The sequence below is a fragment of the Parabacteroides goldsteinii genome (assembly GCF_020091425.1).
Taxonomy (GTDB): Bacteria; Bacteroidota; Bacteroidia; order Bacteroidales; family Tannerellaceae; genus Parabacteroides; species Parabacteroides goldsteinii.
This window is the reverse complement of sequence record NZ_CP081906.1, coordinates 576,714-634,384: the sequence shown is the minus strand read 5'-3', so window position 1 is coordinate 634,384 and position 57,671 is coordinate 576,714. Positions and strand designations below refer to the sequence as shown.

45 protein-coding genes and 1 pseudogene (1 of these 46 only partly in view) are annotated in these 57,671 nt (G+C 45.5%); 7 read left to right on the top strand and 39 right to left on the bottom strand.

From position 1 onward, the window contains the following. Positions 1-29: 29 nt before the first annotated feature. The 3 genes from K6V26_RS03480 to K6V26_RS03470 form a co-directional block, all read right to left on the bottom strand. Positions 30-1,547 carry a DEAD/DEAH box helicase family protein gene (locus K6V26_RS03480; RefSeq protein ID WP_224264621.1) on the bottom strand — a complete coding sequence of 506 codons (1,518 nt, stop codon included), beginning with the start codon at positions 1,545-1,547 and terminating at the stop codon, positions 30-32. Between the two features lie 4 nt (positions 1,548-1,551). Next, positions 1,552-1,932 (bottom strand): HU family DNA-binding protein, encoded by a 381-nt coding sequence (locus K6V26_RS03475; RefSeq protein ID WP_007657701.1) that lies wholly within the window; start codon positions 1,930-1,932, stop codon positions 1,552-1,554. Positions 1,933-2,208: 276 nt separating this feature from the next. Further along, a complete protein-coding gene (locus tag K6V26_RS03470; RefSeq protein WP_128133791.1) occupies positions 2,209-3,120 on the bottom strand; it encodes a helix-turn-helix domain-containing protein in 912 nt (303 codons plus the stop codon). A 183-nt stretch (positions 3,121-3,303) separates the two neighbouring features. On the opposite strand from K6V26_RS03470, the gene K6V26_RS03465 reads away from it, so the two are divergent. The 5 genes and pseudogenes from K6V26_RS03465 to K6V26_RS03445 all read left to right on the top strand — a co-directional run bounded on the left by K6V26_RS03465 (position 3,304) and on the right by K6V26_RS03445 (position 7,000). Beyond that, on the top strand, positions 3,304-3,795 hold the full coding sequence (locus K6V26_RS03465; RefSeq protein ID WP_224264620.1) for a transcriptional regulator: 492 nt from the start codon (positions 3,304-3,306) through the stop codon (positions 3,793-3,795). Between the two features lie 108 nt (positions 3,796-3,903). Further along, positions 3,904-4,587, top strand: a pseudogene (locus K6V26_RS03460) (carboxymuconolactone decarboxylase family protein); the annotation flags it as partial. Between the two features lie 102 nt (positions 4,588-4,689). After that, positions 4,690-5,010, top strand: a complete 321-nt coding sequence (locus K6V26_RS03455; protein ID WP_224265804.1) for a cupin domain-containing protein — start codon at positions 4,690-4,692, stop codon at positions 5,008-5,010. Positions 5,011-5,109: 99 nt separating this feature from the next. Continuing rightward, the gene (locus tag K6V26_RS03450) at positions 5,110-5,772 is read left to right on the top strand and encodes a flavodoxin (RefSeq protein WP_224264619.1); all 663 of its coding nucleotides are present in this window, start codon (positions 5,110-5,112) and stop codon (positions 5,770-5,772) included. Positions 5,773-5,794: 22 nt separating this feature from the next. After that, on the top strand, positions 5,795-7,000 hold the full coding sequence (locus tag K6V26_RS03445; protein ID WP_224264618.1) for a DUF418 domain-containing protein: 1,206 nt from the start codon (positions 5,795-5,797) through the stop codon (positions 6,998-7,000). An 80-nt stretch (positions 7,001-7,080) separates the two neighbouring features. On the opposite strand, the gene K6V26_RS03440 is transcribed toward K6V26_RS03445, so the two are convergent. From K6V26_RS03440 to K6V26_RS03335, 22 genes are all read right to left on the bottom strand, one after another. Further along, on the bottom strand, positions 7,081-7,638 hold the full coding sequence (locus K6V26_RS03440) for a sugar O-acetyltransferase (protein WP_010800140.1): 558 nt from the start codon (positions 7,636-7,638) through the stop codon (positions 7,081-7,083). Positions 7,639-7,673: 35 nt separating this feature from the next. Further along, on the bottom strand, positions 7,674-9,104 hold the full coding sequence (locus tag K6V26_RS03435; protein WP_224264617.1) for a sugar porter family MFS transporter: 1,431 nt from the start codon (positions 9,102-9,104) through the stop codon (positions 7,674-7,676). A 26-nt stretch (positions 9,105-9,130) separates the two neighbouring features. Continuing rightward, entirely contained in the window at positions 9,131-9,946 is an 816-nt protein-coding gene (locus K6V26_RS03430; protein ID WP_224264616.1) for a glucose-6-phosphate isomerase family protein, read from the bottom strand. Beyond that, on the bottom strand, positions 9,927-10,895 hold the full coding sequence (locus K6V26_RS03425) for an ROK family protein (RefSeq protein WP_010800143.1): 969 nt from the start codon (positions 10,893-10,895) through the stop codon (positions 9,927-9,929). Before K6V26_RS03425 ends, K6V26_RS03430 begins: the two co-directional genes overlap by 20 nt. A 5-nt stretch (positions 10,896-10,900) precedes the next feature. Continuing rightward, positions 10,901-11,458 carry a glucose-6-phosphate isomerase family protein gene (locus tag K6V26_RS03420; protein WP_224264615.1) on the bottom strand — a complete coding sequence of 186 codons (558 nt, stop codon included), beginning with the start codon at positions 11,456-11,458 and terminating at the stop codon, positions 10,901-10,903. 31 nt (positions 11,459-11,489) lie between these two features. Beyond that, the gene (locus tag K6V26_RS03415) at positions 11,490-14,342 is read right to left on the bottom strand and encodes a glycoside hydrolase family 2 protein (RefSeq protein ID WP_224264614.1); all 2,853 of its coding nucleotides are present in this window, start codon (positions 14,340-14,342) and stop codon (positions 11,490-11,492) included. A gap of 8 nt (positions 14,343-14,350) precedes the next feature. Next, entirely contained in the window at positions 14,351-15,016 is a 666-nt protein-coding gene (locus K6V26_RS03410; protein WP_195438179.1) for a GDSL-type esterase/lipase family protein, read from the bottom strand. 21 nt (positions 15,017-15,037) lie between these two features. Next, entirely contained in the window at positions 15,038-15,871 is an 834-nt protein-coding gene (locus K6V26_RS03405; RefSeq protein ID WP_010800147.1) for a hypothetical protein, read from the bottom strand. Between the two features lie 22 nt (positions 15,872-15,893). Then, positions 15,894-17,588 carry a RagB/SusD family nutrient uptake outer membrane protein gene (locus tag K6V26_RS03400; RefSeq protein ID WP_224264613.1) on the bottom strand — a complete coding sequence of 565 codons (1,695 nt, stop codon included), beginning with the start codon at positions 17,586-17,588 and terminating at the stop codon, positions 15,894-15,896. 12 nt (positions 17,589-17,600) lie between these two features. Beyond that, positions 17,601-20,747 carry a SusC/RagA family TonB-linked outer membrane protein gene (locus K6V26_RS03395; RefSeq protein WP_224264612.1) on the bottom strand — a complete coding sequence of 1,049 codons (3,147 nt, stop codon included), beginning with the start codon at positions 20,745-20,747 and terminating at the stop codon, positions 17,601-17,603. 114 nt (positions 20,748-20,861) lie between these two features. Further along, positions 20,862-22,091 carry a cellulase-like family protein gene (locus tag K6V26_RS03390; RefSeq protein ID WP_224264611.1) on the bottom strand — a complete coding sequence of 410 codons (1,230 nt, stop codon included), beginning with the start codon at positions 22,089-22,091 and terminating at the stop codon, positions 20,862-20,864. A 236-nt stretch (positions 22,092-22,327) separates the two neighbouring features. Next, positions 22,328-23,212, bottom strand: a complete 885-nt coding sequence (locus tag K6V26_RS03385) for an AraC family transcriptional regulator (RefSeq protein ID WP_224264610.1) — start codon at positions 23,210-23,212, stop codon at positions 22,328-22,330. A gap of 278 nt (positions 23,213-23,490) precedes the next feature. After that, positions 23,491-24,189: a 16S rRNA (uracil(1498)-N(3))-methyltransferase gene (locus K6V26_RS03380; protein WP_224264609.1), complete on the bottom strand. Its 699-nt coding sequence runs from the start codon at positions 24,187-24,189 to the stop codon at positions 23,491-23,493. Positions 24,190-24,220: 31 nt separating this feature from the next. Further along, on the bottom strand, positions 24,221-25,537 hold the full coding sequence (locus tag K6V26_RS03375; RefSeq protein WP_007657689.1) for a NupC/NupG family nucleoside CNT transporter: 1,317 nt from the start codon (positions 25,535-25,537) through the stop codon (positions 24,221-24,223). After that, the gene (locus K6V26_RS03370; protein ID WP_224264608.1) at positions 25,534-26,172 is read right to left on the bottom strand and encodes a bifunctional nuclease family protein; all 639 of its coding nucleotides are present in this window, start codon (positions 26,170-26,172) and stop codon (positions 25,534-25,536) included. Before K6V26_RS03370 ends, K6V26_RS03375 begins: the two co-directional genes overlap by 4 nt. 275 nt (positions 26,173-26,447) lie before the next feature. After that, positions 26,448-27,242 carry a M48 family metallopeptidase gene (locus K6V26_RS03365; RefSeq protein WP_224264607.1) on the bottom strand — a complete coding sequence of 265 codons (795 nt, stop codon included), beginning with the start codon at positions 27,240-27,242 and terminating at the stop codon, positions 26,448-26,450. A 22-nt stretch (positions 27,243-27,264) separates the two neighbouring features. Further along, positions 27,265-28,194 (bottom strand): DUF5106 domain-containing protein, encoded by a 930-nt coding sequence (locus K6V26_RS03360; protein WP_224264606.1) that lies wholly within the window; start codon positions 28,192-28,194, stop codon positions 27,265-27,267. A 307-nt stretch (positions 28,195-28,501) separates the two neighbouring features. Beyond that, entirely contained in the window at positions 28,502-29,668 is a 1,167-nt protein-coding gene (locus K6V26_RS03355; RefSeq protein WP_224264605.1) for a SusF/SusE family outer membrane protein, read from the bottom strand. Between the two features lie 22 nt (positions 29,669-29,690). Next, positions 29,691-31,322, bottom strand: coding sequence for a RagB/SusD family nutrient uptake outer membrane protein (locus tag K6V26_RS03350; RefSeq protein ID WP_224264604.1), 1,632 nt, complete (start codon positions 31,320-31,322; stop codon positions 29,691-29,693). A 12-nt stretch (positions 31,323-31,334) separates the two neighbouring features. Further along, the gene (locus K6V26_RS03345) at positions 31,335-34,352 is read right to left on the bottom strand and encodes a SusC/RagA family TonB-linked outer membrane protein (RefSeq protein ID WP_224264603.1); all 3,018 of its coding nucleotides are present in this window, start codon (positions 34,350-34,352) and stop codon (positions 31,335-31,337) included. A gap of 57 nt (positions 34,353-34,409) precedes the next feature. Continuing rightward, entirely contained in the window at positions 34,410-36,620 is a 2,211-nt protein-coding gene (locus tag K6V26_RS03340; RefSeq protein WP_224264602.1) for a glycoside hydrolase family 97 protein, read from the bottom strand. A 16-nt stretch (positions 36,621-36,636) separates the two neighbouring features. Continuing rightward, positions 36,637-38,493 (bottom strand): glycoside hydrolase family 13 protein, encoded by a 1,857-nt coding sequence (locus tag K6V26_RS03335; protein ID WP_224264601.1) that lies wholly within the window; start codon positions 38,491-38,493, stop codon positions 36,637-36,639. Between the two features lie 206 nt (positions 38,494-38,699). Between K6V26_RS03335 and K6V26_RS03330 the strand changes: the two genes are divergently transcribed. Continuing rightward, the gene (locus tag K6V26_RS03330; RefSeq protein WP_044246491.1) at positions 38,700-40,292 is read left to right on the top strand and encodes a DUF6377 domain-containing protein; all 1,593 of its coding nucleotides are present in this window, start codon (positions 38,700-38,702) and stop codon (positions 40,290-40,292) included. 12 nt (positions 40,293-40,304) lie between these two features. Here the strand turns inward: K6V26_RS03330 and K6V26_RS03325 are convergent, their stop codons facing one another. The 14 genes from K6V26_RS03325 to K6V26_RS03260 form a co-directional block, all read right to left on the bottom strand. Then, the gene (locus K6V26_RS03325) at positions 40,305-41,411 is read right to left on the bottom strand and encodes a DUF3575 domain-containing protein (RefSeq protein ID WP_224264600.1); all 1,107 of its coding nucleotides are present in this window, start codon (positions 41,409-41,411) and stop codon (positions 40,305-40,307) included. A 79-nt stretch (positions 41,412-41,490) separates the two neighbouring features. After that, on the bottom strand, positions 41,491-42,186 hold the full coding sequence (locus tag K6V26_RS03320; RefSeq protein ID WP_224264599.1) for a hypothetical protein: 696 nt from the start codon (positions 42,184-42,186) through the stop codon (positions 41,491-41,493). 26 nt (positions 42,187-42,212) lie between these two features. Further along, positions 42,213-44,813, bottom strand: coding sequence for a BACON domain-containing protein (locus K6V26_RS03315; protein ID WP_224264598.1), 2,601 nt, complete (start codon positions 44,811-44,813; stop codon positions 42,213-42,215). Continuing rightward, a complete protein-coding gene (locus K6V26_RS03310; protein WP_007657667.1) occupies positions 44,810-45,088 on the bottom strand; it encodes an HU family DNA-binding protein in 279 nt (92 codons plus the stop codon). The genes K6V26_RS03315 and K6V26_RS03310 overlap by 4 nt, the downstream gene beginning before the upstream one ends. 22 nt (positions 45,089-45,110) lie before the next feature. After that, positions 45,111-45,428 (bottom strand): hypothetical protein, encoded by a 318-nt coding sequence (locus K6V26_RS03305; RefSeq protein WP_122328709.1) that lies wholly within the window; start codon positions 45,426-45,428, stop codon positions 45,111-45,113. Positions 45,429-45,447: 19 nt separating this feature from the next. Continuing rightward, a complete protein-coding gene (locus K6V26_RS03300; protein ID WP_224264597.1) occupies positions 45,448-46,110 on the bottom strand; it encodes a DUF1566 domain-containing protein in 663 nt (220 codons plus the stop codon). 31 nt (positions 46,111-46,141) lie between these two features. Continuing rightward, positions 46,142-47,749 carry a DUF4906 domain-containing protein gene (locus tag K6V26_RS03295; protein ID WP_224264596.1) on the bottom strand — a complete coding sequence of 536 codons (1,608 nt, stop codon included), beginning with the start codon at positions 47,747-47,749 and terminating at the stop codon, positions 46,142-46,144. 15 nt (positions 47,750-47,764) lie between these two features. Beyond that, positions 47,765-49,432 (bottom strand): fimbrillin family protein, encoded by a 1,668-nt coding sequence (locus K6V26_RS03290; protein ID WP_224264595.1) that lies wholly within the window; start codon positions 49,430-49,432, stop codon positions 47,765-47,767. A gap of 23 nt (positions 49,433-49,455) precedes the next feature. Further along, positions 49,456-51,015, bottom strand: coding sequence for an Lcl domain-containing protein (locus K6V26_RS03285; RefSeq protein WP_224264594.1), 1,560 nt, complete (start codon positions 51,013-51,015; stop codon positions 49,456-49,458). A gap of 255 nt (positions 51,016-51,270) precedes the next feature. After that, the gene (locus tag K6V26_RS03280) at positions 51,271-52,185 is read right to left on the bottom strand and encodes a FimB/Mfa2 family fimbrial subunit (RefSeq protein WP_224264593.1); all 915 of its coding nucleotides are present in this window, start codon (positions 52,183-52,185) and stop codon (positions 51,271-51,273) included. Positions 52,186-52,337: 152 nt separating this feature from the next. Next, the gene (locus K6V26_RS03275) at positions 52,338-53,558 is read right to left on the bottom strand and encodes a fimbrial protein (protein ID WP_010800173.1); all 1,221 of its coding nucleotides are present in this window, start codon (positions 53,556-53,558) and stop codon (positions 52,338-52,340) included. A 124-nt stretch (positions 53,559-53,682) separates the two neighbouring features. Continuing rightward, positions 53,683-54,522: a DUF4469 domain-containing protein gene (locus tag K6V26_RS03270; RefSeq protein ID WP_007657644.1), complete on the bottom strand. Its 840-nt coding sequence runs from the start codon at positions 54,520-54,522 to the stop codon at positions 53,683-53,685. A 637-nt stretch (positions 54,523-55,159) separates the two neighbouring features. Beyond that, positions 55,160-55,474: a type II toxin-antitoxin system RelE/ParE family toxin gene (locus tag K6V26_RS03265; RefSeq protein ID WP_224264592.1), complete on the bottom strand. Its 315-nt coding sequence runs from the start codon at positions 55,472-55,474 to the stop codon at positions 55,160-55,162. Next, a complete protein-coding gene (locus K6V26_RS03260; protein WP_007657640.1) occupies positions 55,462-55,707 on the bottom strand; it encodes a hypothetical protein in 246 nt (81 codons plus the stop codon). The genes K6V26_RS03265 and K6V26_RS03260 overlap by 13 nt, the downstream gene beginning before the upstream one ends. Positions 55,708-55,832: 125 nt before the next feature. Between K6V26_RS03260 and dnaG the strand changes: the two genes are divergently transcribed. Beyond that, a protein-coding gene (dnaG, locus tag K6V26_RS03255; RefSeq protein WP_224264591.1) for a DNA primase crosses the window boundary here: on the top strand, positions 55,833-57,671 show its 5' portion. The gene runs 324 nt beyond the window's last position; only the first 1,839 of its 2,163 coding nucleotides appear in the window; its start codon is at positions 55,833-55,835; its stop codon lies off the right edge, out of view.

Sequence of the window (57,671 nt, the reverse complement as noted above, 5' to 3'; positions counted from 1 at the left end):
TCAATTCTATCACTATATCTTTCCGCATTTCACTTTTTTGTAGTAACTTTGCAGGTGTAACATTCATGGAACATGCAATCGTATTCGGAAGAAAGGATACGCGCCAGGTAACGGCTGTAACGGTCCTGGTCTTTCTCGTCGGGAGAGAAACGCAGGTAAGCGATCCGTTCAAATTGCTCGAGAAGAAATATACGACGCTGTTTACGACTGGTCTGCCGATGACGGGCCAGACGGTCGTTGTCGGTCAACGGATATTGTTTGTCTTCATGCGTCACCTCAAAAAACGGGACATCCCGGTAGGCATTAAACAAACTGTCCGCCGAACGGTACAGGCTCTTTACCCGTTCCTGCTCCCGGAAATTATCCTGCCGGAAATAATTATCCTTTCCATTCTGATAGACATACTGTTGATAAGTAAGATTGACGGCTGCCTCCATATACGTCTCCCGGTATCCGCGCCGCTTATCCTTTTTACTCTTTTCCCTGATCTCCGTCATGGCCAGCCGGGCACTCTCCAGCCACTCGTCCACCTCCGACGCATTCATTGCCTCCAGCGACGGCTTGATACTGGTTATATGCGTCAGGCTGCGGAAACCGTTACGGAAACGGCCGGCTATCTGTATGGCTTCCGTCCGCGGATCGATCACCGACTGCTCCGCTCCGTAAAGGTCGGAAAGCAGGATAATATCCGGTTTACAACGTACATCGATATCGACTGCCGAAAAGAAACGGCTGGTGAAAAAGTTATACCGTTTCAACTCTTCGATCCGATCATGCATGCTCCGGTCTTTCACATGCCTCAGCTTCGCAATGCCCTGGGTACTGCAAAAAGTAGCAGAGTTTTGCAACTCCGCCATATCCTTATAAAGCGATTCGATCGTATCGATGGAATTGACGAAGATGCAAATTTTACTCTTACATTCGGGCAGCACTTCCGCCAACGCTTCCACCACATTATTAGTCGTGACCAGACGGAGCGGCTTACGATACGGATAAGCCGGCTCGATGCGTAGTTCGGTAAAACCATGTTCCTCAAACCTCGGATCGCGGGGCAGGATCGGCGTGGCACTGACAAATGCCATCTGCCGGAAAAGAAAAAAGTCGTCGAACGGCGCCTCTATCGTCTCGCGGAAATCGTTATCCTGGATAATCTTCTCACATTCGTCGAACAACATGAAAAAGTCCTTATACATATCGACACCTTCATCCTCCATCGCCTGCTTTACCTTCCAGAAACTTTCGGGCGTCACCATGATCTTGCAGCAGCCGGGATATTTGCGGATATGGCGCGCCACCTCATCAGTCTTGACACCGCGGTAAATACCCAGCAGGTTCTTATGTTTCTCCATCTTCCCGACGATCACCGGCACGTTCGGTTCGATGATAATAGAAGAACGGGAAGACATGATCTCGCAATAGGTAGCTCCCAATCCGGGCAATACCTTGTTCAGTATCACCCGTGTCGGTATATTTTCTTTTCCGTGGCGGCGAAGGGCATCCGACAGATACTCCCCTTTCCGGATATCCAGTTTAACGGTACGTATCATCACATTATTCCCTTTCAAATTGTACGGATCTCAGGCGTTGCATGAGTTCGGGTGAAACTTTAAACACGACATCTTTCACGGAGATAGATCCGGCACGTATCTCTTTGGGATCTTTCACCAGCCTCGACTGTGCCGTCAAAGTAAATGTCCCCAGTCCGCTGATCGACACGCTGTTGCCGTCTTCCAGCAGGCTGATGATCCCTTCTTTGATTTGTTCGATTGCTCCGAGCATAGCGGCGCTGCGGAATCCATGATCGCCGGTCACATAAGAAGCCAATCCTTTTGAATCGACATTGTCCGAACGGATCACCTGCGGATAGAAGCCATCTTCGATATCTTTGGAGAGATTGGTCGGGCGTTTGCGTAGTCTATATTTTACAGCCATTGTTTTGTATTGCTTAAGGTTACTTTTCCAAAGATAGGATATATAATCGAGAAAAAGGCGGTTCCCGGCAATTAGTTATGAAAAAAGGCGGCTATCCGAATTGTCATCCCGGTGACAATGAAATATCATCGGGATGATGTCGGGACATCACCGAGGTGACAGTTTACAAAAGTAATAGGCTTTGCCGTTAAAGTATTAAGCTTTTGGGGTTAGATACTATAGCTTTTGAGGTTAAGGGTTATAGGGAACTCTCCGTCCCTCTTCTAGCCATAAAACTCAAGACAGTACCTTAGCCGATGTCCTATACTCATTCGGTGAACATCCGATAACCCGTTTGAAGGCTTTGCTGAAATATTGGGGATATTGATAACCCAACGCATAAGCAACGTCACTGATCGACTTGGACGGATCGGCTAATAGTTCTTTTGCAACAGCCATCGTTTTTACCAAAATATATTCCTGGGCGGACGTTCCGGTTTCTTTCTTGATTAAGTCACCGAAATAATTAGCAGACAAATGCAACTGATCCGCACAATAAGCAACGGTAGGAGTTCCTATGGATAAAGGTTTTCCGGACGTAAAATAGTCATTCAGCAACTTTTCGAAATCGGTCAACGTATCTTTATTTGCCTTCTTACGAGTGATGAATTGCCTGTCATAGAACCTGACACAATAGTTAAGCAACAACTCGATGGCCGAAGAAATAATTAAATTACTGTGTTTGTCCTTCGCCTCCCTGATCTCCTCGTCGATCTTCATCATGCAATCTATTATGGTCTGGCGTTCCTGCTTTGAAAGGTGCAACGCTTCATTTACGGCGTAGGAAAAAAAAGTGTAGTCCTGCATATGATGCCCGAGATGTGTGCCATGCAATAATTCGGGCTGAAAGGTCAGCCACCATCCCATTGGCTGAAATTCTTCTCCTGTATCGTCGTTACCGATCACTTGTCCGGGAGCCGCAAATACCAGGGTATTTTCCTGAAAATCATAATAATTCCTTCCGTATTTGATCTGATCGGCACATTGAATATCTTTCAGGTAAACGACGTAAAAACCAATATTCTTACGTACATGACGTAACGGACTGATCTTTGACGCATCGATCACACTAACCAACGGATGCGGTGTTTCGATACCCAGAAAGTCATTATAGTCTTTAACCGTATTCAGTTTTATGATTTTATCCATGCCGGTGCGTGATTTATGTTTTCGACAAATGTAATAAATATCTGTGAGTTACATGATCCGATCAGTAATAATTATACGTATATCCGTAATTCGTATCATACGGAATCTTTTCGGGTACGGTAATTTTGTAGTATGCTAAATAATAATTAAATGACAACAGAATAAATGAATAATAGGGAACTTATGACGATCGATCAGTTTAACAAATTGACGGGCCGGGAAACCCTGCATCCGTTGATTAGTATAATTGATCTGTCGAACGCAAATCTGAACCGCGATATTCGCATGACGTGTGATTTTTACGGACTTTTGTATTATGTAACGTTAGACGGAAATCAATATTCCGGGAAAGACAAACTCCGCCTCATTCATCCCGGAGAACTGGTAGAAATCCCATCACTCGAACATCGTTCAACCAATGGCTATACGGGCATTATATTCCATCCCGATCTGTTATATGAGACATCATTGGAGGGGCGTATCGATAACTATCCGACACGTTGCTGCTGCCGGGAACCGCTATCAGCACATGAGCAACAGGTCATATCGGACAGTCTCCAAAAGATCAGGGCAGAATTGCATCATGCCATCGACCGCCACAGCGCATCGATCATCGCTTCGCATATCGAGTTGTTACTCAATTACTGCGTGCGCTTTTGTAATCAGGCAAACTAGACACATTTACTCATATCAGTAATAATTATACATGAATCAGTAATTTATGCCTGTCCCGGATGGTTTATACCTAGTAATTTTGTACCAGATAAATAAAAGTAGAAACAAATGAAAGTAAGACTCGGATTCGCTGCTACATTATTATATATCCTGTCATTGGCGGGAAATATAGTAGCACAGCCTCCCAAAACAGAACAAATGATGGATAAGAAGCGACAACACATTGTGGAGATTGCCGCCCTGACCGGCAAAGGCGACCTCGATAAATTGAAGACGGCCCTCATTGCCGGATTGGAAGACGGTATGACCGTCAATGAGATCAAAGAAACGATAGTACACGTACATGCTTATTGCGGATTTCCACGGGCATTGCGCGGCTTGCAGACTTTTGTCGGTGTTCTCAACGAACGCAAGGCAAAAGGTATCGAAGATAAAGCCGGACGGGCAGCTTCGCCGATAACCGATTCACGCAGTAAATATGAACGCGGACGGGAGATTCTTGCCGAAATATCAGGTGTCCCTGCTGATGCTCCGAAAGCTGATTACGCTGTGCTGGCTCCCGAAATAGAAGTATTTCTGAAAGAGCACCTCTTTGCCGATCTCTTTGAACGTGATGTACTGACCTATGCTGAACGGGAGATTGCCACCGTATCGGTATTAGCAGCGATCGGCAACGTTGAACCGATGATGAAAGGACATATGAATATCGCTTTGAATGTGGGCGTTACTCCCGACGAACTGCGTAACCTGCTTGCCATTGTCGAGAAACTGGTCGGACGAAGTGAAGCCGATAAAACGGCAGTCCTGGAAATATCTTCGGCGACAGCGATATTTCCGAAGGGGAATGTCATAGAAGGTGCAAATTTCAATGGAACGGCTTATCTACAACGTCTGATGACCGACAGCGAAACATTTGACGTGGTAGTGTCCGATGTTATATTTGAACCGTCAGCCCGTAACAGCTGGCATTCACATCCGGGAGGCCAGATTCTGATCGCGACTGCCGGTAAAGGGTATTATCAGGAAAAAGGGAAACCGATTCAGGTTCTTAAACCCGGAGATGTAATAGCTATTGCCCCTGATGTGAAACATTGGCACGGTGCGGCCCCCGACAACGGATTTACACATATGGCCATCAACACAAAGGTTTCACTGGGTGCGACCGAATGGTATGATCCGGTGACAGATGAAGAATATAATGATTATAAAGAATAATAAAATGATGTCCGATCTCAATAATGTCAAGATAGCCGATTTATTGGCTGAATGGTTACATGAAAATAAATTAGACAAATAATATCCCAATAGAACAGTATGAAAAACTTATTATTAATCTCGCTTTTACTTTTCTCCGCAACAACAATAGGTGCCTGCTCGGAGAATAATGATATTTCTTTTCCGGATACGGAACAGCCGGAGTCTTCCGACCTGCCTTCCGGGAACAGTAAAACATTTGTGGCCTATTTCTCGGCAACCGGTACGACACAGGCAATAGCCGAACGTATTACCGAACTGACCGGAGCTGACATATACCGTATTAATGCAGCCGATCCGTATGCGACGAATCCTTATGATGATACCGAACGGATACAAAACGAAGCATATAACGACCTGCGCCCCGGTGTAGCAAACCTTCCCGACAAAAAGGCGATTGCACAATACGACACGATATTCGTCGGATCGCCTTGCTGGTGGCATCAACCGGCGATGGTGGTCTGTACATTCCTCGATAATTATGATTTAGGTAATAAGGTAATCATTCCGTTTTTTACTTACGGTGCTACGACTTACCTGAACGAATCGATGCAAAAGATTTATAAGGTAACGCCTGAGTCTATTCATATACCGGCAACATTACCCGAAGATCTCGATCCCGAAAATATCCGTGAACCACAAAATGATGATGCCGGGATAGATATGCCGAATGGTCCAGATGACGTAGAAGCATGGTTATTGAGAATCAAATCGAATCAATGATAATTAATTACAAACGAATAAAATGGAAATAAATAAGACATCAACCTCACCCGGCGGACGTATTACAGTAATTGATGCCCTGCGTGGCTTTTCACTGATCGGTATCTGCCTGATTCATGCCATGCAACATTTTGGAGCGATAGGGACAATGGCCCCCCAAGCAATGTTTCCGTGGGAAGGAACGCTGAATGAGATTTTCAGATGGTTTATTAATTATCTGGTTTTCGGTAAATTCTTCATTATCTTCTCTTGCCTGTTCGGTTTAAGTTTCTTTATCCAGATGGACCGGGCGGCAAAGAAAGGACTTGATTTCCGGAAACGTTTCTTATGGAGGTTATTGCTGCTGGCGGTAATTGGCTATCTGCATGGTTTGATTGTTCGTGTGGATATCTTGCTGATATATGCGACATTAGGCTTCGTGTTGGTATTAATGTATAAATGGCCGACAAAATTACTGGCAGGTATTACCTTGTTTCTTTTCCTGGGAGGCGCCTCACTTGTACCGGTAGTCTATAAAAGTCTGACGGCACCGGCTATAGAGCAGGTGGAACAGGTTATTGCCAGACCTGCATCCCGTCCGGCTGGTCCCCGGCAAGTTCCTACTTTATCTGAAACGATAAAGAATAACGCTTGGAACGGACTGGTCGGTAAAATGGGATTCCAGGTATCGAGCGGACGTATCTACCAGACTTTAGGACTTTTTATCTTAGGGCTTATTGTTGGACGTATCCGTTTATTCGAACGCATGGATGAATTCCGGAAACGGTTAAATCGCTGGGCATTGGCTGCCCTCGTATTATTAGGTCTGCTTTACGTAGCGAGACCTTATATTCCGGCAGTTGCCTGGGGAGAAGTTTCTTTCTATTCATGGATGGGATCAACTACCACCAATCTGATCAATCTGCTGACCGCTTATCTGTGGGTAATTATTGTAATAGAAGTTTATCGTTCACAAAAAGTACAACGGGCCGTAGAACCGTTGGTCAGTTACGGCCGTATGGGGTTGACAAACTATATCGTACAGTCCGTGGCCGGTGTCTTCATCTTTTCCGGTTTCGGATTGGATTGGAGTCATTTGGGAGTTTTCCTGAGCGTATTGGTTTGCCTTGCTTATACAGGCATACAAATCGCAATTAGTCATTATTGGCTGAAAGGTTTCCGATATGGCCCAATGGAATGGCTGTGGAGAACGGGAACCTATATGAAATGGCAACCGCTGGTACGCTAACTGTAAGTTTTTATATCTCCATCTGAAAAAACATCGTTCCGCTGATCATCAAGTATCACCGGAACGATGTTTTTTTGAAATCACTTTATCTCTTTGACCACCCGGCAAGGATTCCCTACCGCCAGTACATTCGATGGAATATCTTTTGTTACCACACTGCCGGCACCGATCACGGTATTATCACCGATGGTTACTCCCGGCAGGATATTTACACCGGCACCGATCCATACATTATGTCCGATAGTTACGGGACGGGCATATTCAAGACCACGGTTTCGCTGCTCTGCATCCAACGGATGACCGGCAGTATAGATACCAACGTTCGGGGCAATAAAAGCATTGTCACCGATACAGACCTTAGCTCCATCCAAAATAACCAGGTTTACATTGGCATAGAAGTTCTCTCCTACTTCAATATTATATCCGTAATCACAAGCAAAAGGCGGTTCGATGATCAGGTTGTTTCCTGTTTTACCCAAAAAAGATTTCAGTAATTGCGTCTTTTCTTCCTGCTGAGAAGGGCGCAGACGGTTATAATCGTAAAGCTGTTCTTTCGCTTTCTCACGATCCGACAACAATTCAGCATCGTAGTTGGCATCATACAACAAACCCTGACGGCATTTTTCTTTCTCTGTCATTGGCTACATTTTTATGTTCCCTACAAATATAAGAATTATTTCAGCTTACGAGGGCTTTCCCTCTTCCGCCAGAAACATTCTATTTGTTCCAGAGAGACGCCCTTTGTTTCAGGAACATAAAAATACCCCCAGATCAGCGCAAGAAAAGCAATCCCTCCGTAAAACCAGAAAGCACCGGCAGGATTCCCCAGGTCCTCTCCTTCCATAAGGATTTCTTTTCCCGGTATTGTCAGCGCTTTTACGATCTTAAAGAAGGTAAATGAAACAATACTGTTAAAAAGCCAGACGGAAAGTGAACCGAGGGAAGCTCCCAGTCCACGTAACTTCAACGGGAAGATTTCCGAGATAATCAGCCATCCTAAAGGTCCTATACTGATGGCAAAGAATGCTACATAACAGAATATAAGTAAAATAGCCACCCATTTTACAGAGTCGCCCAACTGATTTACATAAACAAAACACAAGCCTAACAGTAAAAGCGAAACGACAATTCCGGATAATCCTATAAAATAAAGTTTTCTTCTTCCCAGGCGGTCGACAAAATAGACAGACACAACCGTAAAAATAACATTGACCAATCCAACCCCGACAGAGGCCCATATAGCAGCAACAGTCCCGTCAAAACCTGCCATCAGAAAGATTTTAGGGCTATAATAGATCACTGTATTGATCCCGACAAATTGCTGGAAGAACATAATCCCTATGCAAATAATAAGAGGCGTCCTCAACCAGGGTTGTAAAAGCTCTCTCCACCCGGACTTCTCCGCTTCACTTCTTTTTATCTCCTCCTGCATCTGCCGAAAAGAAATCTTTGCCTGTGCTTTCCCTTCTATCCTGTTCAGAATGCGGATACTCTCGTCATGCCTTCCCTGACTCATCAGCCAACGCGGAGTTTCCGGCATAAAAAACATACCAATCAAAAGGATACAAGCCGGAATAACTCCCACATAAAACATCGGCCGCCAGCAAGTCATATCACTTTCATCCGCAAAATACAAATCTGATAAATAAGAGACCAACACCCCGATCGTAACCATTAGCTGGAACATGGAGACAAGCGTACCTCTCACTTTTGTCGGTGAAATTTCAGCTATATATAAAGGAACAGCAAAAGAGGAAACGCCTATGGCTACTCCCAGAAAAAGACGGGCTAATACTAAATTCCAGGCATCGGCAGCAATCCCTGACCAGACTGCCCCAACCGCAAAAATAACGGCAGATGCCAAAATCACTTTTCTGCGTCCTAACCGGTCCGTCAGTTTACCACAGAACAAAGCACCCAGGATGGCTCCCAACAACCCTGCCGACGTAATCAGTTCAACCATTCCATTGTCTATTCCAAAATCCTTCTGAAAAAAAGGAATAGCTCCCGATATCACTCCCGTATCAAAGCCAAAAAGCAGACCTCCGGTTGCCGCAATAATGGCTATGACATAAATCAACATCTTGTTATGCGCTGTTTTCATGGTATTAAATTTATATATAAATGTTTCTACGGAACAAATTCCTTCCAACAATCTTCTTTTATCTGCGGAGACGGGACAAACAAAAAAGTATCCGGTTCCTCCTCAAAAGTACGATAAATAGATTGATCTTTTTTTATCCCCAACATCGAATAATCCGATGGAGATTTGCATATCAATTCCGATTTCAGATAGTAAGGATTAACCTGCCACTGAATCTCATCCGATCCGTCGAACACCGGATACCAGGCTATACCTTTATGTTTTCTAACATCATCATACACAAACCCATATTCTCGGTCACACCAGGCACCAAAGGTCAACGGCCTGTCCGGATTTGCACTGATAGTAGCATGTACCCAGTAAGGAGGAACTACTACTACATCTCCCGGTCCGGCATAAACGGCGAAACAGCGTCCGGGACTGTCTCCGGCATATTCCTGCATATAAATAATCGCCTCACCGGACCATATCTCATACACTTCCGGAGTAGACCAGTTACTGAAAGGGGATACTTTATGAATATGCCCCTGGCTACGGATAGGTTCCGTCCCCAGCTTACCGGCTGCATACGTTACAACTCCGTATAGCAGATGCATGGATTTCAGTAATTCCCGATGCACGGCTTTACCGACATCCATAGCTATCGAATAGACTATATCAGGACCATCACAATCAGGGTTCATCAAACTCAAGGAAATATCCTTCAACCTGCGTGTTTCTACCTCTGGTCCGAAAATTCCGGGACCATAAGAAAAGCCTATCGGATCTCCGGTTAATTTTATATCGAGTCCCGGGTCAAATGTAAAATCGTAACCGGAACGATCAGGCTGATAAGATTTCATTCTTTCTTCTTTTACTGGTAAAACTATATTCTGCCGCCAACACTGCTGCATTATCTCCTAATTCCGATGCTACAATCTTCACCTTTTCCGTGGGACACCAGGCCAGCCGTTCCACCCGTTCACGAATATAAGGCAATATGACATCTTTACTTTTCATAATTCCCCCTCCCAGTACAATAACCTGTGGATCATAAGCATGTATATAGGTCACAATTGCAGCACTCCATACATCCATACATTCGTTTCTCACAAGCAAAGCATCGATATCTCCCCGGGATGCCAGACTAAATATTTCTTCAAAGTCATAACAGTCAGCCTTGTCCCTGAACGAAGCCGTCAATTTTGTATTATCCTTTATAATAGAAGAAAGAAAAAAGGATGAAGAAAGCGCTTCTACGCATCCGACATTTCCACAACTGCATTTTCGTCCTTTATAATCGACAACAAAATGGCCGCCTAACGAACCTGCCTGATAATGTTCACCATACAGGACACGCCCATCTAAAATAACTCCTGTACCTATCCCGGTTCCGATCGTCATCATGACAACATTATCCAATCCTCGAGCCGCTCCGCATTCCCATTCTCCAACTGTCGCCATCCGGGTATCATTGTCCATATAAAAAGGGACTCCCCAATTCAACTCACACCAAAGTTGTAAATTCAACTCACACGCATCATCATATTTTTCGTTTGTGGCAAGCACCTGGCAATGTTTTACATCCACGATACCGGGAAATGCCAGACTGATTCCCGCCAACTCAGAAATATGCACTTCGTTGTTATGCAGTAAATTATTGATTGCATCCTTTATTTTAGGTAGATTGATCCGAAGTCCTTTTTCCGAGTCTGCCGGTAAAACAGTAAAATGCAGAATTTTACCGGAGCGGATCAAGCCTATCTTTATAAAGGTACCTCCCAAATCTATTCCAATAGTATATTTAATCATATCCTTTAAACTAAAGTAGGAACTCCGTTTACATCCACCAGACGCCGGGCAAACCCTGTATCGGCAATTGTTGCATAATCATGTCCGGCATCAGAAGGCCAACAGGCGGAAAATACCAATTTCTGATACCCGGTATTGGCTACCCGGTGTGCTACTTTTCCCGGGATGTAATGAAGACTTCCCGGAAACATCCGTTCAGCCCATACATTCCTTTGCTCATCCATCAGAATCAGGCAACCTTCACCTTCCACCCCCCAATAAAACTCTGCCCGATCGCTGTTGGAATGGAAATGTCCTTTCGTCATAAAATACTCCTGCCCGACCTTACCGGAATAAAGTGTCGTAATCCCCATGAACAGGCCACCGGGGGTACTCTCCAAAACCGGGAGGTAACTGCTGACATGATAAACGACCTGTTCTTTATTCATCTTCCCATATGCCTCTTTATCCTGGAATACCCCGTCCAGATCACCCAATACACGAGTTGATTTCACAACATCTTCTCCTGTAAGACAATCATTGGTAAAAAAGACTTCGGGTATAAAAACCTTGTTTGTTCTCATAATCATTATTTTATCACATTGATTTTCTTCATTATCTGATCCATTCATCAGCCGATACGTAATACTCCTTGCCAGCCAGATTTTCGGGAATCTCTATACTGACCTGTTTATGTTCATCCGGTAGCAGGTTAAAGTAACCATCAGAAACATATACCGGCAATAGCGACTTTCCCGATTCCTTGTCTCGCACATTCACTTTGATACCGGTAGCGATCTTTTGCGAGTTGTTTTTTATCTCTGCCCGGATCAATATCTTATTATCCTTTTTCTTCGGTGTATTCCATTTTATGCGGAGTTCAGATTTTCCTCCTTCCTGTAAAACAGAGAAATCGGTTGGTTCGGAAGGGTTGATCCAATAATCATTCTCCGAGACGATCTTTCCCCGCCGGTCAGATAATTGGGTCCGGACGAGCGAAACGTCTCTGATTTCCGGAGGCAAAGCAATTTCCATACAGTCTGTCAGCTTGTTTGCTTCTAATTCCACAGAGATCTTTTTCTCATACAATTGCTTTCCTTTCAAATCGTACACCCTGAAAAAGACTTTTGCATCCGGTATATTTTCAAGTGTCGTATTAACGACCTGTAGTTTTTTGTTTACTGAATTCCATTGAACATGTATCGGTTCGCAGGCTTTCTTCGCTCCATAAAAAGAACCGTGCGTCTCATAATCATATGAATAAGTCTGCCAGATCATGCTTGGCCATGCCGGATGGCTCATCCATAACAACAGACCACTGGCATAGTTCCACATTTTCTGATTCCAGGCTTCAAACATATTGCGATACAGATTATAATTAATGAACTGGGCACGTGAACAGAATTCATCCGCATTACGTGACGGAGCCTGTCCTAACTTTTCCACATCACGGATATAGTTTTTCCAATCGAAACTTTCATAGTGTAAATCATGGTAATACCAAACATCACCGATAGGCCATAGATCTTCTTCCGGTATAAATTTGCGAAGAGTTTCGACGGTCGGTACGGACGGTGCTCCCAACTCCGTACTGAAACCATCCGCTTTTCCGGTCAGATACTCCAACTGATTATCAATGTAGTGCCACGGACCGCTTGAACAAAGATTCAAATCCCTGGAGTTCCCATGATAATGCCGGGTACCATCCACTGCACTGATTATCTTCTGAAAACCGTCTTCCAATATTTCCGGAGCATATCCTTCATTACGCGGACACCAGATGGCAATAGAGGGGTGATTACGGAAACGAAGGACAATATCCCGGGCATTGGCAAGGAATAATTCATCATCCAACGGTTCCAGGTTGTATCCCTGAGTCGAAATGGAAAAGTCATTCCAAACGAGCAAACCGTATTCATCACAAAGAGTATAAAACAATTCTTCCGTAGATTCTCCGGTCCAGTTTCTCACCATGGTAAAATTGGCTTCCTTATGCAAACGGAAATAAGGTTCCAACCGTTCACGGGTTACCCGTTTCATACCATCATCCATTCCCCAGTTTCCCCCGCGGCAGAAGATACGCTTTCCGTTTACACAAATAGTCAGGAAAGGATTTTCCGGCTGAGTGGTCTCCTTCCGGAGGTATTGTATTGCTCCGTCAGTTAACGAAGGAATGACTATCGAAGAAAAAGCCGGACTCTCCACCGGTACACGTTTCTTATAATCAAACAAAGATCTTCCTTCCCCTACATCCGTAGGGCTATACTGAAAACGTATATTTTCCTTTTCGGCAGTCTGTGCCATCAGTTCATAAGAAAGTTCCCGGATACCAAAACGGATCTCTTTCTTTTGCTTTACCTGATCCTCCTGAGCCACAGTCAGGGATAATTTATACAAAGCCTGTGCCCCATAACCGTTCGGCCACCATAAAGCAGGGTTATGGATACGGAGTTGTCCGAATTGCTCCGGTGTGAAACTTATATTTTTTTGTTCGGAAGGTTTCAGTATTACTTCCTGTGAAAAAGAGATATCTCCTATCTTTCCATTCACGGAAACCGTTTGTGTCTCCGGGGTTGTATTCACCAACCGCGTTTTAATTTTAATATCGGCATAAGTCGTATCCGGCAATGGTAGATCTGTGATGACCTGAGGATCTTCCATCAGGACATCACCTACCGGAACCAGTCTGACATCCTGCCAGATACCTATATTCCTATCCCGGATACCAGGTATCCAGTCCCATCCTTCCGAAGAGATAAAAGTCGGTCCGTCCAGACAAAGGGCACCACCATTACCGCCAAACCATTCCTTATTCTCTTCAAACGGAATACCCGGATTATTGGGTGGAAAAATATGAACGGCTAATGTATTCATTCCCTGTTTATCCAATAAACCGGCCACAGGATACAAGCCTCTTTTAAAGGCTCCGTTCATTGTACCCAGGCGGATACCGTTCAACCAGATATCCGCCTTATAGTTGATACCGTTCAGTAATATCTGATAGTCCGTATCCTTCATCGTCTGAGGTATCTCGAATGAGATACGGTACCACCAGTCCATACGGCAAAGCGTATCCGGTATCAGTAAGTTATTCAGGCCATAATAAGGATCCGGATATACTGACTGTTCAACCAGTGTGGTAAGGACTGTTCCCGGCACAACCGCATTATACCATTCATCGGCATTTGTCCGGGTATCCCACAAAGATATACCTTTTCCTGCCAGCTTATATCCTTCGATCATCTCCCAACCGCTGGAAAGCAGGAAATTACCTTCTTCATCCTTTTGTAACTGTCCGGATACGGCTTGGTAGGCTTTCCTTTCCGTTATAATCTTTCCGGCTTTTGAACGGGGAAGTTCATCAGCCTGTTGCTTGACGGTCCGTCCGAAATTCAAGTTACTCTGCCCCTGTACTGACGCTCCGATCAACAGGAATGCCAGCAAACTTAACCAATATATCTTTGTCATAGTTTTACCTACTTTTTCAACAATTTATCTTCCATCACTTCTTTAAAAAGAAGATATGCTTCAGGAGTGATATGAATATGGTCTTCTTTGAAGTATTCCATAATAGGGCAATCATTCTCATCGACAAATTTATCCCAGACACTTACATAATCCATATAATCATACAATGCTGCATATTCTTCCATCAGTCGATTGGCTTTCTTATATTTCTCAAAAGAGTTCACCCGCGCCGGACAAGGCTTGATGGAAACAAGCAGAATACGGCATTCCGGATAATGATAATGAATGAGACGGCTCATACAAATGACATCTTCCATAAACTGTTCAGGAGTAGTCTCCGTCTCATTCAAATCATTATCGCCTTCATAGATAACGACCTGGCGAGGATTAAAAGGCTTGACAACTTCATCGAAAAAATAGATCTGATCGCACATCATGGAACCACCGAATGCCCTGTTCACGACCACCGAGTTTGGAAAATACTTCTGTGTATCTCCCCATCGTGTAAACGTAGAGCTACCTATAAATAAAACACAACCTTGTTGGATTCCTTCCTTACTGTTTTTATCCCTTAACTCCTGAATCTTTTCTTCCCATTGCGCAGCCCGTTCATATTGGGCCGAAGCTAAAACGCAATGACAGAATAAAATGCAAAGCAGAACTATCTTTTTCATGATCTATCACACCTTTCCTTCTTATTTTTTCACTTTAAAACACCAGAACCACGCTTCCCAGCCATTAGACAAGACATGCGCCAAGACCAATTTATCTTCGGTCAACTTCAGAATGTCAAATTCATGAACCGTTTTCCCTCCTTCGTTCGGAGAAACTCCTTTCAGGATCGTTCCGTCCACAATTGTCAATGTACCGATAGACCAGGGAGTTCCGTCAGCCATCACCTTCTGTTTAGTCATATCAAACTTAAAACTACCCTTCTCCACAACTTTTCCGGTCTGACTTATCTTCGTAAAATTGGCGGCACCGTTCAGGTCGAAATGCATAACGCCGTCTTTCCCGACTTCCGGATCTTGATCATCCATATCTCCCGCCTTGATCGTTGCCCAGGCCGGAGCGGTATTTCCGGGATAGCCGCCATTTCCCCAAACGACATCGTCCGGACTTGTATAATCCCACATCCAGTCTTTACCATTTTTATCCGTTCCTGCAAAAATGGCCCATTCATCTTCTATCGGATAAAGAATATTGTCAATAGTCACCTTACGAGTCGTAGAAATGGTTCCTCCAGCACATATTCCGGTGAAAACAATCTCTTTCTCACCTAAAAACGGGACCAGAACCGTATCCTGCTGACGCACAGAGATGCCTGAACCATAATTCCAATGAGATCCGACCATCGGAGTATTATTGATCATAACAATCTTATTTCCTCCCTCTGTCAGCGGATATACATCCAACTTCAACTCGCTTTCCGCGATCACACTACCTTGTTTATGCTCCTCCTCTATCGGATTACAAGACAACTGAAACATTGCCAGTAGCGAAAAAAGAGCGATTATTATCTTTTTCATATAATTTCATTTAACTGTTTGATTAATACAATGCATCATTACCCCATCCCGGAGTTTGTTCAAGTACGCCGGCCGATAAATCAATCTGTGTTTTGGGTATAGGCATGAATCCTCCCGTTTCCTGGATACGTTGTGTCAGATTACCCATATTCATCACATCATCCACTCCATTATTCTTAACTTTTACGCCGTTCTGTTTTTCAAGGGATTCGCCTGCAATGCCCCAACGAAGCAAATCATAATAACGGGAACCTTCAAAGGCTAGTTCCCAACGGCGTTCATTCTGCAATGCCCTATCCGTATAAGCAGCCAGAGGGGTTAAACCGGCACGTTCACGTACCCGGTTCAAATAACTGACATCCTGTTTCAGCTCTGCCATCATCAGCAATACATCTGCAAAGCGGATGATCACCTGATCCTGTGTGTTATCGATCTGGAAGTCAGGAGTTCGTCCATACAATATGCAACTGTAATTAACACAAGCTGTCGTTCCGTCCGACTTTGCCTGATGTGCGTTTATTGCGATATACTTCTTCTGCCAATAACCTGTTTCCTGTATCTGCATACTGGCTCCCCAGGTATAACTTTTTATATTCTCATCCGGATCGTTTACGTCCAGGATAGAAGCGGCACGCCTGAAGTCATTCGGTTCGCTTATCTCCCAGTCGCTTATCAGATTAGTACTGACCGGTCCTGCTCCCCAACCTTGTCCGAACGGAAATATATTCTCATAATTCGGTTGTTCACGAATGGAGAAATAAAGTACCGGTTGGTTTCCATAATAAATACTGGTAGAATGATTACCCATTGCAGAATATTTAATGGAAAAGATCGTTTCATTATTCTGGTCATCTCCCACCCAACTCAGGTTATTATCTGTAGCGAACTTATAATCAGGAGCCGTAGCGGAATTTGCGTAAGGCCATAAATTACCAAAATTGGAAACCAGCCCATGACCGCTATTATTAATACAGTCATCCAACCAGTTGATCACTTCCTGTTTTGTCACAGAACCGCCTTCAGTCAATGGCAGGGCGTCCTGCTTATAATATCCGGTATAAAATAAATAGACACGTGCCATCAATGATTCGGCAGCCCATTTCGTTGCATGTCCCAACTGGCTGTCTTTTACTTCATATTTTTTATCCGGCAACGTCTGAATGGCATATTTCAAATCATTCGCCATCTGAGCATATAACTCTCTGGCTTCGGCCCGCGGATTATTCACAGCTTCTGTCGTCAGAACCAAAGGTACCGTTCCAAACATACGGCATAATTCAAAATAGAAGTAAGCACGCAGAAACCGGGCTTCAGCCGCTATCTGATCTTTCAACTCCGGCTTTTCCCATGTCTTTACCACATCGAGAGTTTCCAGCAACATATTGGAACGGAAAATCCCCTGATACATTTTTTTCCAGAAATCCGGGAACATATCGTCATTTATCTTTTTAAGTTGATCCATTGCAGCCCAGCTTCTATCTACGGCAGCTCCACCTCCCAGACGGTCATCCGAAAGCAATTCGGATACCAGGAAAGTGCATTGGTTTACATTCACGGATGGTAATATGGAATACACTCCGGTTAACGCATCCAATGCATCCTGCGATGTTTCCGGAAAACTCGACGTATCCTTTTTCACCAGATTTTCTGAATCCAGAAAACCGTCGCAACCTGTAAACAGGAATACGAGTAATGAAAGAAATGCTATCTTTTTCATATTTTAAATCGATTAGAATTTTAAATTAACACCTATCATATATGTTCTCGGACTTGGATAAAAGCCGACATCGATACCGGACACCCAACTCTTATCTGCACCATACCCGATTTCCGGATCCATTCCTGAATATTTGGTAAAGGTTGCCAGATTCTGAGCTGTCACATACAACCGGGCCTGACCCAACGGCATACGGGGGAATAGTTTCTTAAAGTCATATCCTAAAGTCACATTCTGGATACGGAAATAATCCCCGTCTTCAATGAATATATCCGATATGTACAGCCAGTTTACATTCGTTCCGGATGCAACACGAGGCAAGCGGTTGGAAGTGCCTTCACCATGCCAACGGCCTAAAATGTCTGTTGTATAGTTTTCTTTCGGCTGGTCTGTAAACGACCGGTACGACTTGGCGATTTGGTTACCGAATACAGCATTTGTCGTTATCCCCAAGTCAAATCCTTTATATCCGAAATTCAGAGTCAATCCCATTGTAACATCCGGATGCGGGTTACCGATCATACATTTATCTTTATCATCAATCACACCATCCTTGTTCGTATCTGCAAAAATCAAGTCACCGGGGGCTGTACCTGACAGTTTTGCTCCGGTATATTCTGCAATCTGCTTTTCACTCTGGAAAACACCCAACGTTTTATACCCATAGAAATAACCGATCGGGTATCCTTCCTGTGCCCGGTACATTTCCGTTGTACCTTCACTCAGAATATTCGGACTTCCGTGAATAATTCCTTCGGAGTTGGCAATACGGGTTACTTCATTCTTATTATGCGACAAATTCAGGTTTACCCCGTAAGTAAAATCTCCAACATGGTCATTCCAGTTCAAAGCCAGTTCAATACCTTTATTCCGAACATCACCGCCATTGATATAAGGAGCGTTCGTACCGTAGGAATCCAGAATAGGAGCCTGTACCAACCAATCTTTGGTTGTCTTTATATAATAGTCGAATGAAAGTCCCAGACGGCTACCCAGGAAACGGGCATCCAGACCTAAATCCAGCTGTTCGGAAGTTTCCCACGTTACATCCTTATTAGGTAAAATATCGGGATAAGCCCCGGAAGAAATAGTTTGCTTGTCCGGTCCGAAGAAATAATTGGACTTCAGGGACGAGATCGTTGCCAGATACTGGAACGGATCGATATCCTGATTACCGTTTTGTCCCCAGCTGGCACGGATTTTAAGGAAATCGAGATAATTTCTCGTCGGCTCCATAAATGCTTCGTTACTCATCACCCAACCGGCAGAAACTGAAGGGAAATAACCCCAGCGATTTCCTTTAGCAAAATTCGATGAACCATCGGCACGCATGACCAGGGTCAACAAATAAGTTTCCTTATAATCATAATTGATACGACCGAAGAAAGAAGCGATCCCTCTTTTCTGTAAGATCCCGTTCTTCATATAAGGAGAACCACCGACTGTTGTTTTATCGGCATAGATAACAGTTGTATTATCCAGATAGGCATGATCGAAGTCATCGAAAATCGAGTTGACATTGCTGGCCGATAAATTGTCACCTAAACCACTCCGTTCCATAGACTGACCGATCAAGGCGCTGAAATTATGATTATTATTGATTTTGAAATCATAACTTACCGTATTTTCCCAAAGCCATCCGGAATTGATAAACATACGTTGAGTCACCTCATTCTCTTTATTATACACATTCGAAGCCAACTCATAAACCGGTTTAAAACTGCGATAGGAATTAGCTTCCATTGTCAAACCGAAGCTGCTCCTGATCTTCAGGTTTTTGATCGGCTGTAAAGTCACGTAGGCATTCGCTTTAATGTTATGTTTCTTTGTCAGGTTCTGACCATGTGCATAATCCATCAGGGCAACCGGGTTTTCACCAGTAGGATCCCAATCCAGTGCATAATGATAATTCCCGTCTTCGTCATACATAGGAAGGAACGGATTGGCTTTCAACGCACCGTTGATATCATTCTGATACTGGTTGCCGATAGAGATTCCCGATTTTTCAGTATAAGAATATGTCAGGTTCTCTCCAAACTTAATGATATCAAAGTCCTTATTTTTTAATAAAATGTGCTCGGTATTCAAACGAAATGTATAACGATCATACTTGGGTTGTACAGGTTTACCCAGAATACCTTCCTGTGAAGTATAGGAAATACCGATAGAATAAACGGACTGTTCGCTTCCTCCCGTAATATTCAGAGCATGATTCTGGACCGGGGCATTCTCATTCCTCATTTCATCCAACCAGTTCGTCCCTTTGTTCGTTCCATTGGCATAACTTTCCCAGTTGGGTACCATCGAACTAAAATCATAAGCAGGCAGGCCATCCATTAAACGACCTTCATTCTGTATCATCGCATATTCCTGTGCATTCAGTGTCGGAACCATTTTATATACATTCTGCACACCAAAATATCCGTCATAAGATATGGTTGCTTTTCCGGCACGCCCCTGTTTTGTCGTCACCAATACAACACCATTCGCAGCACGTGATCCGTAGATAGCAGCTGATGCCGCATCTTTCAGCACATCAATAGATTCGATATCGGCAGGATTCAGATTATTGATATCCGCACCGGTAACCCCGTCTATAATGTATAAAGGTCCCGAAGAACCGGTTGTACCCAAACCACGTATCGTCACATTGAAACCTTCGCCCGGCATACCGGATGATTGGGTAATGTTCACCCCAGGAGTCTGACTTTGCAAAGCACCCAAAGCACTCACCGTGTTCAGCTTCTGAATATCGTCTCCCTTCACCTGTACAGTCGCACCTGTTACCAGTTTTTTCTTCTGAATGCCATAGCCCACCACAACAACTTCATCCAAAGCCTGCGAATCTTCTTTTAAAGTAACCTGATAGATCGCAATGTTGGGCCTGACAGTCAATAACTGTTCCTGATAACCGATATACGTAATTTGTAAAACACTTCCGTCCGGAACAGTCAAGGTAAATCGTCCGTCCAGGTCCGTAACTGCACCGTTTGTAGTCCCTTTCTGAACAACGTTTACACCTATCAGAGGTTCATTACCGACCTCCGATACAACAATCCCGGAAATAGTCCTTCCCGTTTGAGCTTCTGCCAGCAGGTTTCCTAAAAGCAGGAAAACGGAAATGAAAACCAGATAAAAACTTCTATTTTTCTTTTCCATAAAAGAATTGATTTAATTGATTAATCACTATTTTTTTTAATGTAATTCCCCTGGCGGGAACAATATGTTCTCGCTTATATAAATTTTAACATGAGACTTTTTGATAACTGAAACTTAAAGCCGTCTCAATAATTTAGCAGCTATTTCATTATTCATGACAATAGATTCATCCAACACAGCCGACCTGATTATTGCGGTCAATTCCTGATGCCATTTTACATCTCTCCACATACCGGCAAACTGCGGTCCGCAAAAATTACTCGTAGCTATTCCTGCCCACATCCCCGTTTGAGCAGCCGCTATTGTTCCTAAAGCACAAAGTTCTTTCACCCAATCCCAATTCAGCAGAGGCCAGTCTTTATAATCTACAATCCCCCAGCATTCCGTAGTAATAAGAGGCCGTCCTGTTTTTCTTGCGATTTTCCCTGTCAGTTCTATTTTATCGGTTAGCAACTTCTGCCAATACAATGGTTTCTCCCGGTAAAGCTTTTCAGCAGATCTCACCACTTTCTTATAGGCTTCGGGAGAAAACTGTCCATCCTTATAATCCACGATCTTATAAAACTCGCTGTTATTCTGATGAACCATCCATATATGATGCTCATACAAATCCAGGAAAGAAGTGTCTACTTCCTCATATTTCTGAACATCCCCATAATCAAAGGAAAAGAGGAAAGGCATATCCGGATATTCTTTCCTCATCCGGTTCAAAGCATGTTTCATCCACTGAAGCGACTCTTCCTTATACCATTGTCCCCATACAACATGCGGATATTGGGATGAAAAGAAAGGAGCCCACAAATTTCCCGGCCATTCATTACACAGATCCACAAATAATACAGTATCCAACAGCCCGTCTGTTTCTATAGATTTAAGAGTTGATATCCAGCAATCAGCCATCTTGTCTGGGGTTGTTATCTTCATCCTAGTACCATCTACGTCCTGACGATACCAAGAAGAAAGTCCTACCTTGATATCGCGTTCCCGACATTTTGTAAGAAACTCATTCAAAGCAGGCTGAACCTGTACTTCATTCAAATCCGGACTTCCCCAAACTTGCTGGTTCCAGACTTCATTCAACATCCATTTCCCGGTCGGATTCTCTGCGACCAGATGCGGATAAGCATCAATACGTATCGCATTATAACCACGTTCGAGCAATTCATCCAACACCTTATCCCAGTCTTCATAACCGGCTCCCGGCCAACGACGTTCCAACCAGGAAAAGTCCCACATGGTAATTGCACGGGGCGAGACCTTTCTCTTACTCATTCCCGGAACTTCCGCATTAAAAGAAGAAGTTCCAAACAGATCAAAAGAGGCAAGGCTACCCAAAGTTGCCATAGTAGTTTGTTTTATAAAATTCCTTCTGTCCATATTCATTACTTAAACGGGATAATTTGCATTTACACTATAAAACTCTTTATTCAAAATGCTTGTGTATCCATAGGCTTTCTATTATTAGAATTATAACTGTTAACTATATCTCAGATTTCTATATGGCAAAGATATAGTCAGTTAAGCCTACTTCTTTTCTTTATTTTTGCACATAATGCTGGTATTTTACCATAAATTTGAAATCAGATAACTTTCCGGTTTTTTACTCCGAACTTTTTCTGATATTCTGACGGCGACATCTTTGTGGAGCGTTTAAACTGCTCAATAAAGTTTGACAAATTATTAAAACCAGCCTCCATACTTAACGTCGAAATCTTCATACGTCCTTCTATCAATAGCTTTTTAGCATGCCCGATACGTATATCATTCAAGTACTGTACAAATGTCTTTTTGGTACGTCCCCTGAAATAACGGCAGAAAGCATTAGGCGTCAAACCAACCAGTGAAGCGACTTCTTCCAGTTTTATCGGCTTTGTAAAATTCTTCATCATATACTGGTATACTTTATCGAATCTTTCAAAATCCGAAGAATTGACAGATTCCGTGAATCCGACACTTGCCAGCAACTCATATTCATCTGTCGTCGCCATCATTTCCAGTAACGAGATAAAGTTGGTAATACGGGCAGCCCCGGTATCATTCACCGAACGTTGGATGAAAGAACCGATCGTATCTCTGGATTTTCCCATAAACTTAATGCCGCGCCTGGAACGTTCTATCAACTGACGAATATTGTTCATTTCCGGTAAGCGGATCAGATTTTCTTCAAAAATATCTTTTAGAAAGAACAAACATAGGCAAGATGCCTTCAGTCCGGCACCTTGTTTAAAGAATTCATCATCATTTCTCCATTCATGGGGTAACTTCGGTCCTACCATACAAACATCACCTTCCTGGTATCTGTCAATATGGTCCCCGACAAAACGTGTTCCGGTACCTTCCAATATATACATAATTTCTATTTCAGGATGATAATGCCACGGAACAATAAAATGTGGCAAATCTTCTTTATAGAAGTTTATATAGCTATTGCTCGTAAATGGTAATTCCTGATAAAGTGGTATCATAATGTTTTATTTAATAAAGAAGATGGTTAGCTAATACATACTTATGCCTCTTGCACAAATATACAATCGAGCTTATATCAATATTTATTTGATATTCGCAGGAAATTATGGTATTTTACCATTAACATAAAACAGGATGTTAATATAACATAACCTTCAATATCTCTCCTCCTTTTCCATTGAAGTATTAAAGTATGGTTCAAAGAAAAATAAAAAAAGGATACGAACCAAAGGTATTTCTTCGGTTAACATATCCTTTTTTCTATGATATTTAATCTTTATTGATTCAATACATGTATCGTATGACAAGCCACCAACGCAGCTGTCTCTGTGCGAAGTCGGCTATCTCCCAACGAGATAGGTTCAAATCCCTTTTTTAGAGCCAGTTCTATCTCTTCCGGACTAAAGTCTCCTTCAGGACCGATCAATACTAAAGCGTTTTCACCTGGACGATACGTTTGTTTTAATAATGTTTTATCTCCATCCTCACAATGAGCGATAAACTTACGGCCGTCAAAAGGTTGGCTGACAAATGATTTGAAATCAGTCATCCCTTCCAGCCGGGGTAGTGTCGCCTTTTGTGACTGCTTCATGGCACTGACCAGGATCTTTTCCAGACGGGCAGGTTTTATCTCCCGGCGTTCTGAGAAACGACAATTCAGGCAGGTAATGGCATCAATACCGATCTCGGTCGCTTTCTCTGCAAACCATTCCATCCGATCCATATTTTTTGTCGGAGCAACTGCGATATGAAGGTGGAAGTTCCATAAAGCCGATTGCTGCCAACTCTCCAGAATGGACACTTCGCAATGTTTATGATGGGCACGACTGATAGCCGCCTTATAAAAAGTTCCTTTACCATCAGTCAGCAAAATTTCATCGCCTTCGGTCAGACGAAGTACACGAATACAGTGACCTGCCTCCTCTTCCGGCAGTTCCGGATTCACTGCAATATCCGGCGTATAAAATATCTGCACGTCTCTTTAATTTTCAATTTATAATTTTCAATTACCCGAGTATCATCCCTATAATCGTGGCTGACAACACAGATACCAAAGCACCGGCAATCATGGCCGGAAAACCGAAACGGGTTATCATTTCCTTCTTCTCCGGAGCCAGCACTCCCATCCCGCCTAACAGAATCCCGATAGACGAAATATTAGCAAAACCACATAATATATAGGTAGACATTAAAATCGACTTTTGATACATGAACATCCCGGCATCTTTCCACTCCTGCAACTGGAAATAAGCCACAAATTCATTCAGGATCGTTTTCTGTCCCAGCAAAGAACCGACAAGCATAATATCCGGTGACGGAATACCGATCAGCCACATAAAAGGAGCCAGAATAACTCCGAGAATAAACTGGAACGTCAATCCCTGCGCTTTACCGTCAGTCACCGAAACAATCCATTCATTCAAACCGGTATAACGCCCCAGCAATCCTTCCAGAAGATAATTCGCCAAAGCGACCAGCGCAATGAATACCAAAAGCATTGCAGCTATATTGACCATCAGGCGGATACCGGTAGATGTTCCGGCAGCCAACGCATCCAAAGCCGTCGGATGGGAACTTCCTTTTTCCAGCGTGGCAGCCTGATCAACGGCAACTTCCGTCTGCGGACAAAGCATCTTTGCCAAAACGATCGAACCGGGTGCAGCCATCAACGACGCCGAAATCAGATGCTTGGCAAACAATACCCTGGCTACAGGGTCACCCCCCGATAACATACCAATATAAGTTGCCATAACCGTTCCGGCGATAGTCCCCATTCCGGACACCATAACCAGAAAGATCTCCGACTTATTCATCGCCGGCAAGTAATTCTTAATAAGCACGGGAGATTCAGTCATTCCCATAAATATATTTCCGGAGGTAACTAATCCTTCCGCACCCGATATATTCATAAACTTTCGTAGCAACCAGGAAAAAGCTCCCACAACACGCTGGATAATTCCCCAGTAATAAAAGAGGGAAACCAATGCTGAAAAGAAAATGACAACCGGTAATGAATGGATCAGGAATATAAACCCATTACTTTTGGTTGCGTACGGTCCTAATAAAAAGCCAACTCCCGCCTGGGTGAAGTCCATCAGTTTAATGAACGCCTTCCCCATCCATTCCAAAGCTGTTCCCACGAACGGTATATAAAGAACTGCCAGGGCAAATATGACCTGCATAATCAATCCACCTCCTATCAACTTCCAGTCGATACGTTTCCGGTCATAACTCAAGGCATATGCCACAGCCAGAACTGTCACGATCCCCAGTATTCCACGTAAAAGGGATTCCAGACTAATCCCGCTCTGTTGATCTATCATTTGGCACTTCCCTCCTCTTCTTCACGACGGCGAATCTCGTCTTTGTACATCTTTGCATACTCATAGTTCTCATCAGCTACAGCTTCTTCCATCCGTTCGCTCAATTCTTCTTCATCCAGAAGAGAAAGCCATTTCTTCAATTCCGCCTCATCTTCTATATCTTCCGGTTCTTTGTCCAGCAAAGCATAATCGTTGTCATCCATTTCATCCGGCATCGAGGATTCTTCCAGCACGACTCCGCATTCTGAAACGATATGTTCTGTCGTATAGATGTCACATTTCACCCGAAGAGCAATTGCAATGGCATCCGATGTCCGTGAATCGAGGCGTACCTGAGTTATGCCATCATCAAACAACAGCTCGGAATAGAAAACACCGTCTTCGAACTTATAAATGAAAACCTCCCGTAGCTGAATGCCGAAAGCCTGGGCAAAAGTCATAAATAAATCATGAGTAAGAGGCCTGGGAGGCGTAATATGTTCTAATGCAATAGCAATGGATTGTGCTTCCGATGTCCCTACTATAATAGGTACGCGACGAGCTCCGTTTTCTTCCGCCAGTATCAAGGCATATGCTCCCGCCTGAATCTGGCTATTAGTCAGCCCTTGAACCCGTAATTTTATTTTTGTATCCACACCACATAAATTTTATAGTACTGATACAAAAGTAATATTATTTCGGAATTAAAAGAGGGAAAGTGGACAAATGATGATCGGTAAAGTCTATAAAAAAGAAAAGGTTGTCATCGCGACAACCAATCTTCATTGCTAACCTTAAATCTAATACCATGAAAAACACAGTGCAAATATAAGCACTTTATGTTATTCAGCATAGTTTTCCAGCATATAAATTATAATTTTAGCAATATTTTAACACGTTAGCCAGCCATTTAAAGCTGATTAACAATTTCTTATTGATTTTGTGTGTATTTATCTGCTTTTTCCTTCATTCTCTTAGCACGGTTCTCACTGTCCGGGTGGGTAGAGAACATTTTCTGGATAGCAGAAGCCTTTGCACCACCGGCATTACTCATTTCCACAAGTTTAGTCAAAGATTTGCTCATTGCATAAGGATCGATACCATTCTTAATAGAAAATTCAAAAGCATAGTCGTCTGCTTCGTTTTCCTGCTTCTGAGAGAACTGGGCACCGGCTAAAGCCTCAGCCAAATCACCTAACTGCGAGTCGGTCAGTTTAGCAACAACGCCGTCTGTAGCCCCGGCTGCATTACGTGCGGCTGATCTCAGATAAGCGGTTTTCATAGCATCTTTCACATCGGTGTGAACCACATGACCGATCTCATGACCGATCACCGCCATTACTTCGGCATCATCCATCACTTCCATCAAACCGCCACAAACACGGATACTCCCGTCCCCACAAGCAAAAGCGTTCACGTCGATTACGTTGTACACTTTAAAGTTCAGATCCAGTCCATCCACCTTTATATTTTTTGTCAGGTTTTCCAGACGTTGTCCCATTTCTGTGTCAGGACCTGCCACTTCATTATGTGTATCCATCCATTCAATGTATTCACGGCTCATTTTAGCAATGTCCGCATCACTAAGAGTCACAGCTTTTGCTACATCAGTTGCAGCTCCCAAGACTTTCTTTGTGTTGATAGTTTTCCCTCCGATCTTAAACTGTGCAGATGCCGTCAGACTGACACCTGCCAGAAACATGAATGATAATAATGTTGTTCTCATACTCTATTTGTTTATTGCATATTTAGTTTGTTTGCATCTGTAAGAATTCTGCCAACTGGTTAAAAGTAATATCTTTCAAAATGACCTTTTTGTCTTTATCCAGCAAATAAAGTGTGGGTATGGCTTTCAGGTCATATATTTCATCATTTTTTAAAGAGATCGACTGATCATAAGCATTTATCCAACTTGCCGGAACATCCGGAATATGCTTTTTCCAGGCTTCCAAATCTTCGTCCGGATAAACAGCCAGTATCTTCAACGTATTATCCGCCTGCATTTTGTCCAGTAACGGCCAACCGGATATTTGTCCGGTTATTTCTTTACAGGCATGACAATCGGGATTATAGAAGAACAGCAATACATAAGGGGCTTTTATACCATATAATGTACCTGTTTCCCCATCAGCAAGCGTATATGTGAAATCTGTAGCTGGCTCTCCTACTCTGTTTTTAAGTGCCAGTTCCAGTAAATGAGCCGGACGGATCTTGTTCACCTCATCAAAGACCGGGGCAGACAAGATAGACTCCAACACATAAATATACAGAGATTCATCGCGCATCGGTGAATTGGGATCGTATAAATATTTCTCATACAGACCGGCTATATGAGTAAATACAATACTGTCGGTCTCAGCCTTGTGCATCATCCCTTTGATAGAAGACGAAGCGACTTCGGGAGTTACATACTTCATCAGATCGATATAGTTGGTAAGTGCCTGTTCCGTAATATCCGGCAGATGGATATACGCCGTATCGGTAAAATCAAATTTATCCCAATAATGCTGGACCAGATATTTGGCTCGTTCGCCCGGATCGGTAATCATACTGGGGACGGCAACCATTTCAAAGGTTCTCGGCGTTGTATCCTCTTTCTCTGTTTTTGCTGTCTGCTGGCCGTGACATGAGTTAAAAATCAACGCAAATGCCAGCAAGCAAAGTATTCTGACTATCATATCTTTATGTTTTTACATGCAAATATAACAGTTACAGTAGTTCCTGATATCACTTTAGCCAAATTATTTCAAATATTAATTAATGTAACATGCCGTGGGAGATACTATTTTACCGGCATCTCTCTCTGATTAGATGCCTTACTAATCTATTGCCGACAGCTGTAAGTAATATTATCGATAGTTATAAACAATATTGTCGATAGCAATCAATAATAATACTGATAGCTATCGACAATAGATTTGTAGCTAATGTAATTCGGTTCAGTACCTATACCAAGCGAAATTACATCAGGAACTATGAAATGTTTTATTTGATACTCCCCGTACCATCCAGAAAGTTGAGGTAAGCCTTCTGGCCTGCCAAAACATTCACTGCTTCCTGATCACCTCCGTTCTTACGGTATTCGATCTTATTGCTCAGGATGGCAAACTCGGTACGCCACCAGTCGGTTGACGGCAATTTAATGCACATACGTAAGGTGCCGGAGGCTACAAAAGCGGGTGAAACAAATTCGCCTTCACCGGAAGGAACGGTGAATTTACGGGCCTCGTCGAAGGTATCCCAACCACCGGAAGGATCGCCGGTCAGGTAGATATCGGGAGCCAGAAATTCGAGAGTGTAGTTCAAATCCTTACCTGACAGTTCGGTGGTAACGACCAGGATATACCAGCCGGCATTCTTCACACCGATATTCTCTCCGCCACTGCCATCATCCACACCGGACACTCCGGCTAAAGAGGCCGATGCAGTCGGAACAAGACCTTCGGAATAAGCGACCTGATTGCCGTTCCACAAAGGTTGCGCATTGAACTTCATCACGTTATTACCGCCAAAATATTGCATGGACCAGAATTTACCCGGAGTATCCGTTACCGGAATCATCTCCACCCATTTACCCCAACTGCTTCCGGAGGCAAAATCACCGACCAGATACATCTGTTCCGGCAAAGTGACAGGAGGTTCCACATTATAACCCAACACTTTCGGTAGTTCGATAACATTGGACGTGATTTGTCCCGCTCCATTATTCGTAAGGGAAGCGTTCAGACGAATATAAACCGGCATGGGTGTCTCCGGCAATTCGGCATTATCGTTCGAAACCTTCCACAAATCCAACAAAGCCATGGCAAAGTCAACGGCGTCTATATTCAACTCAGGCAGTGGGTAAGCCGGGGATAAGGTGGCATAATTTGCTTTTGTACCGGCTGCCTCATCGGCCTCCTTAAAAGTTTCTTCCAGGGAGAGCTGTACTTTATAGGTGGTAGAAGCCACGTATCCGTAATTAGGTTGCGTACAGGTCAGTTCAATGGAAGAAAGATTCTTCAGATCATATACTTCATTTGCCTGTGCCGGTGTATTCAGGTTGAACTCGGTTGGTTCCTGAAAAACCGGATTATCGTCTCTGTCTTCTCCGCAACCGGTCCAGCATAATGAACCGGCTAAAAGGAGCATATATATATTCAGTTTCTTCATTTGTTTACAGATTTGGAAGTTATTATTTTAATGATTCATATCCCGGGTTTTGCACCAGGTTCGGATTGGCTGTCAGGTCGCGGTCGCTGATCGGATAGATATTGAAGCGACTGTCGATATTTGCAACGCCTTCCAGTGTACCCCCTTTATATGCCCAGGCATAATCCTTAGTGAATTTTCCGAAACGTACGAGGTCGGAACGACGCTGTCCTTCCCAATATAATTCGCGGGCACGTTCATCGAGAATAAAATCAAGAGACAGGTCAGAGGCTGTAATATTGGCACTCTTATCACCGTTAGCACGTTCACGCAGTTGGTTTACATACTCAACGGCCTGTTCCTTATTGGTTCCGGCAGCATTGCGCACGGCACATTCCGCATAAATCAGGTAGATGTCTGCCAGACGGAACAACGGGAAGTCGGTGTTCGGATCGGGTGTCGGAGTTACTGCTGCGCCGTCCCAGCCCAGATTCGTAAATTTATGGCACAGGTAGCCGGTGTTCCAGTCCTGCATTTTCGATTCAGGAGTACGCGTTCCGCCACCGTCGAAGAAGGCATACCGTTTATCTTTCTTAATGAGACTGCCATGACTGTCGGTTCCCGCATCCGGACTTTCGTTGAAGAATCCGATCATCTGCTGTGTCGGCTTCAGGCAAGTCCACGAAGAAGACATTCCGAACCAGGTCTGGTCCATATCACCGCCATAGGCAGCGGCTGTCAGCATAATTGTACTGCCATAGCTTTTTGCATTGACATTATCGAAAGGAATCGCGTAGATAATTTCATTCTTATGCATACCCGTCAGATGGTTTTCACCACAGAAGAGGTTGGCATAATTATCTTCCAGGCCAAACCCGGCGTCAATTACTTTCTGGGCATATACAGCAGCCTTGTCATACATCGGTTTGCCGGTATAAACTTCTGCATTCAGATACATTTTGGCAAGAAGCGTGTTAATAACCGGTCTGGTTACACGACCGTACGTTGCCATAGAAGGCGTTTCGTCCAGATTACCGTTTTCGGAAAGATCGATCAATTCGGCTACGATCTTGTCAAACAATGCCTCCGCCCCTATCTGTGACGGTTTCCACGACTTATCGTCTGTTGGGCTATCATCCCAGACAACACCCGGATTACGATAAAGGTCGATCAGGTAATAATAATTCATTGCCCGGAGTCCGCGCACCTGGTCACGATATTTCTGAATATCCGGAATGTCGCTGTCTGCCGCATAAACGTCCAGGAATTCCTTGCAGTAACGAACATTCAGCATGGCACGCTGGTAGAATGAATAAGCATAAGGCAATGTATAATCCCAATTCAGCTGACATAACTCCACAATACCTTCGTCCGCCCAGTTCCAGATCGCTTCATCGGAAGGGAACAATTGCAAGGAGAGCAATCCGCGGAGAAAAACCAGCGAACCCTGGTCGCCACCCTGCAAGTCAGGCTCGACATTCGTATCGGAAGAGTTTCCCGACAAGCCGAAACCGGAATAGATTTTAGCCAGGAAGGACTGGCAGTCGGCTTCATTATGGATAGAACTGCTGGATTTATCCAGTATCGGTTCCTGATCGAGGTCGCCCAGACAGGAAGTAGCCCATACACAACATAAAGAGGCAAGGCCCAATGATATATATTTTTTCAGTTTCATGATAGATGCATTTTAGAAATTGATGTTAACTCCGAATAATACTGTTATCGGACGCGGATATACGTTGTTATCCATGCCGTCGTTCACTTCAGGATCGAGACCGTCATACTTGGTTATGATGATCGGGTTCTGCACGGTTGCATAGAAACGGGCATTCCAGCTACTTTTGATAAACTTGTCGACATTATATCCCAATGTAATATTGTCGATCTTCAGGAACGAAGCATTCTGGATATAGTAATCCGACAAACGCTGGCGTGACTGGAATCCGGTTTTCAAAACTGATATAGGTTTATTGCTCAACGCATTGTTCCCAAACAATTCGTTGACGCCCAATGCAGCATTGGCGGCCGTCGAGTTGAAATTGTAATTGCCCAGGCTAACACGTCCGTTGAAGCCTAAATCCCACTGCTTATACGTGAATTTGGAGTTGAAGCCCATCAACACGTCTGCGGTCGGTTTCTTATAACGATAGAGGTCGTTATCGGTAATTACACCGTCGCCGTTACGGTCCACATACTCACCTTCGATCGGGTTTCCGTCGGCATCATACACTTGCTGGAAAACATAGAATGTACCCGGAGCATAACCGACGCTATGGATCTTCAGACGCAAACCACCGTCACCACCTGTCGATTCAAAGCGTTTACCCGGTGAGTCGGAATTATCGTTATAAGTCAGTTCCGTAATCTTCGTTTTGTTGTAAGCGATATTGAATCCCAGGTCCCAACTAAAGTCACGACTTACTATCGGACGGGTATTGATAGAAAACTCAACCCCTTTGTTTTCGAGCGAACCGATATTCGAAACAACATATTCGGCAAAGTCAGTTCCGGCCGGCACATTCACTTCCGCATTGATAAGATCTTTTGTCTTACGGATATAACCATCCAAAGAACCGGTAATACGGCCGTTTAGGAATCCGTAATCGATACCGACATTATAGGTAGTCGTTGTTTCCCATTTCAGATTCGGGTTGGCGGCAGTCGGTGCCAATACATTTATCCAGGTCACATTTCCGGCAGCATCATAAACAGGATACATGGCTCCCCCTTTTCCTTCCCGGTAAAATGAAAGATACGGATAATCGCCCTGGTTAATATCCTGCTGCCCGGTGACACCCCAACCTAAACGCAACTTCAATTCATCCAGGCTGCTAAAATCTTTCATAAAGCCTTCTTCATTCATCTTCCATCCCAAAGCCAGCGAAGGAAAGAGTCCCCAGCGTTTATCTTTGGCAAAACGGGAAGAGGCATCATCACGCAAGGTGAAAGTCAACAGATATTTATCCATCAATGAGTAATTCATACGTCCATAGAAAGAGGCCAGTACATATTTGGTATCTGTTTCCTTATATTCGTTGCTTACGGTCGTATTCTGTCCGAACGTTTCCGGCTTGCGTGACAAATAATAAGTCACATTATCCGTCTGCGTCTGGTAACTCTGATAAGAATAACCTGCCATGATGTCGAAGCGGCTGGCTACCGACGGTAGTTCTTTGGAATACTGTGCATAGAAATCAAACAGTTTGTTTTTATGCGTACTATTATAGATACGGTTACTTCCGGTGGCGTCATCATCCGGCTGATAAGAACCGGGAGCATTCGGGTCAATATATTTCTTTCCTTCCACAGATGTATAATCGATACCCATATTCATATTAAAGCGTAAATCCGGCAAGAAGTGCAGTTTGTAATCGAACTGCGCATTTCCGATAAACGACTTGGCTGTCGAACGGTCATCGACCATTTCCAACATAGAAACAGGGTTGACTCCGGCTGAGGTCGCTCTGGTACCGTCCGGTGTGTAATCGCCGGTCCAGGTAAAATAACCTCCGTATTTACTGCCGTTTGTAACCGGCTTGGTCGGATCGAAGCTAACCGCGCTTCCCAACGCACCCGTATCGGCAAAACGGTTTTTGATATAAACGCCTTTACCATTCAGGTTTACATTCAGGTGATCCTGAAAGAAAGAAGGAGTCAATGAAACACTTCCGGTATATCGCTGGAAATTAGATGTTTTCAGAATACCGTTCTGATCAGTATAACCGAAAGAGACACGGTAAGGCATAAATTCTTTGACAGAGCCGTAAGCACTAATATTATGGTCGGTCGAAATTGCCGTACGCAACACTTCATCCTGCCAGTCTGTGCTGACATTTGGGAAGAGATTCAACGCATTCAGCATACCCTCCGTCGTGTTCGGAGCATTTGTGATATAATCACGGTATTCATCCCCGCTCATTACATCTACTTTATTACGTTTCGTGCTGACAGACACATTACCGCTGTAATTGATCTTGACACTACCGCTCTTTCCTTTTTTCGTTGTAATGATGATAACACCATTCGAGGCACGGGAACCGTAGATTGCAGTAGCCGATGCATCTTTCAGGACTGTAAAAGACTCGATATCAGAAGGGTTTATCGTACTCAGCGGATTGCTCAACCCGTCCGGGGCACTGTTACCCATAATCACACCGTCGATAACCACCAACGGATCGTTTTTAGCAGACAGGGAAGAACCGCCACGGATACGGATCGAAGAAGAGGAACCTGGCTGTCCGGTAGAAGAGGCTACGGATACACCGGCCACTTTACCCATCAACATATCCTGGGGGCTGACCTGCAAACCGCGGTTCTTTTCATCCGGTTTAATGGCAATAACGGAACCGGTAGCATCATTCTTCTTGACCGTACCATATCCGATCACGACAACATTCTCCAACATCTGGGAATCTTCTGCCAGAATAATATTCATATCAGAAGCAGCAGGCAACTCCTGCATCTTATATCCGATAAATGAAACAGAGATAATATCGCCTTTAGAGGCAGACAACAGAAACTTACCGTCTATATCGGTAACGGTCCCGTTCGTCGTTCCCTTTATAATAACATTCGCCCCGATAACCGGTTCTCCTGTAGGATCTTTCACAACTCCGGTCACTGTCATTTGCTGGGCAAAAACAGAAACGGACATACACAAGCCTGCGATCAGCATCAACAGTGCTTTAAACCTTAAACGTTTCATGTGCTTAAATTTAAGTTCTTTACAAGTTTACTTAATAACCTTAACAATCCTTTTACCTTATAGATTTTTTAACCCTTTTAATTCTTTCGGGTCGCTCACTTCCTGAATGCTGATGGCAAAGCCGCCACCACTGGCAGCGTTCAAATTCAATTTGCTTTTGCTTGTCAACACACCTTTCTTTATAGTATATGCCTGCGGATTATTTTTCCAGTCGGCATCTTTTGCATCGGCATAAACTACGGCCACATATTTCTTTCCCGGATCGAGGAAATCGAAAGACAGGCGGGACTCATGTCCGTTCTCATCGGCCGTACAGCCTACGAACCAGTTACCTGTTCCTTTTGCTTTGCGGGCAATCGTGATATAGTCGCCCGGCTCTGCTTCCAGATAGAGAGATTTGTCCCAATCAAGGGCAACGTCTTTAATAAACTGGAAGGCATCGGCATACTGTTCGTAATGTTCGGGGACATCGGCTGCCATCTGGAGCGGACTGTACATCGTTACATAAAGTGCCAGCTGGCGTGCCAGTGTCGAACGAACCTGTGACGTGTTGGACGGATTCATCGCGCTGCAATGTGTTTCGAAGATACCCGGCGTATAATCCATCGGGCCACCGATCAGACGGGTGAAAGGAAGAATCGTTGTATGGTCGACATTGTTACCACCAAATGATTCGTATTCTGTTCCGCGGGCCGATTCATTACCGATCAGGTTCGGATAGGTGCGGCACAGGCCGGTCGGGCGTGTTGCTTCGTGAGCGTTTACCATGATCTTGTAGTCGGCTGCTTTCTTTACGGCATACAGATAATGGTTACACATCCACTGTCCGTAATGATGTTCACCGCGAGGAATGATATCGCCTACGTAACCGCTCTTTACACTGGTATAGCCGTTGTCTACCATGAACTGATAGGCTTGATCCATATGACGTTCATAATTGCGGACAGATGCGGATGTTTCATGGTGCATCATCATCTTGATACCTTTGCTGGCTGCATAACGATGGATTTCCTGTACGTCAAAATCAGGATAGGGAGTAACAAAGTCGAATACATAATCTTTGCTCTTGCCGAACCAGTCTTCCCAACCTTCGTTCCAACCTTCCACCAGGACGGCATCGAAACCATTGGCTGCCGCAAAGTCGATATACCGTTTTACGTTCGTTGTATTGGCAGAGTGACGGCCATTAGGTTTTGTTTTTGAATAATCGGTTTCCCCTAGTTTCACGCTGCTCAATTCGTCAGTATAAGCCCAAGTCCCTTTGTTGGTAATCATATCCCACCATACACCGATATATTTGGTCGGTTTGATCCAGGATACATCGTCCAGCTTACACGGTTCATTCAGGTTCAAGGTGATGCGGGATGCCAGGATATTACGGGCATCATCGCTTACGATAACCGTTCTCCACGGTGACTGGCAAGGTGTCTGCATATATCCTTTATCGCCTTTTGCATCCGGTGTCAACCATGATTCGAACGTCATCGTTTTGTCATCCAGATTCAGATGCATACAGGAATAATCAACTAAAGCAGCTTCATGCAGATTGATATATAATCCGTTATCCGATTTCATCATTAACGGAGTCTGTACACCGGTCTGCGAGAAAGGTGTTTGTGATGAGTTGGGAGTAACAGCCTCTTTCATCAAACCGCGGATCTCGCTCAGGCGAGAGGTCATGGTACTATATTCCTGTGTATCGTAATCGCCCGGCAACCAGAATGTCTTATGGTCGCCTGCCATAGCGAACTGCGACTTTTCTTCCTTGATCACGAAGTAATTCAACTCTTTTTGCTGAGGGAATTCATAACGGAAACCCAATCCGTCGTTGAACAGGCGGAAGCGAACCACGATAGACCGGTCGTTGGAAGGTTGTTCCAACGTTACAGCCAGTTCGTTGTAATTATTACGGATTTCTTTTTCCTCGCCCCAAACCGGTTGCCAGGTTTCATTGAAGCTGGAAGTACGGGTGTCCTTTATCCGGAAACCGTCATACAGATTCGTTTTCTTATCCAGTGCATCCACGTCCTTACGTTGCTTGAACTCAAAGTCGACGGCGGCATCCGCATCTTCTTTCTTCAATTCTAAACCCAGATGACTGGGTTTAATCACTTCTTTTTGTTTATAACTCAGGTCATAAACCGGTGCGCCCTTTTCATCCAACCGGAAGTTCATTTCCAGATTTCCGTCAGGCGACAACAATTGCTGTGCATAGCTGATCGTGCTGCATCCGAGCAGGGCGATCCATATTAATACTTTACTTCTCATGGTGTTATTATATGATTTAATTAACTTTTCCGAATTCAAGGATCAACACGCCTTTACCTTTCAACGATAAAGAGGTCTGCAAATCGATCTGTCGGTCGTTCAACAGGTCGTAAGCCCGCTGAGCAGGAAGAACTTCCTGATAAGGAGCCAGGTCGATCGTGCGGTCAGCATCAGAGCCGTTCAGGAAAACAACAACGGAATGATTTCCGTACTTACGTTCGTAAACGTATACTTCGTTCTGCGTAATAAAATGTTTGAACGAACCTTTGGCTATCGCATCATTGCCTTTTCGCCAGTTGAGTAGCTTACTTATATATGTATAGGCTTCGTTCTGCTGAGGGGTGCGACCGGCCGGAGTAAATGCGTTTTGCTTGTCACCTGCCCATCCGCCAGGAAAGTCACGGCGCAGAACACCATCGCCGTTGGCCTTATCGGCAGCCATCAGTATTTCGGTGCCATAATAAATCTGCGGGATACCACGAACGGTCAGCAGGAAAGCCAAAGCCTGTTTGTAGCGGTTCAGGTCGCCTGTAGGCGGTACTTTATAAAAACGGGAGGTATCGTGGTTATCGAGGAATACCAACAGATTCATCGGGTCGGTATACACGATATCCTGTGTCAGGTAATCATAAATACGTGCCAGTCCCCTATCCCAACTGTTCGTCTCTTCATCGAATGCCGACGACATGATATTCATCAAAGGGAAATCCATGACCGTAGGCAGGTAAGAGTTCCGGGGATAAGCCACTTTACTATCCTTCTGCCAGAAAGAGACACCTACATTATTTCCGATCCACGTCTCTCCTACTATATTAAAATCAGGATATTCAGCATTGACAGCCCTGCACCAACGTGCCATCATATCGAAATCGGCATACGGATGCGTATCTTGTCGGATACCGTTGATCCCAGCATATTCAATCCACCAGATACTGTTCTGGATCAGGTAAGAAGCCACGTGCCGGTTACGTTGGTTCAGGTCGGGCATCGACTGGGTGAACCAGCCGTCTATATTTTTCACTTTGTCATAATCAGAACGGTAAGTGTCGGCCTGCGGCATCGTCTGGTAACCGGTCTGTACGAAATTATCCTGGAAGTTGAACCAGTTGTCGGACGGCTTATCGGTAAAGAAGAAATGTTCGCTTCCGCAATGGTTAAAGATCATATCCATTACGATCTTCAATCCTTTATCGTGGGCAGCACTAACCAGTTGGCGAAACTCTTCATTATCACCGAAGCGAGGATCGACTTCATAATAATCAGTAATGGCATACCCGTGATAGGAACCTTCGGTCATATCGTTCTTCAGGATAGGATTCAGCCAGATGGCGGTAACGCCCAGATCGGAGAAATAATCCAGATGATCGGCTATCCCTTTCAGGTCACCTCCATGGCGGGCATACATATCCGTACGATCCACTTTCGACTCGCGCATTCCGGGAACGACATCATTCTTCGGATCACCGTTGGCGAAACGGTCGGGCATGATCAGGTATAAAACGTCTGAAGCATGGAAACCTTTCCGGACAGACGAATCCTTCTCGCGTTCTTTTATCTGATAAGGGATGATCGTTTGTTCCCCGTTCTTTGTCAGTTGAATGTTAAATTCTTGGGGAGCTGTTTCCGACAGATCCAGATAAAGCAGTAAGTAATTCGGATTTTGTAGCTTCACGATCTCTTTCACGCGAATATCGGAAGAAGTTATCAATACGCTATCGGTCGCGATATCCGTACCGTATAATAGGATTTGCAGTTCGGGATTCTTCATACCCGACCACCAGAAAGCAGGTTCCACTTTCTGTATTTTTACGCCTGACAAAACAGGCAGGCAAAAGCCCAGACATAATACAAAGGTTACAATTATCTTTTTCATGGAATGATTTGTTGGTGAACGATGCAAATGTAGCGGGATAGATTACCGGGAAAACGCATTAGAAAAAAAATCAAAACCTTAAAAACTCCTTTTTACCTGTAATACAACACAATAACACATTTCAATCAGGCAAAAAATCAAAACGCATTAGAAGGTATTTCAAATGTATTTCACTACCTTTGCGCTAGATGAATCAAATCAACAACATGAAAAACACGCTATATTCTCTTTTTCTACTCCTTTTGTCGATATTGCCGGCATATGCATCCGGCGATAAGCCGACGATCAAATCCCTGCTCAAAGAGCTGGATCGTACTATCGCAATGAAAGCCGACTTTCACAAACAGCGGGAACACGAGATAGACAGTATCCGGAAACTGGCACATGCCACTCCTTCGCCGGAGGAAAAATACCACCTGTACAGCTCCCTGTACGGAATCTACCTACATTACCAGGCCGACTCGGCACTGCATTATCTGGAAAAAAGGAAAGCGCTCCTTCCGTCTCTCCAAAATCCACAGTACGAGAACGATTTATGGATCGCAAGAGCCGAAGTTCTGGGAATCATGGGACTTTACAATGAGGTGGCCGCCCAACTGGAACAGGTACGCCGGGATCAACTGGACAACCAGACCCTGCTTTACTATTATTATACCTGTCGTACTTACTACGGTTGGATAGCAGACTACACCCGTACCGACGAGCGACATAAGTATATCGAAAAAACGAATGCCTACCGCGACTCCATCTTATCCCTCACAACCAACCAGCTTGACCACAGTGTGGTACTGGCCGACAAAATGATCGTAGAGGGACAAGCGGATAAAGCAATCGAACTGATCGATAAAGAATTGGCAGGGTTGGACAATCAGGAGTCACTTGTCTATCTGTTATACAACCTGTCGCAGGCCTATGCCCAGAAAGGCGACACCGAAAAACAAATCTATTACCTGGCACAAACCGCCATAGCCGACCTGAAAACAGCTAAACGTGAATATATCTCCCTGCAAAAACTGGCATTGCTGATGTTTGAAAAGGGAGATATCGAACGAGCCTACAAATACCTGAGTTGCTCGATGGAAGATGCCGTTGCCTGTAATGCCCGCCTCCGTTCGGTAGAAGTAACCGAGTTTTTCCCGATCGTGGATAAAGTGTATAAACTGAAAATAGAGAAAGAGAAACAGATATCGCGCACGTTACTGATCAGTGTGAGCTTTTTATCCTTCTTATTATTGGTAACAATCATCTACCTGTACCGGCAGATGAAGAAACTTTCCCTCATGCGAAAAGCAGTCAGTGCCTCCAATGAGCAATTACAGGAGATCAATAAAGAATTGAGCCAGGCCAGCAAAATAAAGGAAGAGTACATTGCCCTTTACCTGAACCAATGTGTCATCTATCTGGATAAACTGGATACGTACCGCCGTTCTTTAGCGAAACTGGCTATGGCCTCCAAACTGGATGACTTATTCAAAACAATCAAGTCCGAACAATTCATACGCGATGAACGGAAGAATTTCTACAATGAGTTCGATAAATCGTTCCTGAAGCTATTCCCCCATTTCATCAAATCGTTTAACGACCTGATGAGTGAGGAAGGAAAGCTATGCCCAAAATCAGGAGAGATATTATCTACGGAACTCCGTATCTTCGCCCTGATCCGCCTGGGAATCAACGACAGCAGCAATATCGCCCATTTTCTGGGTTATTCGCTGGCTACCGTTTATTCGTATCGCAGCAAAGTGAGAAGCAAAGCGCTCGACAAAGAGAAGTTTGAAGAGCTGGTTGCTTTGCTTTAAGTCTGAAGTGATTTAAAATCGATAACCCACCGACAAATTCATTCCCTGCAGGGTAAAGCTGTTTAGGGTATAGGTTGCCAGTTTCTTATTGGCACTGCCGGGTATGAATTCGTAGACATCGACGGTATCGCTACGGTAACCAGCCTGTAACCCCGCTTCAACATAGAAACCCCGCCAGATCGGTTGAAGCCAGCCCACGGAGATCCCGCCGCCATAGAACAAACCAGTACTGTTATCCTCCAGCTCCTCCTTTATACGTACATTAAAACTCCCATACTGCCCGTACACCCCGGCATACAGTCCACGGAAACGACTGTCGCCCCACAACCACCAGCGCGGTTCTACCTCCAGACAGGTCATGCTGAACAGATTATACTGATCCCCTTTATTGTAAGGCATTGCATAGGCAAACGACACCTGCGCCGAGAAACGCTCCATAAAGTACACCTCCGCTGCCACATTCGCTACCGGCGAATACATCGACCCGTCGGGCAACAAACCGGCAAACAACAATGCATTCGTCTTTATCCCCAATCCGACAGTCCCCAGGAGGAAATGGCTGGCTGGTACAGATTTTGAGACAGACTTCGGCGCCGGTTCAGCCACAGTTTTCACCTTCTTCGTTCGGGGTTGCCCTGCTGTAGCCTTCTGCTTGCCGGACGGTTCCATATCTTCTTCGGAAGAACTTGAAACAACCGACTGCCGCTTCGTTACGACCGGATGTTTCTTTACTTCAACAATCACGCGGTTATCCAGATCGGTACGGGCATCGACATCGAGTTCAAACAGGTCGGGATCGTCCAGGCAGCAGCTTCCCGTCAGATACTCCTGCAAAAAGGTGGCCTGTCTCATCGCCAACTCGCGGGCGGCAGAGTCGTAGCGTTTTGAGACACTCTGAAGCGCTGTCAGTGAAACGGTATATTCGCCTGTTGACAGTTGGTGGCTGCAGTCCGACAGCAACGTGATCAGCTCTTCCAGATTATTGGCCGTTTGCAGCCGTTGGTGATTGACACGTTCCGTTCCTTTGATAAAATGGATAGTGTAGCTCTGTCCGGCAGCTGTAAAGGCCAACAAACAGAGTATAGCCAGCAGTCCGGAGAATCGTGTACGTTGTTTCATTTCCGTATATTATTTGATTGATTGTTGTTTCTTTTCATTGTTTCGCCAGGCTTTTCGCCAGATTGCACGCTCGCTGCAACTATATGGGTTCGGTAGCATCTATTCCGTAGTCGGCCGGACAGGGCAGTTCCAGTTGAATACCAGAGGGAAGAGCATCGAACGATGATGTATCGAGCGACGATAATACCCTTATATTCCGGTCATAGATATAGACCCAAAACACTTCTCTCCCATAATAAAGCCGTGCCAACAAACGTAGGGTCATCCCCGGTCGTGTAATGATAGAGGCCGGAATGACAGTCGCTTTCTTTTTACGCCGGGGCTGCATGACTTTTTTGACAGTCCTTGCAGCGGACGGACGGATAGTTTCCGGACGAGTAGTTTCCGGACTAACTGGAACATGTGCGGGTGGTGGTATAGATTCAGTTTGTAACAGGGATTCCTCCGTGTCCTCCGCATTGTTTGTGTCCTCCGTTTCGTCTGTGGTATCCGCATTGCTCACCTCATCCGATATCTCTTCAGCTACCCAGAAGCAGGTGTCCTCTTCGGCAGGTGGAACAGGCGGGGGATATTGAAAATCGGTTTCCTCCGGTACAGGCTGTTTCGTTTCCTGATTCCAGCTCGATACCCACAGGAAGCCGGCCAACAGCAAAAGGTTGGCTCCCAGCAGTACACCGCCCCAAAGCTTTATTCTCTGTTGTTCTTTCCGGATATAACTCAGTTCTTTGCTCTCTTTCCGGATGTTCTCCGAATTACGATCTTCTTCCCCCATCATTACGGTATGTTTTGCTATTAATACTATCAAATATCCTCAATCGTCCATACGATATTTCCTCCTGCCTCCGGTGTTGCCTTTATCCATAACGGATCAGCCTGGTATGCTTTTTTTGCTTGCGGATTTACTTTTAGCGTACGCTGTCCCGTAATATCCACCCCGCCGAACGTTTCCGCCGGATATTCGGCATCCAGCACCGGAACCACTCCCGTACGTCGGCTGGTTACTATCGACAGCTTCCGGCAATTATAAAAGGCCCTCCGACCGATCATCGCCAGTGTTGCAGGCAGGTCGACTTCCCTAAAGCCCGTATCTTCAAAGGCGCTGGCAGCAATAAACGTCACACCCGAAGGAACCTCCAGTTTGTCAACGCTGGTCGACAAACTCGACAGGCTCTCTTTGAACACCTCCACACCGATTTCCGTCAAACGGCAGTTCGACAGGTCCAGTCCCCCCAACGCCGCACATCTCATAAAGGCACGATCGCCCAACTCTCTCAGGGAAACCGGCAGCACCAGCATCCCTGTCAGGTTTTTGCAATTATAGAAAGCCTCCGCACCGATCGTTGTCAGCGACTCCGGTAAATCAAGCGTTCCCGCCAGATTATAACATTCGCTAAAAGCCCCTTCTCCTATCTGCGACAAATTCACCGGTAATGTCAGTTTTGTCAATGTATTGCATGCCCGGAAAGCATCCTTACCGATCGTTCGCAGGCCGGAAGCCCCTACCAGATCCAGATCGTTCGATTCGCTCTCGGTGAATGCACCGGCAAAGGCACGCTCACCGATCGATTGCAGGCTGGAAATAAAAATATTATCCATCTTCAATCCGGAACACCCTTCGAAAGCCCGGTCGCCGATAACCTGCAACACACGCGCCCCTGAATACTTGAGTTCTTTCAGGCGGCTACCTGCAAAGGCCGCATTTCCTACCGACAACAACCTTTCGGGTAATGTGATCTTCTGCAATGTACGGTTTCCTTCAAACGCACTCTCCGGCAGATTCACCATAGCGACACCGGCCAGGTTTATCTCTTCGACTGCCAGCTCTTTATTGCGCAACGTATTGATATCATCCGCATTGATCCCTTTCTGCGAAACCAAACGGATAGACTTATACCTATCCATCTTTGAGAAATCAATGAACGAAGCCAGTGTTCCCGGCCTGTTCAGTTCGATATAGGCTCCTTCGGTACCACTCTGGTTGATCCGGATCTCCACCGGCTCCTTATCTTCAGGTGCCAGGTGGATCACGGCGCTACGCTTGGCGGTCGCACTATTATCATCCACCCGGAAATGAAGTTTTCCGCCACTGGAATAAATATCATGTACCCAATTTGAAGGCTCTCCGGCATCATAGTCTATCGTTGCCCGAAAAGCGCCCAAATTCACCGGTACAGTTTCTATGACCACTCCCCCTTCCAGCAAATTATACAGGCGGGGAATAAGCTCCGTGTCCGTTACTTTGGCTGCCGCCTGTGTAACGGTAATGGTCGCTTCGACAGGTACGTCGCTCTGCAAGCGCAGGACGATCACGGCCGTACGCGCTTCCGGCCGGGTATTCTCTTCGACCTTAAACCGCAAAGTGCCACCCAGTTGTACACCGGTCGACCCGGTCAACCAGGGAGCGTCTTTCGGCAACTCCACTTCAAAAGGGCCGCTGGCTACCACCGGGATATCGAATGTCTCGCCTGCTACCGCCGCTTCGTACGACTTTATTTCGGGCAGAAGTACATTCTCCCGTCCCCGCTGTACCAGTGTAAAGGTATCGGTCAACAGGGCACCTGTACTTGAATCGTTTATTACCAGGCGTGCCTTGCGCGGCTCCGTCTTAGTGTTGGGTTGAAGCGTCAACCGGATACGCTCCTCCGTCGGCACCGCCTTGCTACGAGGCGGCATGGTAATCCACGAAGCTTTGTCGAGCAGACGCAACCCGTTCGATGTCGTATTCTTCATCAGGGAGAGTTCGTACCGTGTATCGGCGGCTCCCACCGTGTCGCGACTAATCACGAAATACAAGGCTCCGCGTCCGCCCTGCGTTACCGTTACTTTTGAGGAGAGCGTGCCGCTGCTGACAGTCACCGTCGCGGTACGTGCATCATAGGTCGGATTCTCATCGTAGGCCAGCAGCAGCTTCTCTTCTTTCACCGCCTTCGTGGCGGAAGGTTTCAACCAGGCGGCATCGCTCGCAACCTCATAGTCCGCCTTGTTGGTGGCAAGGGTGAACTCCACAGAGCCTGCCGGCCAGGCCACGACAGCCGAGTTGCGGTCCAGTCCCAGTACATCCTGCTGCGCCTGCGACACTTTGATTGTACTGATTTTATGGCCTACCTGTATATCCACCTGCGCGCTTCGTGCCACCGTCGACGTATTGGCGGCCGCCGTCAATGTCAGTTCGTAGGTGCCTGCTCCGCCGCTATCCGGCGAGACAGTCAGCCAGGAACCCGACGAAACAGCCGTCCAGGCATGGCTTGTCGTAACCTTTACCGTCTGCGCTCCGGTGACCTGTGCAAACGACAGGTTTTCCTTTCCCGCTTCAATGCGTGCTGAGTGAGGCAATTCCTCCTGGCACCCAGCCAGCAGCAAGGCGATCAGGAGGATCGTTGTTAGTCGTTTTATATGTTTCATTTCCGATTGATTGTTTTGAGAAGGTCTTTACCGGGTTTAAAGCCTACCGTTGTGCGCCCGTAAAACATAGCCGGAGCACCGGTCTTGGGGTTACGTACCGGGCGTGCATTTTGTTTACGGGGAGAAAAGCGGCCGAAACCCAAAAATAAAATATCTTCTTCACGTGCCAGGATTTCGGTGGTGAGTGTAAAAAAATCGTTTACGAATTTGTACATTTCAGTTACCGGCCGGTCGGTACGCTTTGCCAGCTCATTAATAAATTCCGTCTTGTTCATAACTTTATATTTTATGCTATTTTTAAATGTTGTTCATCCAGGCTTCGAACTGTTCCCGATAGCTGTTTATTTCTTCGGGTACGATTATTTCTATATATTCGTCTCCAACCAATGCGGTCATCCGGCCAGAAAGCGAGAACAGGCTAGCCGCCGGGAAATAGATATAGACAAACTTCACACCTTCGGAAGTACTGCCCCGTATCACTTCCAGCTCGGGAAAAAGCCAGGTAGCGAAATAAGCTGAGTAGCCAAAAGCCATCAGTCGATCTTCTTTCAGGTATAAAAAAATCCTGTCCGTATTGGTTCGTTCCTTTTCCAGGATGGTATCTATTCGGTTCATATTATTTGTCCTTCTGAGGTTAATAGTCTCTAACGCATCTATATTTATAAGAAGAGGTCTTTGCTGCGGAATCCGATTGCGGTGCAGCGGTTGTGAAATCCAGATACCAAGCCTCAACCGCCGTATTCTCCGTGGCGGTCCAATACGGGCTTGCGCTTAACTGTCCGCTGGAATAAATAACATCGATCCCTGCCTTGAACAACCACATCAGCATCATCTCCCGCTGCGTAGGCAAGCGCCAGCCACTGGGAAACTCGTCTGTCTTATAACTAGCACATCCACTTGTGATTACTGTTCCGTCCTGGCCGAGGTTCCTATTTGCCGATGCATCGATTCCCATGGCCGCTGCCCAGCTTACCTCTCCGTCTGGCCCGTCTACCGGAGCAATGATAAAGCGGAAAGGTACTTTGTCATTTACAGGGATATTCTCTCCGTTGCCTTTGTCATGAGTATGGCGGATGGTAGAGCCGTTTGTACCGTCTGCATTCTTTACCAGTAACTTCATGCCCAGAGGCCAAACGGCACTTTCAGACATACCGTAAGAGTAGAATACGGCGTAATTGCTGCCAGGATTGCCAGGGTTGGTCCCTATCAGCTTCTCTTTTCTTAATTCCTGTCCGAAGGCGGTTGCGGCCGGAAGCAGGCTAAGTATAACTGCTGCTATGAATAATCTATTTATCATATATTCTGCTTTAAGGTTCATATCGATACTTTTATTTTACGGTGTTTCCGGGGAGTAAATCTTTAACACATCTCAGGTAATACAAACCAGATGGAGATTCTCCCTTACTTCGACCGGTCCATATCTTTGTTGCCCATACATCCGTAGCATCAGTAGAAGATGTCCAGTAAGTTGCATTATGCAATGTTTTGAGTGTGCTCGAACCGGATATGTAGATACCAAGCGACTGGCCGAATGAAGGCGTATACCATTCCAGGTTAGCGGAAGTTACCCCTACTCCGTTCAGGTCGATACATTTTTGTATCGCCGGATAGTCAGCTTTCTTATCAAACAGGTCCGTCGTATTCTTCTTTCCGTCCATAAGGCTATTGGCTGAGGGCATGGATTTACCATCAGCCAGCCATACTCCATTTCCACTACCTACATCCGATATATAGACTTCGATGCGATTTACGTATCGCCAGGTGACGGTAGTGCGCGTGGCACTAGACGAGTTGCCATACTGGTCATACCCTTGGAGCTTCCCTCCGAAGTAACCGGGGATGAACTTAATAACGCGCGAGTCGTCGTCGTTTTCGCCGGTTATGGTGATGTTGTAGGTGTATGCATAGTTGGGTGAGACGCTGTAATCGTCGGTAAAATTACTTCCCAGATGGATCTGGTAGACCACGGATTTACTGATTGTACCGCCAGTAGTCGGTTCGATTCCCATAATCTGCAGATAGATCGAATTGAAAGGAGCGTTGGTTACCCGCTTCTCCGGGGTTGTAAACGGAACCCCATGATGGAGGTTGACCGGCAAATTCGCGGTGATGGTTGCTGCGTACGATGATGAGGCAGAAAACGATATATCACCCAATGCATACTTGCCATACTCGACAGCATCTCCGGGAAAAGCCGGCGTACGCCCTATCGCATGATAAAAACTCGTCTTAGGGATACTCGCAAACTGGTAGTTCCATACAGAATAACCTTTATCTTGCATCTTATCCCCCAGCTTAAGATTAACCGTCACCTTAGCTGTCGAGCGATAGAGCATAATGTCGGCCTGTGTATTTTCTTTTACAATAATGTCGGTACTTCCGGAAAGGACAGGACGGGAGCTACCGTCGGAAAGACTGAACAATGGGAAGTCCGGTTGACTAAAGTTGATTCCCATATTGTTAAAATACTCCAGGCTGCAACTTCCATCGGTCAGCAAACTATTAAAGGTCTCCAAATCAGCATTTGCTATTACGATAATCCTGTTCTTCTCTCCCGATGATAGAGCCAGCGTAACGGTTTTTACAGAGTTGCCTGAGTAAAAATCAGCCTTAGAGAGTGTGCTTACAGGCTCCGTACCGTCAAACTGAAACACCCAGAAGTTCTTAACTTCGTCCATATCGGCTGCCCGCGTTTCCGGAGTTTTCACCAGGCTTATCTCCATGCCTTTACATACCTCTGTGGAGCTAACGGTCTGGCTACCGGCTTTAGTGTCGGCATCGAGGGGCGATTGCAGGGGTTGTACGTTCAGCGATAAATTTACGGGTACGGACTTGCCACGCTTACCGCCATTAGCGGAAAGTGTGTCGGTATAGGTTTCGTCCGTGCAGGCTCCTAGCAGGAGGAGCAGACTTATTGTGTATAGGATTTGTTTCATGTTTGTATAATGGAATTATTTTTGGGGTTTGGGCTTGTTTTTATCTCTTACGCAACGCACGTAAAAAGATTCTTGTTTAGAAAATTTCTTTGGCCAATAATCCGCTCCGCCTTCTTTTACTTTTACTATAGCATAACATTCCGTAGCGCTAGCTTCCGTAGCACTCCAATACTCTTTGCCATTCATGAGATTGGTAGGATAATTCAACATATAGCATTCGCTAATTCTGGGTAACCGCCAGTCTGTATATCCTCCTTCCCTGAGCTCAGCGCATGCTTGTTTAGCCAGAAGGGTTCCTGTTTCTTCATCTTTCCATGAGATTTGCGCTCCCCCTGCTGCTAAGCTATTGGCAGCCTCTAAAACAGCTTGAAAAGGTTCTTCATTTACAGCCCCTCTATATCTATTACCCAACATGCCGCTTTGGGTCGTAATATTTCTGTACTCCCCGTTATTATTTTCGGCCACTTCTCCCAGATAAGTATGGTATCTATAATCGTTAGGGGCTAATTTTTTAGGAGTCACTTCAGCTTCCTGTGTCCAAAGATCAACAAAACTTAGTGCCTTGGGGGTCACATTCGCCGTCCCTTCTCCCAGCATTGTTTCTTTGATGGTGGCTGTCTGCCAACCGGATAGCGAGAGGTTCATGGCCGAGTTATTGTAAACGATGTGATAGGTGTTGTGCCTGCCTTTCCGGAAACCGTAGAGAGTGGTGCTGCCAGAATTATCCTGATTCAGATGCGTTTGCGATAATGGGAAGGTGAGCACTTTTTCTTCCTCGGGAGTGTCAGCGCCAGCACTTTCGAGGGTCGTTACTTCGATCACGATATCGGAGTTCTTTATATCCGGACTCATAACAGGCGGAACAAGGAAATTGAATACAGCAGCTGAGGCGCCCGGTGCACCTTCCGTATCCAAAGCAATGGGCTGCGAACCCAGATCTATCTTCAGCGGTCCGGAAACGCTATTGACTATCTTACCTGTTTTCAGATTCAAATTTCCCTTATTTACAATCGTACCCTGCCCGGCATAGGCGTTTCCGATGTTTACGGCTTTCACTTTCACCGTGTTATTCGATGACAATTGCAACAAATTGATTGTCACCCAGCAGAAAGTGTGGGAGAATTTCAAGGGAATAGAACCCATTCCATCGGTTATGTTCTGCAGATCGGTAGGAGATGATAAATAAAGCAGGTCTGTCCAATCCTTCGGGTCCGTGCTGCTCAGGTCGAAAGGGACGGCGGTGGCGGTAGCATCCGCTGTCCACGGATAATAGCCTTTTATGATGATGTTTTCTCCGTTGTTTGCAGCCAGGGAGATGGAGGTCATACCCGTATTATCGGTATGGGTCCACGTTTGTTTGCTGCCGGACACCGTAAGTGTCGACTTCATATTATCACTCGAACCGTCAGCCAGGGCAGTTCCATCCTCGCGGGTGACGAACATACCGAATAGATGCTGCTTACCCTCGCTGAAGGCTTGTCCCGACGTAATCGTCGGCTGGGGTGGCTGCCCTGCTTTGGTGGAGGGGTTGTCGGAGATGGAGGCGGAAAAGCGCAGTTCGACTTTTGCCGTACCTTCCCCGTCTGCAGGCAACTCGCCATTGTCGCAGGCGGCGAGGTATATTCCCAGCGAGCATACGCCGATCATGGTGCATAGCCGGGTTGCTTTTTCTCTTATGGTCATATCTGTTTGCATATTTACGGTTGTTAGTTCTGTTTTCTTACTTGACGGACGCATCTTACTTTATAAGACTCCGATTTAGGCACCAGCTTTATTACCCCATCCCGGTTGACAGTATAGACCTGGTCGTCTTTTCCCTCGGAGCCGGTCCAATAAGTTTCGCCTGACTCGCCGAGCGAGGTAAAGCCTTTGGAACTGTTGATCGTTACTTTATTCATCCAGAGGAGCATCAGTTCCGAGAGCCGTGGCAGTCGCCAGTCGGACTGTCCCTGTCCGCGGTAGTCCCAGCAGACTTTTTTGGCATCGAGGATACGATCTTCTTTAGGAGCGTCCGCCCGTGTGCTTCGCCATACAACACCTTCGGATGCGTTGTCGGGGGCAATAATCAGTGTTGGGTAGGGGCCTTCCCTATCGAGCGCATCCTGCACATCCACATAGGTACCGCCGTTAGTCACTCCATTGAAGGTATTGTCACGGGCTTCCCCCATCATGCCGCTATAATTTAGAGGAATATACTTCATATTGCCATCATCCGTTTTAAAATGGTCTTTTTTCTTGAGGATAGTAAACGGTTTGCTAACTCCATTTTCAGACATATAATCTGCTACTACGGTCCCGTTTATCCCTTGGAAATTCAATCGCACGAACATATCCGGAGCGGGCGAGTCGAGGTCTTCAGTTTTCCAGTCGACAATATCGGCTGTAAAATCCAGTCCGACCGGTCTGCCTTTGTAGGCTGCCTCAGGAGTTGCGTATCCGGACTGGTTTACGTTGGTGATGGAGTAACGGTAGATATGGTTACGCAAGACATCGTGCAAGGGCACATTTGCCGCGTTGTACTTCTCGGTTGTGAAGTCGATGCGGTAGTAGTTAAGTTTACCCAGGTATGTGCCGCCGATGACGAGTGCCATGCGGTTCTCATGGTTTCTATCGTAGACGGTTCCTCCTTTGAGAGTGACTTCGGGGAGGTATATTTCGGCTTTGCAAGAGGTATTGTTTGTTATAGTGTATTCTATGTCAGCACTCTGATCCCCGACCTGCGAAGGGGCGGTGACGGAGGGGATGTCGTTTACATCGCATCCAAGATTGCTTAAAACCGGTATGAGCGTATACTTATTTTGAGGTTTGAATACGTAGATTTTTTGCAAATCGAAATTGACACCCCCTTTGTCCCATTCACCGCTTTCCTCCTTATAAGCTCCTACTCCCACGTCCACCCGGGCTACGGCACGCAGCAGGTTGGCGGAGAGTGGTGACATACCTTCCGTTATTTCCAGTGCTTTGTCGGGGCTGTTACCGGCAAAGCCGAACATCGGTATCCCGTGTTCAGCAAATGCCGGTGCAGCCAACTCCCCACTAGTCAAAGCTGCTTGTACCCCCTCGTATGTCATGCCAATATTTACCAGTGGATAAGGGTTTAGGTTAGCGACCAGGAGCAGCTTCGTATCGGCTGCTCCTGATACGCTTCGACGGAGGCTGAAGCTGAATTGTCCACCGCCACCGCCGCTTACCGGTCTCCCGGTTGCATAGTACTTCAGAAAAAAGGCTCCAGTCTCATCCGCCTGGAACGCAAGTATATAGGTCATGGATAGAGTTCTCCTGCGTGTCGGTCAACCCTGCTTTGGTGGTGGGGTTTTGCTCGCCTGCGGCGGGGCCTGCCGAGAGGGTGACTGTCATGAGTTCACCCTCTTCGACATCCGGTATTCGCTCATAGTTGCAAGCGCATAAGAAAAGGGCGGCGCACAGGGCGGCAGCCTTTCTTAGTTTCAACAGGTGTGAATGTGTCGTGTGCATATCTTGTTTGTTTTTTATCTGAATGATTCTTCTATATCTTCTATGTCTTACGGGTAAGTTACATCGACGTCGCTCGATATCCAGCCGGGCGGTTTTACCTCTGCGCTGCCGTCGGCATTGAAAGCGATCGTCAGCTTCAGCTCCTGGCCTGTCACGGGGACGAGGGGGCGCCGGGTGCTTGTTTGCGTAAGTTCTTTCAGCAGCATCCCGTTGTGATAGATGCCGACCTTTATCCCTTTGTCATCGGGCGGGGGGAAGACACGGAAAGAGGGGATGATGTATTCTTTGCGGGAGTTGAAGGAGCCTGTAACCCGGTGGATGGCAGAGCCTGCGGTGGTCCCTTCGAAGTCGATGCGGGCGGCTGTGCGGCTCACCTCGACGGTGTAATCGCCGTCTGTCGTGCCGGTGGCTCTGGACAGTCCGCTGATCGTTATATGTATCGACGCCGTGGCGGGCCGCATTTCCATCGTGAAGGGGGCTCCGCGGGCGATCGTTTTGTTGTCTGTGTCGATGGCTCCCCTGAACAGGTCGGGAGGCGTGTTGAGGTATTGCGTTTCAGCCTTTACGGACGAAAGCGGTGTGAGGGCGAGATATGCTCCGTCGAGCAGGTCGCCTGGTTGCAGCGTCGGAAGCCTGAGGCTTTTGTCGTTGCTGTTACCCCATGCTATGTAGTGTAGGGGCCGGGTGGAAGGATAGTCGAGCGAGATGGTCTCGCCGATCGTGCCGGTGGCACGGTTGATCAGTTGTTGTTGGTCGTCAAATACAAACAGTTCTATCTCGCGGATGGCGTCGCCATCGGCAAGCGAAGTGCCGTGGAAGCTGAGCTTAAACTGCCTTTTGCCGGGCAGGCCATCCCTCCAGCAACCTGCGACCGTAAGGAAGAGCACGGCCAGGAACAGCAGCAACAGGTGTTGCAACCGCCGCGGGGAGGAACCGGGATATGTGTGTTTGTTTTCGTTCATTTTATTCTTTTGTTACTGATAAATATGCATCCTGTCATCCCGGACCTGACCCGGGATCGCATGCTGCACTGATACACAATGCTTTGGATAAGATGGCGGATCGAGTCCGCCATGACAGGATGATAAGTTTTGAGAACTCTTTTCAGAGGATATTATTCAAACGGTTTTTCTGTAGGTGCCGGATCCCACTCCGCCGGAGTCACCGTAACAGTTACATTCGCTTTGATATTCGGCTCATCCGGTTTATCTTCACCACCACCGGCGTTACCACCGGAAGTTCCCGGACGGAAGTCACCGCTGAATGACAAAGCTACATCGTAGGCTTTTCCTGCTTCGATGATACCCTTATCACCGGGTGCGAAGATTACGTTGAAATTTTTTAATGCATATACATCTTCAGGTATATCATCTCCATTAGCCTCTTTTTCTTTCCATTTAATCTGTACCGCAAGGATTGTCGGATTATCATCCTTGGTAGTAGAAGTCGGTTTATTCTCGAAAACATACCAGTGGGCCAGGTTTTCCACTGGTGTATTATCAACTATAGATGTAATAGCAAGTTTCTCCTCGAAATCTTTAACAATAGGAAGATTACTTGTTCCCCAAGCCTCCTCCCATGTTCCGTTTGCAAACGCCAGATCAGCAGTAGCAGGTAAATAAGTTGGGAAATAGTGAGATTTCGTCTGTACATTCAACAAATAGGCTTTTGTGAATACAAAATCCTTACCATCACCATATTCACCCTGTGCCTGATCTGTTACAGTGATACTTCTTAACGTGATTTTAGCAGCAATGTACTTCAATTCAACAGATGCTTCTGCAGTGAAAGGATCTGTAGGTATTCCACCGGGATTCATCTGTGAAACATCTCCTATGCCTGACATAAGAAGGTTGGTTTTTTCCTGAAAAGGAACCAAAGCTGGCGGCGTTCCGTCCTCGACTACCAGGTCTTGCAGTACAGCTTCAAGTTGAGCTCTGGTACTGACGTTGAGAGCTTTTCCTGTTCCGGTACGATCTTCTCCGATATTTGCAATCACCATTACCTGAGAGGCCGTAGTTCTTGTTTCCACGGTTGCCTTTTTATGTCCTGGATTCTGACCATCATCTGTTAAATCAGGTCCTGTAACAAATGTTCTGGAAACGATCTGGTCCGCACCATTCAGGAAGAATACGGTGATATCGGTGATCGTCTTCTCTTCCGTACCATCCGCTTCCGGAACGCCTGTCGCCTTTGTCATTTCACCGTTTCCAAGGGTGATGTCTACCAGCATCTTATCCCCTTCCTGCGGGCCGCCATGGGGGTCAATAAATTCTTGTCTTGAACAACTCGCTAATGCCGCTATCGCCAGCATCGACAGAAAAACTGTTTTCATTTTCATTTTTACTTTGCTTGATATTAATAATAGTGTAACTTAAAAAATACTCGATTACTTTTGAGTGACTCGCTCACTTCCTATTGAACGGGTCGCTCTCTTTCCTTTGAGCAGGCTGCTCAATTCATTCGATCTCCGGCCTGTCGCCACCACCGGGGGTATCGGGCACCTCGCCTACGACAAAGTTGTCCGGCATCGTTGCCGTGCGGGGCTCTTTCAGCAAAGTAGAACCGTTGCTGGTAAGCTGCGTGCAGAGTGTAACGCCCCAAACAGAGCCGTCGGCAGCCGTAGCAGGCAACACAAAGCCTACCTGCGTAGGGGTATTGGGGTAGAGCTTCGATGCGGGGAAGAAGAATGTTTCGCCGGAATCGCCGTCAGTACGACGGATAGTGACACCGATTTGTTCGCCTTCGCCGCCCACTTTGATATGTTTACCTTTAATGATACAAGTTTGTCCTGCACTAATCGGTACGCCTTCGCCACGGGCTGCGGCTTCGGGATTTTGTGCATCTTGCGCACTCACCACGGTAAATAGCTGCGGACCGCTGACCGATTTCTGTATTTCGACGTCGATTTCGGCATCGGCAAGTGCCTGGCGCATTTCCTGACTCATGGAGTAAGCGATGCCTAGTTTCAGGCGTTTGCGGTCTGGGGCCGACATGAGTTCGCTTTCGAGGAAAACACCCTGGGAGGTGGGGCGGAAATAGCCCAGCAGAGTCGTGATGCTATATCCGGAAGAGAGAAACCAGATCATACGGCGCAGGATCTGATCACCCGTACGGGCTATCTCTTCCACATCTTCCTGGCGGGTGCTGAGGGCAGCTACTTCGCTGGCAAGATCGTGCATATTCAGACATTTCTGCAACTTGGGTTGCAGGTAACAATCGTTCGTAATATCCTGAGTAAGTGCCAAGTCAAGAGCTTTGAGCGTGAGCTTCGTCTTCTGAGTCGGGTCTTTTGCCATAATTGTCTGTTTTTTAGTTACTGATATATTGTACATATTTTTAGTTTACCAATTAGCCGGGACCCAAAGGATACTAAATTTATATCAGTAGCTCCCTAGTAGAAAAACAGGGATAAAACAGCCGTATTCTTTCCCCTTTTTGCTTTCAGGACGGTCTGACGTAAAACGTAACCACGTGTGCCCTAGTGCTTGCAATTCGTATGATAAAATGACCTAGTTCATTAGAAACTATGATATAAAGACTAAAAATCAAGGCTTATAAATAATCTTATGTTATTAGCCAGTGATAAGTTAGATAGAAAATGGGAAGGTAGGCTATAACTAAAAGTATTCTCTTTTGGTACCCGGTTAGTATGAAAAAAATGAACGAATAAAGTCATATTTGTTCATTTTTTCTCTCACACGATGAATTTTAATCGCAGTTTATTATGATAATCAGATAATTTATATATCTTTGCGCAATCTTGACACAGTTTCTAATGTACTACGTCATTTTTTCTCCATAAAAAAAGAAAATCAAAGCGTTTCTAATTTGTAATGTTATTGCTGCCCAAGAGTATGGTAGCAAGGAAGTTTTCGTTCCATCAACACCTTTGAACAAGACGGACGGGACGGAAAAAATTGTAGATAAGAGTCTTTAAATAATTCTTTTTAGTTTCTTTGGATTTTGTCGGCAATCCCAGACAGCAACGATCTTTATAATATTCTTTTCTATACGATATATTAATTTATAATGCTTACAGGCAACTAAAGAACGATAATTCTTCGGATTTTCTTTTAATACATCTTCTTCTTTTCCTGCTAATGGGAAAGTTAATAAAGTATCTGCCGTATCAAGAAATTCATTATATACTTTTATTGCAGCCTGTTCATTTTTCTTAGCCAAGAAATCATAGATTGTATCAAGATGCTTGACGGCACGTTTCATCCATCTTAGTTTCATTTGTTGCATAACGGATGCTTTTTGCGCAACTGTTCAGTTGTGTAATACCGATTGTGACGATCATCGTCTTCCGATAATTCGATCTCTTCTTTCAGCTCTTCCACTGTAAAGCGACAAGGTGTATCTATATTCCTCTGCCTTATTTTACGCAAATAAGCAAGTGTTTTCCTCATCAACTCTTCGTTATCCATGATAGAGGCTATTTCTGTCAATATGGATGTTCTTAACTCGATACTTGTCATAATGGTAATTATTTTTGTCAATCACAAAGATAATTATTATTTCCGTTCCCTGCATGTCAAAGAGTCTTGTTTTGGAGACAAAATATCACTACATTTGTCACCCATTATATTAAGGAAGGAAATAAATGATCGATCAACCTACCATAGACCGGATACTTGACGCTGCAAACATTGTGGATGTTGTTTCGGAATTCGTTACCCTGCGCAAACGAGGGATAAACTATGTAGGATTATGTCCTTTTCATACTGATAAAACGCCCTCGTTCTACGTCTCTCCGGCTAAAAATATATGTAAGTGCTTTGCCTGTGGCGAAGGTGGTACGGCCGTTCACTTCATTATGAAGCATGAACAGCTGAACTATTTCGATGCCTTGCGTTATCTGGCCAAGAAATATAACATCGAGATACAGGAACGGGAACTGACCGACAAGGAGAAGCAAAGGAAAAGCGACCGCGAAAGTATGCTGATCGTCAATAGCTGGGCACAGCAATACTTTACCACCCAACTATACGAACATGTAGAAGGGAAAACGGTCGGACTCCGTTACTTTGCCGAACGTGGGTTCCGTGAAGACACCATCCATAAATTCCAGTTGGGTTACAGTCTCGACAAGCGCGATGCATTATACAAGGAAGCAACCAAAAACGGTTATAAGAAAGAGTTTCTGGAAAAGACCGGTTTGGTTATTGCCTACGACAATGGAGGAGTCAATGACCGTTTTCGCGGCCGTGTGATATTTCCGGTACATACGTTAAGCGGAAAAGTCGTAGCCTTTGGCGGCCGTGTGCTCAAGAAAGACGAGAAAACAGCCAAATATGTCAACTCTCCGGAAAGTGAGATTTACCATAAGAGTAATGAGCTTTACGGTATCTATTTCGCCAAACAGGCGATTGTCAAGGAAGACCGTTGTTTCCTGGTGGAAGGTTATACCGATGTAATCTCCATGCATCAGGCAGGAATAGAGAACGTGGTTGCCTCCTCCGGTACGGCTCTTACACAGGGACAGATACGGCTTATACATCGTTTCACCAGTAATATAACCGTATTATATGACGGTGATGCCGCCGGTATCAAAGCCGCCCTGCGCGGTATCGACCTGCTGCTGGAAGACGGGATGAATGTGAAAGTGGTTCTCTTGCCGGACGGTGAAGACCCCGACTCGTTTGCCCGCAAACATAATGCCAGCCAGTTTTCCGAATTTATCAAACAGAGCGAAACGGACTTTATCCGTTTCAAAACCCGTTTATTATTGGATGATGCGGGAACCGACCCGATCAAGCGCTCGGCGCTGATTACGGATATTATCCGTACGGTTGCCATCATCCCCGATAATATTGCCCGTTCCATCTATATCCGCGAATGCAGCGCCATGATGGAGATAGACGAACAGGTCTTGCTGAACGAAGTCAATAAGATCCGGTTAAGCAAGGAAGAAAGGCAGAACATGCAGGGACAGGTAACTCCCCCGGTATCCAATACGATGAGTATGATACCGGAATATCCGGACCTGCCCGGTTACCAGCCGGTTGCCGGGGACAGTTTTCTGCCACCGGATGATACCGTGCCATTGCCGGACGATTATATGCCTCCACCACCCCCACCGGAAGAATATCCGATGGAAGAAACCGGGCCTATGGATGTTCCGCCTCCCGATTATCCGCCGGCACAACCGCCACAGACGGTTCAACCAGTACAACCGGTACAAACAGGCCAGCCGAAACGTTCGCCTTACGAGGTGTACGAACTGACGTTACTGAAATATATCGTGCGGTATGGCGAACAAATCCTTTTCGATTATGTGGATGAGGAGACAAACAAACATATTGTGATGCGTGTGGCCGAATATATCCGTTACGACCTGGAGCGTGACGACCTGACTTTCTATACCCCGATCATTAAAAGCATGCTCGACGAAGCCGCAGACAAATGCAAGACCGAGGGATTTATTGCCAGCCGTTATTTC

What these genes read in the sequence shown, in the direction of transcription:
- K6V26_RS03450 (WP_224264619.1), top strand. Translation starts at nt 5,110, where the DNA reads ATGAAAAACTTATTATTAATCTCGCTTTTACTTTTCTCCGCAACAACA.
- K6V26_RS03440 (WP_010800140.1), bottom strand. Translation starts at nt 7,638, where the DNA reads ATGACAGAGAAAGAAAAATGCCGTCAGGGTTTGTTGTATGATGCCAAC.
- K6V26_RS03390 (WP_224264611.1), bottom strand. Translation starts at nt 22,091, where the DNA reads ATGGCAACTTTGGGTAGCCTTGCCTCTTTTGATCTGTTTGGAACTTCT.
- K6V26_RS03335 (WP_224264601.1), bottom strand. Translation starts at nt 38,493, where the DNA reads ATGAAAAAGATAATTGTAACCTTTGTATTATGTCTGGGCTTTTGCCTG.
- K6V26_RS03305 (WP_122328709.1), bottom strand. Translation starts at nt 45,428, where the DNA reads ATGAACCGAATAGATACCATCCTGGAAAAGGAACGAACCAATACGGAC.
- K6V26_RS03465 (WP_224264620.1), top strand. Translation starts at nt 3,304, where the DNA reads ATGACGATCGATCAGTTTAACAAATTGACGGGCCGGGAAACCCTGCAT.
- K6V26_RS03405 (WP_010800147.1), bottom strand. Translation starts at nt 15,871, where the DNA reads ATGAAAAAGATAATAATCGCTCTTTTTTCGCTACTGGCAATGTTTCAG.
- K6V26_RS03365 (WP_224264607.1), bottom strand. Translation starts at nt 27,242, where the DNA reads ATGAGAACAACATTATTATCATTCATGTTTCTGGCAGGTGTCAGTCTG.
- K6V26_RS03285 (WP_224264594.1), bottom strand. Translation starts at nt 51,015, where the DNA reads ATGACCTATATACTTGCGTTCCAGGCGGATGAGACTGGAGCCTTTTTT.
- K6V26_RS03330 (WP_044246491.1), top strand. Translation starts at nt 38,700, where the DNA reads ATGAAAAACACGCTATATTCTCTTTTTCTACTCCTTTTGTCGATATTG.
- K6V26_RS03270 (WP_007657644.1), bottom strand. Translation starts at nt 54,522, where the DNA reads ATGGCAAAAGACCCGACTCAGAAGACGAAGCTCACGCTCAAAGCTCTT.
- K6V26_RS03480 (WP_224264621.1), bottom strand. Translation starts at nt 1,547, where the DNA reads ATGATACGTACCGTTAAACTGGATATCCGGAAAGGGGAGTATCTGTCG.
- K6V26_RS03280 (WP_224264593.1), bottom strand. Translation starts at nt 52,185, where the DNA reads ATGAACGAAAACAAACACACATATCCCGGTTCCTCCCCGCGGCGGTTG.
- K6V26_RS03340 (WP_224264602.1), bottom strand. Translation starts at nt 36,620, where the DNA reads ATGAGAAGTAAAGTATTAATATGGATCGCCCTGCTCGGATGCAGCACG.
- K6V26_RS03345 (WP_224264603.1), bottom strand. Translation starts at nt 34,352, where the DNA reads ATGAAACGTTTAAGGTTTAAAGCACTGTTGATGCTGATCGCAGGCTTG.
- K6V26_RS03320 (WP_224264599.1), bottom strand. Translation starts at nt 42,186, where the DNA reads ATGATGGGGGAAGAAGATCGTAATTCGGAGAACATCCGGAAAGAGAGC.
- K6V26_RS03425 (WP_010800143.1), bottom strand. Translation starts at nt 10,895, where the DNA reads ATGATTAAATATACTATTGGAATAGATTTGGGAGGTACCTTTATAAAG.
- K6V26_RS03445 (WP_224264618.1), top strand. Translation starts at nt 5,795, where the DNA reads ATGGAAATAAATAAGACATCAACCTCACCCGGCGGACGTATTACAGTA.
- K6V26_RS03395 (WP_224264612.1), bottom strand. Translation starts at nt 20,747, where the DNA reads ATGGAAAAGAAAAATAGAAGTTTTTATCTGGTTTTCATTTCCGTTTTC.
- K6V26_RS03275 (WP_010800173.1), bottom strand. Translation starts at nt 53,558, where the DNA reads ATGAAAACAGTTTTTCTGTCGATGCTGGCGATAGCGGCATTAGCGAGT.
- K6V26_RS03400 (WP_224264613.1), bottom strand. Translation starts at nt 17,588, where the DNA reads ATGAAAAAGATAGCATTTCTTTCATTACTCGTATTCCTGTTTACAGGT.
- K6V26_RS03410 (WP_195438179.1), bottom strand. Translation starts at nt 15,016, where the DNA reads ATGAAAAAGATAGTTCTGCTTTGCATTTTATTCTGTCATTGCGTTTTA.
- K6V26_RS03455 (WP_224265804.1), top strand. Translation starts at nt 4,690, where the DNA reads ATGACCGACAGCGAAACATTTGACGTGGTAGTGTCCGATGTTATATTT.
- K6V26_RS03415 (WP_224264614.1), bottom strand. Translation starts at nt 14,342, where the DNA reads ATGACAAAGATATATTGGTTAAGTTTGCTGGCATTCCTGTTGATCGGA.
- K6V26_RS03420 (WP_224264615.1), bottom strand. Translation starts at nt 11,458, where the DNA reads ATGAGAACAAACAAGGTTTTTATACCCGAAGTCTTTTTTACCAATGAT.
- K6V26_RS03435 (WP_224264617.1), bottom strand. Translation starts at nt 9,104, where the DNA reads ATGAAAACAGCGCATAACAAGATGTTGATTTATGTCATAGCCATTATT.
- K6V26_RS03470 (WP_128133791.1), bottom strand. Translation starts at nt 3,120, where the DNA reads ATGGATAAAATCATAAAACTGAATACGGTTAAAGACTATAATGACTTT.
- K6V26_RS03360 (WP_224264606.1), bottom strand. Translation starts at nt 28,194, where the DNA reads ATGATAGTCAGAATACTTTGCTTGCTGGCATTTGCGTTGATTTTTAAC.
- K6V26_RS03475 (WP_007657701.1), bottom strand. Translation starts at nt 1,932, where the DNA reads ATGGCTGTAAAATATAGACTACGCAAACGCCCGACCAATCTCTCCAAA.
- K6V26_RS03355 (WP_224264605.1), bottom strand. Translation starts at nt 29,668, where the DNA reads ATGAAGAAACTGAATATATATATGCTCCTTTTAGCCGGTTCATTATGC.
- K6V26_RS03265 (WP_224264592.1), bottom strand. Translation starts at nt 55,474, where the DNA reads ATGCAACAAATGAAACTAAGATGGATGAAACGTGCCGTCAAGCATCTT.
- K6V26_RS03315 (WP_224264598.1), bottom strand. Translation starts at nt 44,813, where the DNA reads ATGAAACATATAAAACGACTAACAACGATCCTCCTGATCGCCTTGCTG.
- K6V26_RS03295 (WP_224264596.1), bottom strand. Translation starts at nt 47,749, where the DNA reads ATGAAACAAATCCTATACACAATAAGTCTGCTCCTCCTGCTAGGAGCC.
- K6V26_RS03310 (WP_007657667.1), bottom strand. Translation starts at nt 45,088, where the DNA reads ATGAACAAGACGGAATTTATTAATGAGCTGGCAAAGCGTACCGACCGG.
- K6V26_RS03375 (WP_007657689.1), bottom strand. Translation starts at nt 25,537, where the DNA reads ATGATAGATCAACAGAGCGGGATTAGTCTGGAATCCCTTTTACGTGGA.
- K6V26_RS03260 (WP_007657640.1), bottom strand. Translation starts at nt 55,707, where the DNA reads ATGACAAGTATCGAGTTAAGAACATCCATATTGACAGAAATAGCCTCT.
- K6V26_RS03430 (WP_224264616.1), bottom strand. Translation starts at nt 9,946, where the DNA reads ATGAAATCTTATCAGCCTGATCGTTCCGGTTACGATTTTACATTTGAC.
- K6V26_RS03290 (WP_224264595.1), bottom strand. Translation starts at nt 49,432, where the DNA reads ATGACCATAAGAGAAAAAGCAACCCGGCTATGCACCATGATCGGCGTA.
- K6V26_RS03350 (WP_224264604.1), bottom strand. Translation starts at nt 31,322, where the DNA reads ATGAAACTGAAAAAATATATATCATTGGGCCTTGCCTCTTTATGTTGT.
- K6V26_RS03300 (WP_224264597.1), bottom strand. Translation starts at nt 46,110, where the DNA reads ATGATAAATAGATTATTCATAGCAGCAGTTATACTTAGCCTGCTTCCG.
- K6V26_RS03385 (WP_224264610.1), bottom strand. Translation starts at nt 23,212, where the DNA reads ATGATACCACTTTATCAGGAATTACCATTTACGAGCAATAGCTATATA.
- K6V26_RS03325 (WP_224264600.1), bottom strand. Translation starts at nt 41,411, where the DNA reads ATGAAACAACGTACACGATTCTCCGGACTGCTGGCTATACTCTGTTTG.